This window comes from Burkholderia sp. AU16482 (assembly GCF_002223285.1).
GTDB lineage: Bacteria > Pseudomonadota > Gammaproteobacteria > Burkholderiales > Burkholderiaceae > Burkholderia > Burkholderia semiarida.
This window is the reverse complement of the sequence record NZ_NKEY01000003.1, coordinates 282,389-338,273: the sequence shown is the minus strand read 5'-3', so window position 1 is coordinate 338,273 and position 55,885 is coordinate 282,389. Positions and strand designations below refer to the sequence as shown.

At 68.1% G+C, this 55,885-nt stretch carries 53 protein-coding genes (2 of these 53 cut by a window edge); 21 read left to right on the top strand and 32 right to left on the bottom strand.

Going from position 1 to position 55,885, the window contains the following annotated elements:
* The 4 genes in view from CFB35_RS03975 to CFB35_RS03960 are tightly spaced (each overlapping or abutting the next) and all read left to right on the top strand, a layout consistent with a single transcriptional unit that may run on beyond the window.
* Positions 1-872: the 3' portion of a DegT/DnrJ/EryC1/StrS aminotransferase family protein gene (locus tag CFB35_RS03975; protein ID WP_089464590.1), read on the top strand. Its footprint begins 232 nt before the window's first position; only the last 872 of its 1,104 coding nucleotides appear in the window; its start codon lies off the left edge, out of view; the stop codon is at positions 870-872.
* Positions 872-1,906 (top strand): glycosyltransferase family 4 protein, encoded by a 1,035-nt coding sequence (locus CFB35_RS03970; RefSeq protein WP_089464589.1) that lies wholly within the window; start codon positions 872-874, stop codon positions 1,904-1,906. The genes CFB35_RS03975 and CFB35_RS03970 overlap by 1 nt, the downstream gene beginning before the upstream one ends.
* A complete protein-coding gene (locus CFB35_RS03965) occupies positions 1,903-2,940 on the top strand; it encodes a glycosyltransferase family 4 protein (RefSeq protein WP_089464588.1) in 1,038 nt (345 codons plus the stop codon). The genes CFB35_RS03970 and CFB35_RS03965 overlap by 4 nt, the downstream gene beginning before the upstream one ends.
* Positions 2,937-4,292, top strand: coding sequence for a glycosyltransferase (locus tag CFB35_RS03960; protein ID WP_089464587.1), 1,356 nt, complete (start codon positions 2,937-2,939; stop codon positions 4,290-4,292). Before CFB35_RS03965 ends, CFB35_RS03960 begins: the two co-directional genes overlap by 4 nt.
* 155 nt (positions 4,293-4,447) lie before the next feature.
* On the opposite strand, the gene CFB35_RS03955 is transcribed toward CFB35_RS03960, so the two are convergent.
* Entirely contained in the window at positions 4,448-5,197 is a 750-nt protein-coding gene (locus CFB35_RS03955) for an ABC transporter ATP-binding protein (protein ID WP_059641972.1), read from the bottom strand.
* A 10-nt stretch (positions 5,198-5,207) separates the two neighbouring features.
* Positions 5,208-5,990 (bottom strand): ABC transporter permease, encoded by a 783-nt coding sequence (locus tag CFB35_RS03950; protein WP_059574206.1) that lies wholly within the window; start codon positions 5,988-5,990, stop codon positions 5,208-5,210.
* Between the two features lie 486 nt (positions 5,991-6,476).
* Between CFB35_RS03950 and CFB35_RS03945 the strand changes: the two genes are divergently transcribed.
* A complete protein-coding gene (locus tag CFB35_RS03945) occupies positions 6,477-7,316 on the top strand; it encodes a symmetrical bis(5'-nucleosyl)-tetraphosphatase (protein WP_089464586.1) in 840 nt (279 codons plus the stop codon).
* 42 nt (positions 7,317-7,358) lie between these two features.
* Here the strand turns inward: CFB35_RS03945 and CFB35_RS03940 are convergent, their stop codons facing one another.
* The 8 genes from CFB35_RS03940 to CFB35_RS03905 all read right to left on the bottom strand — a co-directional run bounded on the left by CFB35_RS03940 (position 7,359) and on the right by CFB35_RS03905 (position 13,960).
* Positions 7,359-8,216: a 1-acyl-sn-glycerol-3-phosphate acyltransferase gene (locus CFB35_RS03940; protein WP_089464585.1), complete on the bottom strand. Its 858-nt coding sequence runs from the start codon at positions 8,214-8,216 to the stop codon at positions 7,359-7,361.
* A 19-nt stretch (positions 8,217-8,235) separates the two neighbouring features.
* Complete coding sequence (locus tag CFB35_RS03935) at positions 8,236-9,513, bottom strand: dihydroorotase (RefSeq protein WP_089464584.1); 1,278 nt, start codon at positions 9,511-9,513, stop codon at positions 8,236-8,238.
* A 61-nt stretch (positions 9,514-9,574) separates the two neighbouring features.
* On the bottom strand, positions 9,575-10,606 hold the full coding sequence (locus CFB35_RS03930; protein WP_006476735.1) for an aspartate carbamoyltransferase catalytic subunit: 1,032 nt from the start codon (positions 10,604-10,606) through the stop codon (positions 9,575-9,577).
* Positions 10,607-10,679: 73 nt separating this feature from the next.
* Positions 10,680-11,192: a bifunctional pyr operon transcriptional regulator/uracil phosphoribosyltransferase PyrR gene (gene pyrR / locus CFB35_RS03925; protein ID WP_089464583.1), complete on the bottom strand. Its 513-nt coding sequence runs from the start codon at positions 11,190-11,192 to the stop codon at positions 10,680-10,682.
* The gene (gene ruvX, locus CFB35_RS03920) at positions 11,179-11,628 is read right to left on the bottom strand and encodes a Holliday junction resolvase RuvX (protein ID WP_006476737.1); all 450 of its coding nucleotides are present in this window, start codon (positions 11,626-11,628) and stop codon (positions 11,179-11,181) included. The genes pyrR and ruvX overlap by 14 nt, the downstream gene beginning before the upstream one ends.
* Positions 11,625-12,203 (bottom strand): YqgE/AlgH family protein, encoded by a 579-nt coding sequence (locus CFB35_RS03915; protein ID WP_006491354.1) that lies wholly within the window; start codon positions 12,201-12,203, stop codon positions 11,625-11,627. The genes ruvX and CFB35_RS03915 overlap by 4 nt, the downstream gene beginning before the upstream one ends.
* Before the next feature lie 182 nt (positions 12,204-12,385).
* Entirely contained in the window at positions 12,386-13,687 is a 1,302-nt protein-coding gene (locus CFB35_RS03910; RefSeq protein ID WP_089464582.1) for a hypothetical protein, read from the bottom strand.
* A 102-nt stretch (positions 13,688-13,789) separates the two neighbouring features.
* A complete protein-coding gene (locus CFB35_RS03905) occupies positions 13,790-13,960 on the bottom strand; it encodes a rubredoxin (RefSeq protein WP_004186709.1) in 171 nt (56 codons plus the stop codon).
* A gap of 256 nt (positions 13,961-14,216) precedes the next feature.
* Here CFB35_RS03905 and CFB35_RS03900 point away from each other — a divergent pair, with 256 nt between their 5' ends.
* On the top strand, positions 14,217-15,083 hold the full coding sequence (locus CFB35_RS03900; RefSeq protein WP_059574212.1) for a hydroxymethylpyrimidine/phosphomethylpyrimidine kinase: 867 nt from the start codon (positions 14,217-14,219) through the stop codon (positions 15,081-15,083).
* A 147-nt stretch (positions 15,084-15,230) separates the two neighbouring features.
* On the opposite strand, the gene groL is transcribed toward CFB35_RS03900, so the two are convergent.
* From groL to CFB35_RS03840, 12 genes are all read right to left on the bottom strand, one after another.
* On the bottom strand, positions 15,231-16,871 hold the full coding sequence (gene groL / locus CFB35_RS03895; RefSeq protein ID WP_006485462.1) for a chaperonin GroEL: 1,641 nt from the start codon (positions 16,869-16,871) through the stop codon (positions 15,231-15,233).
* Between the two features lie 46 nt (positions 16,872-16,917).
* Positions 16,918-17,211 carry a co-chaperone GroES gene (gene groES / locus CFB35_RS03890; protein WP_011351136.1) on the bottom strand — a complete coding sequence of 98 codons (294 nt, stop codon included), beginning with the start codon at positions 17,209-17,211 and terminating at the stop codon, positions 16,918-16,920.
* A gap of 392 nt (positions 17,212-17,603) precedes the next feature.
* Entirely contained in the window at positions 17,604-18,119 is a 516-nt protein-coding gene (locus CFB35_RS03885; protein WP_089464581.1) for an SRPBCC family protein, read from the bottom strand.
* A 44-nt stretch (positions 18,120-18,163) separates the two neighbouring features.
* Complete coding sequence (locus tag CFB35_RS03880) at positions 18,164-18,796, bottom strand: hypothetical protein (RefSeq protein WP_059574214.1); 633 nt, start codon at positions 18,794-18,796, stop codon at positions 18,164-18,166.
* Complete coding sequence (locus tag CFB35_RS03875; RefSeq protein ID WP_059574335.1) at positions 18,793-19,215, bottom strand: hypothetical protein; 423 nt, start codon at positions 19,213-19,215, stop codon at positions 18,793-18,795. Before CFB35_RS03875 ends, CFB35_RS03880 begins: the two co-directional genes overlap by 4 nt.
* 26 nt (positions 19,216-19,241) lie before the next feature.
* The gene (locus CFB35_RS03870; protein ID WP_059574215.1) at positions 19,242-20,024 is read right to left on the bottom strand and encodes an anti-sigma factor; all 783 of its coding nucleotides are present in this window, start codon (positions 20,022-20,024) and stop codon (positions 19,242-19,244) included.
* Positions 20,021-20,536, bottom strand: a complete 516-nt coding sequence (locus tag CFB35_RS03865) for a sigma-70 family RNA polymerase sigma factor (RefSeq protein WP_059574216.1) — start codon at positions 20,534-20,536, stop codon at positions 20,021-20,023. Before CFB35_RS03865 ends, CFB35_RS03870 begins: the two co-directional genes overlap by 4 nt.
* A gap of 27 nt (positions 20,537-20,563) precedes the next feature.
* Positions 20,564-20,923 carry a hypothetical protein gene (locus CFB35_RS03860; RefSeq protein ID WP_059574217.1) on the bottom strand — a complete coding sequence of 120 codons (360 nt, stop codon included), beginning with the start codon at positions 20,921-20,923 and terminating at the stop codon, positions 20,564-20,566.
* 314 nt (positions 20,924-21,237) lie between these two features.
* Complete coding sequence (locus tag CFB35_RS03855) at positions 21,238-23,418, bottom strand: hypothetical protein (protein ID WP_089464580.1); 2,181 nt, start codon at positions 23,416-23,418, stop codon at positions 21,238-21,240.
* Positions 23,419-23,750: 332 nt separating this feature from the next.
* On the bottom strand, positions 23,751-23,912 hold the full coding sequence (locus tag CFB35_RS35255) for a hypothetical protein (protein ID WP_226093711.1): 162 nt from the start codon (positions 23,910-23,912) through the stop codon (positions 23,751-23,753).
* Positions 23,913-23,927: 15 nt separating this feature from the next.
* Entirely contained in the window at positions 23,928-25,172 is a 1,245-nt protein-coding gene (locus CFB35_RS03845) for an FAD-binding oxidoreductase (protein WP_059574219.1), read from the bottom strand.
* A gap of 67 nt (positions 25,173-25,239) precedes the next feature.
* Positions 25,240-26,019 carry an ABC transporter substrate-binding protein gene (locus CFB35_RS03840; RefSeq protein ID WP_089464579.1) on the bottom strand — a complete coding sequence of 260 codons (780 nt, stop codon included), beginning with the start codon at positions 26,017-26,019 and terminating at the stop codon, positions 25,240-25,242.
* 378 nt (positions 26,020-26,397) lie between these two features.
* Between CFB35_RS03840 and CFB35_RS03835 the strand changes: the two genes are divergently transcribed.
* From CFB35_RS03835 to CFB35_RS03815, 5 genes are all read left to right on the top strand, one after another.
* Positions 26,398-27,360 (top strand): ornithine cyclodeaminase family protein, encoded by a 963-nt coding sequence (locus tag CFB35_RS03835; RefSeq protein ID WP_089464578.1) that lies wholly within the window; start codon positions 26,398-26,400, stop codon positions 27,358-27,360.
* Positions 27,357-28,151: a transcriptional regulator gene (locus CFB35_RS03830; RefSeq protein ID WP_089464577.1), complete on the top strand. Its 795-nt coding sequence runs from the start codon at positions 27,357-27,359 to the stop codon at positions 28,149-28,151. Before CFB35_RS03835 ends, CFB35_RS03830 begins: the two co-directional genes overlap by 4 nt.
* Before the next feature lie 229 nt (positions 28,152-28,380).
* Positions 28,381-29,112: a DsbA family oxidoreductase gene (locus CFB35_RS03825; RefSeq protein WP_089464576.1), complete on the top strand. Its 732-nt coding sequence runs from the start codon at positions 28,381-28,383 to the stop codon at positions 29,110-29,112.
* A gap of 135 nt (positions 29,113-29,247) precedes the next feature.
* Positions 29,248-30,687, top strand: a complete 1,440-nt coding sequence (locus CFB35_RS03820; RefSeq protein WP_089464575.1) for a DHA2 family efflux MFS transporter permease subunit — start codon at positions 29,248-29,250, stop codon at positions 30,685-30,687.
* A gap of 305 nt (positions 30,688-30,992) precedes the next feature.
* Entirely contained in the window at positions 30,993-31,781 is a 789-nt protein-coding gene (locus CFB35_RS03815) for a sulfite exporter TauE/SafE family protein (protein WP_059574336.1), read from the top strand.
* 287 nt (positions 31,782-32,068) lie between these two features.
* Here CFB35_RS03815 and CFB35_RS03810 read toward each other — a convergent pair whose 3' ends face one another.
* Both CFB35_RS03810 and CFB35_RS03805 read right to left on the bottom strand, forming a co-directional pair.
* Positions 32,069-34,156 carry a D-(-)-3-hydroxybutyrate oligomer hydrolase gene (locus CFB35_RS03810; protein ID WP_089464574.1) on the bottom strand — a complete coding sequence of 696 codons (2,088 nt, stop codon included), beginning with the start codon at positions 34,154-34,156 and terminating at the stop codon, positions 32,069-32,071.
* A gap of 137 nt (positions 34,157-34,293) precedes the next feature.
* Entirely contained in the window at positions 34,294-34,659 is a 366-nt protein-coding gene (locus tag CFB35_RS03805) for a BON domain-containing protein (protein WP_059574226.1), read from the bottom strand.
* A 432-nt stretch (positions 34,660-35,091) separates the two neighbouring features.
* Here CFB35_RS03805 and CFB35_RS03800 point away from each other — a divergent pair, with 432 nt between their 5' ends.
* The 3 genes from CFB35_RS03800 to CFB35_RS03790 all read left to right on the top strand — a co-directional run bounded on the left by CFB35_RS03800 (position 35,092) and on the right by CFB35_RS03790 (position 38,323).
* A complete protein-coding gene (locus CFB35_RS03800) occupies positions 35,092-36,534 on the top strand; it encodes a TAXI family TRAP transporter solute-binding subunit (RefSeq protein ID WP_089464573.1) in 1,443 nt (480 codons plus the stop codon).
* A gap of 94 nt (positions 36,535-36,628) precedes the next feature.
* Positions 36,629-37,267 carry a 2-hydroxychromene-2-carboxylate isomerase gene (locus tag CFB35_RS03795; RefSeq protein WP_059574337.1) on the top strand — a complete coding sequence of 213 codons (639 nt, stop codon included), beginning with the start codon at positions 36,629-36,631 and terminating at the stop codon, positions 37,265-37,267.
* A gap of 108 nt (positions 37,268-37,375) precedes the next feature.
* Positions 37,376-38,323: a LysR family transcriptional regulator gene (locus CFB35_RS03790; RefSeq protein WP_059574228.1), complete on the top strand. Its 948-nt coding sequence runs from the start codon at positions 37,376-37,378 to the stop codon at positions 38,321-38,323.
* A gap of 44 nt (positions 38,324-38,367) precedes the next feature.
* Here CFB35_RS03790 and CFB35_RS03785 read toward each other — a convergent pair whose 3' ends face one another.
* The 4 genes from CFB35_RS03785 to xdhA all read right to left on the bottom strand — a co-directional run bounded on the left by CFB35_RS03785 (position 38,368) and on the right by xdhA (position 43,583).
* The gene (locus CFB35_RS03785) at positions 38,368-38,769 is read right to left on the bottom strand and encodes a polyketide cyclase (protein WP_060965634.1); all 402 of its coding nucleotides are present in this window, start codon (positions 38,767-38,769) and stop codon (positions 38,368-38,370) included.
* A gap of 101 nt (positions 38,770-38,870) precedes the next feature.
* Positions 38,871-39,530: a xanthine dehydrogenase accessory protein XdhC gene (gene xdhC, locus CFB35_RS03780; RefSeq protein ID WP_089464572.1), complete on the bottom strand. Its 660-nt coding sequence runs from the start codon at positions 39,528-39,530 to the stop codon at positions 38,871-38,873.
* Between the two features lie 84 nt (positions 39,531-39,614).
* Positions 39,615-41,978, bottom strand: a complete 2,364-nt coding sequence (xdhB, locus tag CFB35_RS03775; protein ID WP_089464571.1) for a xanthine dehydrogenase molybdopterin binding subunit — start codon at positions 41,976-41,978, stop codon at positions 39,615-39,617.
* An 18-nt stretch (positions 41,979-41,996) separates the two neighbouring features.
* Positions 41,997-43,583: a xanthine dehydrogenase small subunit gene (gene xdhA, locus CFB35_RS03770; RefSeq protein WP_089464570.1), complete on the bottom strand. Its 1,587-nt coding sequence runs from the start codon at positions 43,581-43,583 to the stop codon at positions 41,997-41,999.
* Between the two features lie 332 nt (positions 43,584-43,915).
* Between xdhA and CFB35_RS03765 the strand changes: the two genes are divergently transcribed.
* Positions 43,916-45,130 (top strand): MFS transporter, encoded by a 1,215-nt coding sequence (locus CFB35_RS03765; RefSeq protein WP_059574233.1) that lies wholly within the window; start codon positions 43,916-43,918, stop codon positions 45,128-45,130.
* Between the two features lie 31 nt (positions 45,131-45,161).
* Here CFB35_RS03765 and CFB35_RS03760 read toward each other — a convergent pair whose 3' ends face one another.
* From CFB35_RS03760 to CFB35_RS03750, 3 genes are all read right to left on the bottom strand, one after another.
* Positions 45,162-45,749 carry an RES family NAD+ phosphorylase gene (locus CFB35_RS03760; RefSeq protein WP_226093784.1) on the bottom strand — a complete coding sequence of 196 codons (588 nt, stop codon included), beginning with the start codon at positions 45,747-45,749 and terminating at the stop codon, positions 45,162-45,164.
* Positions 45,750-45,764: 15 nt separating this feature from the next.
* The gene (locus CFB35_RS03755; protein WP_226093709.1) at positions 45,765-46,418 is read right to left on the bottom strand and encodes a hypothetical protein; all 654 of its coding nucleotides are present in this window, start codon (positions 46,416-46,418) and stop codon (positions 45,765-45,767) included.
* 121 nt (positions 46,419-46,539) lie between these two features.
* Entirely contained in the window at positions 46,540-47,430 is an 891-nt protein-coding gene (locus CFB35_RS03750) for a DMT family transporter (protein WP_059642048.1), read from the bottom strand.
* A 134-nt stretch (positions 47,431-47,564) separates the two neighbouring features.
* Between CFB35_RS03750 and CFB35_RS03745 the strand changes: the two genes are divergently transcribed.
* Positions 47,565-48,500: an AraC family transcriptional regulator gene (locus CFB35_RS03745; RefSeq protein WP_059574236.1), complete on the top strand. Its 936-nt coding sequence runs from the start codon at positions 47,565-47,567 to the stop codon at positions 48,498-48,500.
* 27 nt (positions 48,501-48,527) lie between these two features.
* Here the strand turns inward: CFB35_RS03745 and CFB35_RS03740 are convergent, their stop codons facing one another.
* Positions 48,528-49,739 carry an alanine--glyoxylate aminotransferase family protein gene (locus CFB35_RS03740; protein WP_089464568.1) on the bottom strand — a complete coding sequence of 404 codons (1,212 nt, stop codon included), beginning with the start codon at positions 49,737-49,739 and terminating at the stop codon, positions 48,528-48,530.
* 760 nt (positions 49,740-50,499) lie between these two features.
* Here CFB35_RS03740 and CFB35_RS03735 point away from each other — a divergent pair.
* The 5 genes from CFB35_RS03735 to CFB35_RS03715 all read left to right on the top strand — a co-directional run.
* Complete coding sequence (locus CFB35_RS03735; RefSeq protein WP_060011437.1) at positions 50,500-51,483, top strand: LysR family transcriptional regulator; 984 nt, start codon at positions 50,500-50,502, stop codon at positions 51,481-51,483.
* A 30-nt stretch (positions 51,484-51,513) separates the two neighbouring features.
* The gene (locus CFB35_RS03730) at positions 51,514-52,512 is read left to right on the top strand and encodes a 2-hydroxyacid dehydrogenase (RefSeq protein ID WP_059574239.1); all 999 of its coding nucleotides are present in this window, start codon (positions 51,514-51,516) and stop codon (positions 52,510-52,512) included.
* Positions 52,513-52,695: 183 nt separating this feature from the next.
* On the top strand, positions 52,696-53,433 hold the full coding sequence (gene bluB, locus CFB35_RS03725) for a 5,6-dimethylbenzimidazole synthase (RefSeq protein ID WP_059574240.1): 738 nt from the start codon (positions 52,696-52,698) through the stop codon (positions 53,431-53,433).
* A 223-nt stretch (positions 53,434-53,656) separates the two neighbouring features.
* Positions 53,657-54,826: an MFS transporter gene (locus CFB35_RS03720; protein WP_059574241.1), complete on the top strand. Its 1,170-nt coding sequence runs from the start codon at positions 53,657-53,659 to the stop codon at positions 54,824-54,826.
* A 93-nt stretch (positions 54,827-54,919) separates the two neighbouring features.
* Positions 54,920-55,885 carry the 5' portion of an MFS transporter gene (locus tag CFB35_RS03715; protein ID WP_059574242.1) on the top strand. 195 nt of this gene lie beyond the right edge of the window, so the window shows 966 of its 1,161 coding nt (coding positions 1-966); it begins with the start codon at positions 54,920-54,922; its stop codon lies off the right edge, out of view.

The window sequence follows — 55,885 nt, the reverse complement described above, 5'->3', positions numbered from 1 at the left end:
TCCCGACGGTCACTTATATCGCCACTGCCAACGCCGTTCGCTATTGCGGCGCGACCCCGGTGCTCGTCGACGTTAGCGCCGACACGATGAATATCGATCCAAACGACATCGAACGCAAAATCACCTCTCGGACCAAGGGCATCATTCCCGTCCATTTGTACGGTCACCCGGCCGAAATGGATGCCGTCAACGAGATCGCGAAAAAACATGGCTTGTGGGTCGTCGAGGATGCCGCCGAAGCCCATGGCGCGGAAGTGCGCGGCAAGCGTGTCGGTAGCCTCGGAACCTGCGCGACCTTCAGCTTCTTCGGTAACAAGATCATTACGACCGGCGAAGGCGGCATGGTCACCACCGACGACGACGAGCTTGCAGCGAAATTGCGCCTGTATCGCGGCCAAGGAATGGACCCCACGCGCCGCTACTGGTTCCCCGTCGTGGGCTACAACTATCGGATGACCAACATCCAGGCAGCAATCGGGCTGGCGCAGATGGAAGGCATCGACAATGCGCTCGCCGAGCGCGAACGCCTGGCAGGCTGGTACAACGAAGCCCTGAATGAACTGCGCGACAAGCTCGTCCTGCCGTCCCAAGCTTCTTGGGCCAAGCAGGTGTTCTGGATGTACAACGTATTCTTGCGCGAAGGCGACGAGCACAAGCGGGATTACGTGATGCGATGCCTCGACGAAATGGCCATCGAAACGCGCCCGGTGTTTTACCCGATGCATGTGCTGCCGCCTTACATGGAGGAGTCGACCTATCCGATCGCTGATCTATGGTCGCAGCGCGGCATCAATCTGCCGACGCATCAGGATTTAACGCGGGCCGACGTGCAACGCATTGCCGACAGCCTGCAGCAGGTTCTTGCCGACTGATGAAGATTGCGCTTGTTTCGTCTTTCGTGCCATTCGTCAATGGCGGCTACAGAAACATCGTCGAGTGGCTTCAGATCATGCTCGAAAGGCAAGGACATCGCGTCGAGCGCGTCTATCTGCCGGAGACAGATGCTCCAGATCTGCTGTTCAAACAGATGATGGCCTATCGGTGGATCGACTTGGACGCAGCTGACCGGATCATCTGTTTCCGGCCGCAAGCGCATCTGATTCCCCATCGGCACAAGATCGTATGGTTTATCCATCACCTGCGCGCATTCTATGATCTGTGGGATTCGCCGTACCGGGGCTTCCCGGATGATCAAAAGCATCTGGGCATGCGCGACGCGCTACGACAGGTCGACGACGCGGGTCTGAGAGAAGCCAAGGCGATCTTCACGAACAGTCGCGTCGTATCCGAACGCCTGGACAAGTACAACAACGTCCCGAGCGAAATCCTGTACCCGCCGGTATTCGAGCCGGAACGGTTCCACTGCGCGGATTATTCGAACGATATCGTATGTATCTGCCGAATCGAACATCACAAGCGGCAGCACCTGCTGATCGAAGCGATGCAATACGTCACCACGCCCGTCCGGCTGCGCCTTTATGGCAAAAGTGGATCGCAAGGCTACGCAGACGACCTCCGGCGAACCATTTCCGCTCTGGCTCTTGACGAAAAGGTACTGCTGGAAGATCGCTGGATTTCCGAGGGGGAAAAGATCGAGCAACTGGCCCATTGTCTCGCTGCAGCCTATATCCCGGTTGATGAGGATTCGTACGGCTATCCGAGCGTCGAAGCCAGTCACGCCGAGAAGCCTGTCTTGACGGTGTCCGATTCCGGCGGCGTGCTGGAGTTGGTACAAGACAACATCAATGGTTATGTGGCAGATCCCGATCCCAAAGCACTCGCGGAAGCGATGGATCGGCTTTATCTCGATCGAAACAAAACGATTCAAATGGGGAAAGCGGCACCCAAACGCCTGAAGGCGCTCAACATTTCGTGGGAACACGTGCTCCAAAGGTTGCTCGCATGAAGGTGCTCGTCGTCAACAATATGGCCCCGTTCGTCTGGGGTGGTGCGGAAGAGTTGGCCGCGCATCTGCAGCGAAACCTGGTGATTGCCGGCCACGAAGCCGAAGTGCTCCGCATCCCGTTCCGATGGGAACCTGCAACGCGTATTCCGTCGCAGATGCTGATGGTGCGGGCGTTCGAATTGTCGAATGCGGACCACGTCATCGCACTCAAATTTCCGGCGTACCTGATTCGCCACCATCGGAAGTCGCTTTGGCTGCTGCATCAATACCGGCAGGCGTATGACCTGTTCGATGCAGGCCAGACCAATCTCCCGCCCGGCCCGGAAGGTGACGCATTGCGCGAAATGATCCGCAATGCCGATAACGAAAGCTTTGCGGAAAGCCGCCACATCTTCACGAACTCTGCGGTGACTCAACGTCGGCTCAAGCAGTACAACGGCTTCGACGCTGAAGTCCTGCTTCCACCCGTCAATGATCCGGAGATGTTTCCCGGCGGCGAGCCGGGTGGCTACGTATTCGCAGGTGGCCGCGTAAACGACATGAAGCGTCAGTATCTCCTCCTCGAAGCGCTCGCGAAAACCGACCGTGGAGTACGGCTGATCATCGCCGGTCCGCCGGACACGCCGGCCGACGGCACGCGCCTGCATCAACTCGTCGAGCGGCTTGGCCTGTCGGATCGCGTCAAGCTCGACTTGCGTTTCCTGCCGCGCGACGTGTATGCCACTTACATCAACGAGGCCTCGGCCGTGGCCTATCTGCCATTCGACGAAGATTCGCTGGGTTACGTTGCCATGGAAGCCGCGACGGCCGGCAAGGCGCTGATCACGACCGACGATAGCGGCGGTATTCTAGGGCTCGTCAAGCACGACGAGACGGGATGGGTTGCGCAACCCGAGGCCGCCTCGCTCGCAAGCGTCATGCACGCTGTCGTTCAGAACGCCGCACGAGCACACACTTATGGACAGGCAGCCAAGGCGTTGTGGGAAAGCATGGGCGTGAATTGGCCGCAAACCGTGGAGGCGCTCCTGCAATGAAGCTATTGATCTTCACGCCGACGATCAAACGCTCGGCAATTGGTCGCATGGCGTCGTTGGTTGTTCGTCAGCTCGTTGCGCAAGGTCACGAAGTCAGCGTCGTGCAAACGGAATCGGTCCGGTTTCTGGATCTTCCGACGCACGAATTCAACGCGCCACTTATTGCGTGGAACGAATTCACGAGCGTACAGCAGGCCACTGCGTCGGCGGATATGTGCGTCTACCAGATTGGCAACAGCTACGATTTTCATGAGGGTTGCCTACACTGGATATCGAAGGCGCCGGGTATCGTATGCCTTCACGATTTTTACCTCGGACATCTGTTTTACGGCTGGGCGCAGTCACACCTACCAGACGCCAATGCCGTCCTGAAGAACTGGTACGGTGAAGCGATTGCCGCGCGCTTCTTCGCCTACACCAACGGCGACGCGTTCATCGACGCCACGTGCGAAGACTCGCCGATGACCGAATGGATCTGCTCGATGGCGCTCGGCGTCGTCACTCACAGTTCGTGGGGATGCGATCGCGTGCTGAAAGCGTGCTCGGGGCCTGTCAGCGTGTCAGCACTCCCTTATGATGCGCCGGCTGCTCAGACCGAACGGCACCCGCCTCACAAGGACTGTGGGCGCGTGCAAGTCCTGACCATCGGGCACGTCAATTCGAACAAGCGTGTCGAAAGCGTTATCACGGCGATTGGCGCGAGTGCAACGCTCCGAAACAACATCACTTACAAGCTCGTGGGCCATGTTCAGCCAGAGATTGTGCTGTCGCTGTCTCGTATGGCCAGAAGCCACGGTGTGAATCTGGTGATCGTCGGAGAAGTCGATGATGCTGTGCTCGCGCAAACGATCGCCGAGAGCGACGTCGTCAGTTGCTTGCGCTGGCCGACGCTCGAAGCAGCATCTGCGTCCGCGATCGAGGCAATGCTCTATGGAAAAGCCGTCATCTGTACCGATGCCGGCTTCTATTCTGAGATTCCCGACGAGTACGTGCTGAAGGTATCGGTCAAGAATGAAATTAACGACATTTCATCCAGCTTGACCGCCTTGATCCGCGATCGGGAAAAAATCAGGACAATTGGCAAAAAAGCGCAGCTTTGGGCCACCGATACCTTCTCGGCAGCCGCCTACGCGCGGTCGCTAGCGGACATGACGCGGCGCGCGCTCGCCGCGAAACCGGTCATCGACGCATGCCATTCGATCTCGGAAATTGCGGGGCGCTGGTCAGCGACGATTGCGAATCCGCTACGCGAAGAAGATCTGACGACACTGGAGATTTTCAGCGGACGCAGATCGGCGGAGGTCGCACCTGCATGGAGCGTGCCGCAAGCCAACGGTTTGCAACTCACCTGAACTGTCGTTGCGGGCTCACGCCCGCAACGAACGATACATCTCGGTTTATCCGCCCAGCGGTTGATTTATGCATCCTGGCTCGCCATTAAAGCATGCGAGCCTGCATGGACGTCCTGCCCGCGCGCAGGATGGCCCATGACCCGCCATGCGCTAAGTCACGCCGTCGTCGCCTCATACTCCGACACGACTTCTTCCGTCGGCCCGAAAGCGCGTACGCGACCACGCTCCATCCAAAGCACCTTGTTGCATACCTTGCGGATTTCGGAGTTCGAGTGCATCGCCAGCACGACGATTTCGGCCCGGCTATGAAGATCGGCCAATCGCGCTTCCGCCTTGTGCATGAACGACGCATCACCGACGCCCATCACTTCGTCGAGCAACAGGATTTCGGCATCGACTGCAGTGGACACTGCAAACGCGAGCCGCACCTTCATCCCGCTGGAATACGTACGAATCGGCAGGTCCAGATAATCGCCGAGTTCGCAGAACTCAGCGATTTCGCGCTGCTTCTCCCGAATCTCCGCATCTGACATGCCGAGCAACAGCCCTCTGAGCCGAATGTTCTGCATGCCGGTCGAGTTCTCGTCCATGCCGAGGCCGATATCGAGGAGGGGCACCACGCTTCCTTCACGCAACAACTGGCCAGACGATGGCGGATAGATGCCCGCCATCGCACGAAGCAATGTCGATTTCCCCGCCCCGTTGTGTCCGATCAGCCCAACGCGGTCGCCACGCTCAAAACGAAAACTCACTTCGTCCAGCGCACGCACGACGATCACACCGTCGTTGCCCTCGGCGATCCTGTTGCGGCGCCCCATGTTGAGCACCTGCTTCTTGAGCGAACGCCCTTGCACGTCGAAGATCGGCAAATCGAGCGTTACGCTCTGCAATTCGATAAACGCCATATCGTTTCTCTCAGACCCAGTACGGAATACGCTTCAGATAACGTCCGGTCATCAACAGGGCGACAGGCCATCCAATCGCTGCCATTCCGACCGTGATCGCCCAGGTCAATTCACTGGGCATCTGTCCGATAAGCGGGCCACGCACGAGGTCGATCAGATACGCGAGCGGATTCCACTCGACAATGAAAGAGAAGCGATTAAGCGCATCGGGGCGGAAAATGATCGGCGTCACGTAGAACGCGACCTGAAGCAATGCGCTCACGATCTGCGGCAGATCGCGAAAGCGCGCCGACAGCAGGCCCACCACCATCGCGATCCATGTGGCGTTCAGCACATACACCAGCAGCGCCGGAATGAATACTGGCAACGTCTCCCAACTTTTCACGCCGTAGATCGCCAGCAGCGCGATGACGATCACGAAGTTGTGGGTAAGGACGATCAAGTTTCGCCACACGACCTGCAGGATATAGATCAGTTTCGGCGTGGCCATTTGCCGGATATAGGGCGCGCTGTTGATGTACGCGACGCTGCCTTCCACGATCGTCGTCGAGAATAAACCCCACAGCACGATGCTGGCAGCAAGAAACGGCAGGTATTCGTTGATTTTCTGGCCGAACAACGTGCCGTAAACGACACCCAACGACGAAATCATCACACCCATACTGATCGTGAGCCAGAACGGCCCCAGGCGCGAACGCGCATAGCGTTGCCGGATTTCAAGCCAGCCGAGCAAGGTCCACAACCGCCACGCCGTGATGCTTTTCTTTAGGTCCGCAAGTGAAAGGGTCAGCATGCAAGCTTTCAAAAATGAAGGAATAGGGGCGTCAGACAGAATTGTCGACTATGTCAGCGCGCCCTGGCACGTTATCGAGCCGATGCCTGGCCCACTATGACAGCAGTCAAATGGGGCAAGCATGACCACGAATCGGATCATTTGGCGTCCCTGCGAGTACAAGACAAGCACGCCGCGAACGTTGCCATGCGGCAGATCGCAAGGGGGGAACAACCATCCGAGCCGCCTCAGGCCCGGCATTTTACCCGGTCGCCATGCCCGCCAGAGTCATCTGATGGTAATTTTCGCGCGGGAACGGCAAATTATATGAAGCCGCCGGATGCAAAAGCCACGTTGCTAACAACTTGAAACAGCGACGCCCGACCCGTGCTTGGTGGCCAAAGCGCAGGCATGGTGAAGTTATTAGTGTCGGATGAAAATTTTCGCGTAGCCTCCGGGAACGAACTTTTGCTACCGTATGCTCGACTCCCGAACAGCCACGAACCCATGCCCCATCCTCCCATCGCCATCGGCGACATCCAAGGCTGCCATTCCGCTTTCCAGTCGCTACTCGCCAAGCTCTCAGCCCCCGCCGACACCCCGCTCTGGATCGCCGGCGACGTCGTCAACCGCGGCCCGGGCTCCCTCGCCGCGCTACGCGCGGTCGTCGACCTCGGCCCGCGCGCGACCGTGGTGCTCGGCAACCACGACCTCCACCTGCTCGCAGTCTCCGCCGGCCTGCGCACCGAACGCCCCGGCGACACGATCGGCGAGATCCTCGACGCCCCCGACGCCGACGCCCTGCTCGATTGGGTCCGCCACCGCCCGTTCGTGCATGTCGGAGACGGAAAGCTGCTCGTCCACGCCGGCGTGCTGCCGCAGTGGGATGCCACGCTCGCACTCGAACTCGCCGACGAGCTCCAGCGCGCACTCCGCGCCCCCGACTGGCGCGACACGCTGCAAGGCCTGTACGGCAACGAACCCAGCCAATGGAACCCGAACCTGAAAAAACGTGACCGCATGCGCGTCGCATTCAACGCGTTCACGCGCCTGCGCTTCTGCACGCCCGACGGCGCGATGGAATTCAAGGCGAACGGCGGCCCCGACAGCGCGCCGCCCGGCTACCTGCCGTGGTTCGACGTGCCGGGGCGCCGCACCGCGGACGTGACGGTCGTGTTCGGACACTGGGCCGCGCTCGGCCTGATGCTGCGCGACGACGTCGTCGCGCTCGATTCGGGCTGCGTATGGGGAAACCAGTTGTCGGCCGTACGGCTGACGGCCGATCCGGCGCAGCGCACGGTCACGCAGGTGCAGTGCGAAGCGTGCCGCTCGCCGGGCGGCGAGTGACCACACGCTGATTCACCCGGCCCGACCCGGCCGGGCAGCGCGTCACCCCTCGCGCCCCGGCACGGGCGCGTCCGCTGCCGCCTCGCCCGCCGCACCGGCGCCGAGCTCGGTCGCCGGATACGCATGCTTCTGCAGCTCGGCGAGCGACTCGGCCGTCGGCTTGCCGACCTTCTCCTGCATCGCCGCCAGCGCAGTCGCGATCGCATCGCGCGCCGCCGCGGACGTCGCGCGGCGATCGCCGCCCGGCGCGATCGGTTCGCACACGTACAAATGCGCGACGAGCGGGCCGCCGCGCAGCACCATGTCGAGCGACTTGCCGAGCGACAAATCGCCCGTGTAGGCCGGCGCGACCGACTGCCGCCCGTGCGCGTCCTCGTACATCAGGCAGATCGGCTGCACCGCGCAGCCGGCCGACACCGCGGACTGGAACAGGTTCGCATGGAACGGCAGCAGATCCTGACCGTCGGACGTCGTCCCCTCCGGAAACACGCACATCACGCCGCCGTTGCGCAGGCGTTCGGCCATCTCGTGCATGATCCGCATCGCCTCGGTGCGCTTCTCGCGCTGCAGGAACACGGTGTCGAGCTTCTCGGCGAGCCAGCCGACGACCGGCCACTGCCGCACCTCGGCCTTCGACACGAACGGCGTCGGCCGCCACGCGTTGACCGCGTAGATGTCGAGCCACGACACATGGTTGCCCACGACGAGCGCGCTCGCGTCAAGCCGCGCGCCGTCGTTGTGGACGACGAGGCGCATCCCGCAGATGCGCAGCATCTTGACCGACCAGCGGCGCGTCAACTCGGCGCGGTGCGCGGGCGTGACGTGCGAAAAACGCAGCGCGACGATCACCATGCCGCGCAATAGGTGAAAGACGAGACGCAGCTTGCGAAAGGCGATCATGGCGAAGGTCCGGCGTGGTTCAGTGGCGCTCGAACGCGACCTGCCCGCCCACGAGCGTCGCGCGCACGGTGGCCGGCAGTTCGTAGCCGAGGAACGGCGAGTTGTGGCCCTGGCTCTTCAGCGCACGCGGCTCGACGCGCCAGTGCGCGCGCGGGTCGAACACGCACAGATCCGCCGCGCCGCCTTCGGCGAGGCGCCCCGCCGGCAGCTGCAGCACGTCGGCCGGCGCGGCCGTGATGCGGCGCAGCGCCTGCGCGAGCGGCGTGCGCGTCTCGTCCGCCCATTTCAGCGTGAGCGACAGCAGCAGCTCGAGCCCCGTCGCGCCCGGCGTCGCTTCGGCAAACGGCAGCAGCTTCTCGTCGTCGTCGACCGGCGTGTGATCGGAGCAGATCGCGTCGATCGTGCCGTCGGCAAGCGCCGCGCGGATCGCTTCGCGGTCGCGCTCGCCGCGCAGCGGCGGATCGAGCCGGAACTGCGAATCGAAGTAGCCGATGTCGACGTCGATCAGGTGGACGTGGTTCACGCCGACGTCGCAAGTCACGGGCAGCCCTTCGGCCTTCGCCGTGCGCACGAGCGCGAGGCCGGCCGCCGACGACAGCCGCGCGAGGTGCACGCGCGCGCCCGTCACGCGCATCAGCTCGAAAATGGTGTGCAGCGCGATCGTCTCGGCCGCGACCGGCACGCCGGACAGCCCGAGCCGCGACGCGAGCGCGCCGCTCGCGGCCACGCCGCCGCGGCCGATGAACGCGTCGAGCGGCCGCAGCCACGTCGTGTAGCCATAGGTGCTCGCGTATTGCAGCGCGCGCAGCAGCACCTGCGTGTCGCGCACCGGCACGTTCGCATGCGTGAAGCCGACGCAGCCGGATTCGGTCAGCGCGACCATCTCGGTGATCACTTCGCCCTTGAGGCCGACGGTCAGCGCGCCGAGCGGATGCACGTTCGCCTGCCGCAGATTGCGCGCACGGAACTTGAGCATCTCGACGAGGCCCGGCTCGTCGAGCACCGGGTCGGTGTCCGGCGGGCACACGAGCGTCGTGACGCCGCCCGCGACGGCCGCGGCCATCTCGGACGCGAGCGTCGCCTTGTGTTCGTAGCCGGGCTCGCGCAGTCGCGCGCACAGGTCGACGAGGCCGGGCGCGACGATCAGGCCCGATGCGTCGATCGTCTTGTCCGCGTTGAAACCGGCCGGCGCGCCGCCAAGCGCGGCGATCTTGCCGTCCGCGACGAATACGTCGGCCTGCCGTTCGGTGCCGGCGACCGGGTCGATCAGCGTGCCGCCTTTGATATGAATCTTCATGCGCTGTCTGTGAATGCGTTGATTGCGTTGAATGCCTGAACGAGGATGCGCGAAAGCGGGCTCAGTCGCTGTTGCCGGCGACGATGCCCATCACCGCCATCCGCACGGCGATGCCGAACGTGACCTGGTTGAGGATCACCGACTGCGGGCCGTCGGCGACCTGCGAATCGATCTCGACGCCGCGGTTCATCGGCCCCGGGTGCATCACGATCGCGTCGGGCGCGGCGAGCGCGAGGCGCTCGGGCGTCAGGCCCCACGTCTTGAAGTACTCCTGCGCGGACGGCAGCAGCGCGCCGCTCATCCGTTCGTTCTGCAGGCGCAGCATGATGATCACGTCGACGCCCTTCAGCCCTTCGTCGAGGTTGTGGAACACCTTCACGCCCATCTGTTCGAGGCCGCCCGGCAGCAGCGTGCGCGGGCCGATCGCGCGCACTTCGGGCACGCCGAGCGTGGTGAGTGCGTGGATGTCGGAGCGCGCGACGCGCGAATGCAGGATGTCGCCGACGATCGCCACGCGCAGCTTCGTGAAGTCGCGCTTGTAGTGGCGGATCGTGTACATGTCGAGCAGGCCCTGCGTCGGATGCGCATGGCGGCCGTCGCCGGCGTTGATCACGTGCACGTGCGGCGCGCAGTGCTCGGCGATCAGGTACGGCGCGCCGCTCGACGCGTGGCGTACGACGAACAGGTCGGCATGCATCGCCGACAGGTTGTTGATCGTGTCGAGCAGCGATTCGCCCTTGCTCGTGGACGACGCGTTGATGTTCAGGTTCAGCACGTCGGCCGACAGGCGCGTCGCGGCGATCTCGAAGGTCGTGCGGGTGCGCGTCGAGTTCTCGAAGAACAGGTTGAACACGGACTTGCCGCGCAAGAGCGGCACCTTCTTCACTTCACGATCCGTCACGCTGACGAACTGCTCGGCCGTATCGAGGATGTGATTGACGATCGAGCGCGGCAGGCCCTCGATCGACAGCAGATGCTTCAGCTCGCCGTTTTTCGTGAGCTGCGGGTTGCCCTTCAGGAAACCGTAGCGAAACCGGTCAGGGCTCGCGGCCGCCGCGGGATTGCCGGTGCGGCCAGTGGTGTCGGTGGTCATGGTGTGCGTGATTCCAACTATGCAAACGGGCCGCGGTGCAAACCAGCGGCCCGGGATACGGTTCGCGTGTGGTTCAGGCGCCGTGCGACTCGACGCGCAGCGTGAACCGCGCGTCGTCGCGCGCGAGCACGAGCGTCGCGCCGGCCGGCACGTCGAGCGTGCCGCCCGCGAAGCGTGCGGCGACCGGCAGCTCGCGGCCGCCGCGATCGGCGAGCACCGCGAGCTCGACCGCGGCCGGACGGCCGTAGTCGAACAGCTCGTTGAGCGCCGCGCGCACGGTGCGCCCGGTGTACAGCACGTCGTCGACGAGCACGATGCGCGCGCCGTCGATGTCGAACGGCAGCGACGTCGGGCTGGCCTGGCTGTGCAGCCCCTTCTTCGCGTAGTCGTCGCGGTGCAGCGCGACGTTGACGACGCCGAACGCCGGTGCGCCGAGATCGCGCGCGAGGCGCTCGGCGAGCCACGCGCCGCCGCTGTGAATGCCGGCGAGCCGCGGGCCGCCCGGTTCGGCGAACGCCGTGCCGTACGCGGCGCGAATCTGGTCGAGCAGGACGCGGTAAAGCGCCTCGGCGTCAATGATGCTCATGGTCGGACAATTGATCGAGATACTGTTGAAGAATGACGCGCGCGGCCTCGGCATCGAGCATGTCGGTGCGGGCGCGGCCGCGCACGTTGCGCTCGCGCAGCCCGGCCTCGGCCTCGACCGACGAATAGCGCTCGTCGACCCACGTGACGGGCAGCCCGAAGCGGCCGTTCAACTGGTTACCGAAGCGCTTCGCCTGCTGCGTCATGTCGTGCGGCGTGCCGTCCGGATGCATCGGCAGGCCCACGACGAGCGCGTCCGGCCGCCATTCGGCCAGCAGGTCGCCGACCGCCTTGAAGCGGTGTTCGCGGTTCAGGTTCTGGATCACGACGAGCGCACGCGCCGAGCGCGTCAGCGCATTGCCGATCGCGACGCCGATCCGTTTTTCGCCGTAGTCGAACGCCAGGAGCGTCGCATCGCGCGCGCTCGCGCCACTCATGCGTGCCCTGCTTCGCCGGACAGCATCGACGAGCTCACGCCGAGCAGGCCCAGCGCGGCTTCGAAGCGCTCCTCGGCCGGCGTGTCGAACACGATGCGCGGATCGGCGGCGACGGTCAGCCAGCCGTTGCGGGAAATTTCTTCCTCGAGCTGGCCGGCGCCCCAGCCCGCATGGCCCAGCGTCAGCAGGAAGCGTTTCGGGCCGGTGCCCGTTGCGACCGCCTCGAGCACGTCCTTCGACGTCGTCATCTCGAGCCCGCCGTCGACGGACATCGACGAGTTGTAGCTCGCGCCCTCGACCGGCTCGTGCAGCACGAAGCCGCGCTCGGTCTGGACCGGGCCGCCGAAGTACACGGGAATGTGCAGCAACGGCTCGATGTCGAGCTTCAGGTCGATGCGGTTGAACAGCGACTCGAGGTCGATGTCGGTGGGACGATTGATGACGAGGCCGAGCGCACCGCGCTCGCTGTGATCGCAAAGATAGACCACCGTCCCCGAGAACGTCGGATCGGCCATGTTCGGCATGGCGATCAGGAACTGGTTGGTGAGATTGATGCGATCGGAAGGCTTTGACATGGTTTGAATTTTAGCAAAGACGCCGCGACCTGACCGGGCCGCGATCAACAAGCAACGCCGCGCCGCGCTGGCAACGGCGCGCGCGGATCACACGGCACTCTAACACGCGCGCGGGCGCTGTCGGCAGCGTGTTGCAGGCCCGCCCGGCGAGGCCCGCCGTCGCGTGTCCGTCCCCTTGTTCGTCAGCTCCGGCCGAGCGCCGCGCCGAGCGCTTCGGACGCCGCCGTGAGGTCCGGCGGCGCGACGCCGGCCGCGATCTTCAGGAGCGCTGCGCGCAGCATGTCGGACGCATGGCGGTGCGCATCGAGGCCGCCGTCGGCGAGCGGCACGCCGTGCGCCGCACGGCGCCACGCCAGGCCGAGCGTATCGGCCAGCAGCGCCGCGTGGCCGAGCCCGAGCGCGCACGCGGCCGTGCCGACCCGATAGGCGGCGCCGGACGCGTGCCATGCGGCGCCGGCGTCGGCCGTGGCCGGATTGGCCGCCAGATCGGCCATCGACGCATCGGCGGTCTGCAGGAAATCCTCGTAGGCATGCGCGTTGACGGTCACGACGCCGAGCGCACGAGTGGGGGCGGCGGCGACCGCATCGTGCTCGGCCCGCGCGGCATCGGCCTCCCACAGCGCCTCCGATGCGGGCGTGCCGGCGACGTGCCAGTCGACCGTCAACCCGTAGTCGTGCAGCACGTCGACGAGCGCGACATCCTCGGCCGCGGCGCCGAACAGCGCGAAATCGCGCCACAGCAGCGCCACCGTCTCGCGCACCAGGTCGGGCGGCGCGCTGCGCCGGCCCTGCGCGTGTTCGCCGAGCAGCAGGTTGGTCCGCGCGAGAAAGCGCTTGAGCTCGGGCGCGCCGCTTGCCCGCAGTGCGCGCACGCACGCGGCCGCGAGCCGCCAGAAGTCGTACGGTGCGTCGTCGGTGAGCGCGGCGAGCAGCGCGTCGAGTTCGTCGAGCGCCGCGCCCGGCGCACCGTGTTCGGCACGCAGCACGCCGAGCAGCGCCTGCTCGTAGCGGGCGCGAATCCGGGGTGCGACGGTATCGGGCAGCGCGCGCAGCGTGGCGGGCGGCACCGCGCGGCCGACCAGCGCCAGCGCATCGAGCGGCACGCTTGCGCGCAGGTCGGCGGCGCTTTGCGCGCGCAACGCCCGGAAATGCTCGAAGAGAACGGGCGAGCACGCAAGCTCGCGCAGATTGTGGCGCCCGACGGCCGCACGAAAATCCCGCAGCGCCGCACGCCAGCCGGCCGACGTCGGCTCGGTGGCAACGAGCGGCACGGCCGCCGATAGTTGCCCGGCGAAGCGCGCGGCCGGCAGCCAGCCGGCTTCCGCCAGTACGGCCGCGGCAGCGGCAAGCGGCGCCGCGGCGTCGTCGCGCCGCTCGAACGCGTCGGCGGCCGCCGCCAGCCACGCGTCGGCCGCGCGCACGGCGCCGCCGCGCGGGTTGGGCAATGCGTCAGGGTGGGGAACGTTCGCCGGATCGGACGTCATGGACACGCGCGCCTGTCATCGTCAAGTCGCTCGCGCGTGCCGCGGCGCGAGCGCCGGGCCGGTGCGAGGCCTGAGCGGAGTGCTCGTGGGCCAGCGGTCCGGTCAGATCTGGACCATCTCGAAGTCTTCCTTGCGGGCGCCGCATTCAGGGCACGTCCAGTTGATCGGGACGTCTTCCCAGCGCGTGCCCGGGGCAATGCCCTCTTCCGGCAGCCCGGCTTCTTCGTCGTAAATCCAGCCACAAATCAGGCACATCCAGCTCTTGTATTCCATCTTAAGCCGCGTCGGGGAAAAGTCGGTAAATTCGGGAGCCATGATGGTACCGTGTCGGGGCCGGACTGCCTAGCAATCGCGCTGGAGGACGGCAACTACGTTGCGCCGCGCTAAAAAATCCGTCGTACCGGCCGGATTCCACCGCATAATGGCTGAAAAGTGCGGCCTGCCGGGCAACACGGGGCCGAACAAAGCCCATTCGCCTCGCCGTCCGCACGTCCGTCGCTTGTCCGTTTTTCTCTTGCCCCATTTTTTCATGTCCAGCAACGCCCCTCCGATCGTCCTCACCTTCGGCCTGTCCGATCCCACCGGCGGCTCCGGCCTCCAAGCCGATCTGATGACCCTGGCGAGCATGGGCTGTCACGGCGTGTCCGTCCTGACCGGCTATACCGTGCGCGACTCGGCCGCCTGCGACGAGGTGACCGGCCTCGACCCCGACGTCGTCGCCGCGCAGGCGCGCATGCTGCTCGAAGACATGCCGGTTGCCGCGTTCAAGATCGGCGCGGCCACGCGCGCGGAAGTCGTCAGCGCGATCGCCGAAGTCGTGGCCGACTACGACGGTGTGCCGCTCGTGCTCGCGCCCGATTTCACGCTCGACGACGAACACGTGCTCGCGGCCGACGACCTGCGCGAATCGATCGCCGATCTGCTGGCGCCGCAAACCACGCTGCTGGTCGCCGACCACGCGACGCTGATCGCGCTCGCGCAGCCGGACGGCGATGCGGAGGCGCCGAATCTCGACGCGGCCGTGTCGCACCTGCTGTCGCAGGGCTGCGAATACATCCTGTCGTCGGAAACGGGTTCGCACCGGCTCGTCAACACGCTGTACGGCGAGGAAGGCCAGCTTCGTGAAGACATGTGGGATCGCTCGCCGCACCGGCTGATGGGCATCACAGATACGCTCGGCGCGGCCATCGCGGCGTTGCTCGCGAACGGCCAGGAGCCGCCCGAAGCGGTGCGCGAGGCGCAGGAATATCTGTACCAGGCCGTGCGCGACGCGTTCCGGCCCGGCATGGGCGCGTACCTGCCCGACCGGTTCTTCTGGGCGCGCAGCAACGACGAGTCGGACACGCCGCCGGCCGTGAAGGCCGATTCGGCGCCGAGGACGTCGCATCGGCATTGAGCGGCGACGCGGCCGGCAGATCCCGCCGCCGCGAACGGCGCGCCGAATTCCACGTGCAAATAAAAAAAGACCCGCATCGCTGCGGGTCTTTTCTTTTGGCTGGAACGCGCATCGCTGCGCGCTCCGGACACCATCGACCGAAGTCGATTACATGTCCATGCCCATGCCGCCCATGCCGCCCGGCATGCCGCCCGGCATCGGTGCGTCTTCCTTCGGCAGTTCCGCGACAGCAGCGTCCGTCGTCAGCAGCAGGCCTGCGACCGAAGCTGCGTTCTGCAGCGCGGTGCGCGTGACCTTGGTCGGGTCGACGACGCCGGCTTCAACCATGTCGACGTACTCGCCCGTTGCTGCGTTGTAGCCGTAGTTGCCCTTGCCTGCAGCAACTGCCGCCACCACGACGCTGGCTTCTTCGCCGCCGTTCGTGACGATCTGGCGCAGCGGCTCTTCCATCGCGCGCAGCACGATCTTGATGCCGGCGTTCTGGTCGGCGTTCGCGCCGGTCAGGCCTGCGATCGCGGTGCGTGCGCGGATCAGCGCAACGCCGCCGCCTGCCACGATGCCTTCTTCCACAGCTGCGCGGGTAGCGTGCAGTGCGTCTTCGACACGTGCCTTCTTTTCCTTCATTTCGACTTCGGTCGCAGCACCGACCTTGATCACTGCCACGCCGCCTGCCAGCTTGGCCACGCGCTCTTGCAGCTTTTCACGGTCGTAGTCCGACGTCGCTTCTTCGATCTGCGCGCGCACTTGCTTCACGCGTGCTTCGATGCTTGCAGCTTCGCCTGCGCCGTCGATGATCGTCGTGTTTTCCTTGCCCACTTCGATGCGCTTCGCCTGGCCCAGTTCTGCCAGCGTTGCCTTCTCGAGCGTCAGGCCGGTTTCTTCCGCGATGACTTGACCGCCGGTCAGGATCGCGATGTCTTCCAGCATCGCCTTGCGACGATCGCCGAAGCCCGGCGCCTTGACCGCAACGGTCTTCAGGATGCCGCGGATGTTGTTGACGACCAGCGTGGCCAGTGCCTCGCCTTCGACGTCTTCTGCGATGATCAGCAGCGGACGGCCAGCCTTCGCGACTTGCTCGAGCACCGGCAGCAGATCACGGATGTTCGACACCTTCTTGTCGTGCAGCAGCACGAACGGGTTGTCGAGGACGGCGACTTGCTTGTCCGGGTTGTTGATGAAGTACGGCGACAGGTAGCCGCGGTCGAATTGCATGCCTTCGACGACGTCCAGCTCGTCGGCGAGCGACTTGCCGTCTTCGACGGTGATGACGCCTTCCTTGCCGACCTTGTCCATCGCTTCAGCGATGCGATCGCCGATCGACGAATCGCTGTTCGCCGAGATCGAGCCGACCTGGGCGATTTCCTTGTTGGTCGTGCACGGCTTGCTGATCTTCTTCAGCTCTTCGACAGCCGCTGCGACTGCCTTGTCGATGCCGCGCTTCAGGTCCATCGGGTTCATGCCCGATGCGACGTACTTCATGCCTTCGCGGACGATCGATTGCGCGAGGACGGTTGCCGTCGTCGTGCCGTCGCCTGCGTTGTCGCTGGTCTTGGAAGCGACTTCCTTGACCATCTGCGCGCCCATGTTCTGGAGCTTGTCCTTCAGCTCGATTTCCTTCGCGACCGACACACCGTCCTTGGTGACCGTCGGGCCGCCGAAGCTGCGCTCGAGCACGACGTTGCGGCCCTTCGGACCCAGCGTGACCTTGACTGCGTTGGCGAGAATGTTCACGCCTTCGACCATCTTCGAACGGGCGGAATCGCCGAATACGACGTCTTTAGCTGCCATCTTCTAACTCCTTGAATTCTTGGGAATATGTACCGTCGGAGGACGCTTACTTGGCGTTGACCACGGCCATGATGTCTTCTTCGCGCATGACCAGCAGTTCGTTGCCGTCGACCTTCACGGTCTGGCCTGCGTACTTGCCGAACAGAACACGATCGCCGACCTTCACGTCGAGCGCGATCGGGGCGCCCTTGTCGTCGCGCTTGCCCGGGCCGACGGCCAGGACTTCGCCCTGATCCGGCTTTTCAGCAGCGGCGTCGGGGATCACGATGCCCGAGGCGGTCTTGGTTTCCTGATCCAGGCGCTTGACGATCACGCGATCGTGCAAAGGACGAAGGTTCATATTCACTCCTCTCTTGACTGAGATTGAAGAACGCTTAGGGAACTGCCCGGCTCATCGCCCGGCAGAGAATTGTTAGCACTCTCGTGCAGCGAGTGCTAATTATATGGACGGGTTTTGACAAATTCAAGAAGGGAAACCGGAGGAATTTTCGAGGCGGCGACGCGGCGGGAAAACGGCTGAGAACAACGAAAAACCCTTTCAAAACAAAGCCATGACGATCGAAACCGACCCGACGGGCGGGCTCGCGAGGCCCGCGAATCCCATCCAGCCCCGTTTGGACACCGGGTAAGCCCGGAGTTCCCGAGGCCGCCGACATCGCATCGAAAAAAACGTGCGGGCGCCAATTTCATCCGCCGCGGCGCGGTCGTTCGCCGGCGTCGCCGGGCCGATCCTCACGCGTCGGCGCAATCCGCGCCCGACAGCGGCCGGAAGGTCCGGCCGTCCGTCTCGACGGTCGCGCCCAGCCGCCGCGCGAGCCCCTTCGCGCCTTCGCGCATCACGACGTCGTGATTCCATCGGAACAGCGGCCGCGCGAGCGGCTCGAGCCAGTTCATCCAGCGCAGGTGCGTACGAATGTGCCAGTCGTAGCGCACGACGGTGCGCGCGCCGTCGGCGACGAACGACCAGCGGCCGTCGCCCTCGATCGCGCCGCTCGCATGGCCTTCCAGTGCATGCGGCCGCTCGACGCGACGCACGCGCATGTCGAAGGTCAGCCGGTACGGCAGCGCGCCCTTCCACGTATACCGGTGCAGCGCGCCGACGCCGCGCGCGTCGCCCGGTTCGAGCTCGACCGTGCGCACGGCACCCTTCCACCAGTCGGGCCAGCGGTCGACCTGGTAGATCGCGTCCCAGACCGCCGCGAGCGGCGCGTCCACCCGCCAGGTCGTCGAGAACCGGTACTCCGCCATGCAGCCTCCAGCATTGCGCGTCAGGAACGCGGATCGGCGCGCCGTCAGGGCGCGAAGAAACGCTCGGGAAACGCGACGTCGATCTCCACGTCGTCGAGCGTCACGGTTTCGAGCGGCACATCGTCATCGCCGGCGTAGCTGACTACCTTCAGCGGAAAACCGTCGTCGGTGTCGAGCCACAACCGGTAGCGATGCACGCCGTCGATCGCATGCGCGGGCGCGCCCGTGACCAGCACGCGCAGCGCGCGCCGGCCGCCGATGGTTTCCTCGCCTTCGGTCACCGTCGCGCCGCCCTGCTGCAGCGCATGCACGCTGCGCAGCAGTTCGCCGACGTCCGAACGGTCGACCCGGTGGCCGCTGCGGTCGCGCACGAGCGGATTGGACGGCGACAGCGTCAGCGCGGGCGGCGCATGCGTGCCGAACGGGCGCAGCCGCACCTTGCCGTCGCCGGGATCGTACGCAAGCACCGCGCCGCGATGCGGCGACACGAAATCCATCCGGACGAAGCCCGGTTTCAGGTACGCGTAACGGATTTCGGTGTGCTCGCCGTCGCGCGCCGACGAGCGGATCGTCGCGCGGTACGAACGGACGTGGTCGAAATGCGCCTGCGCGACGGTCACGGGATCGGCGGTCATGCTCGCTCCTATCAGGCTCGCGGCCAGCAACGCGGCGATCACGGCGCCGCCTCGACGTCGAGCACGCCTTCCATCCCGCGCTCGCGATGGCTGCTGAAAAACAGCAGCCGGTGCGTGCAATAGTAGGCGAATCGACCCGGCTGCTGCGGCGTGAAACGGAACGTCCTCGGCGTCGTGCCGAGTTCGGTATGCACTGCGATGCCCGCCTGCGGCGGCGCGTCGATCTCGAAGCTGTGCGGCACCACGCCGGGCTCGGCCGACACGGTCAGCTCCACCGGCAGGTTCGCGCGGACGATCACGTGATTCGGCCGGAAAAAATAGCTGCCGCCGACGATCGTCACACGCTGTACGCCGTCGGCATCGACCGGCACTCGCACGGGCGCATTTCCCTGCGCTCGCGCAAGCATCGTGCCCGCGAGGCACGCCGCCAGCACGAGCTCCTTCATCATCGTCGTCTTCATCGCCTGCTCCCCGCGGGCGCCGCGCGTCATCCCTTCCACGCATCGGCCGGCCCGCCCAGTGCTGCGCATGCGTCGCTCGCCAGCTCGCGCAGACGCCGTTCGTCGCCACGGCCGGACAGCGCATAACCCATGCCGCGATCCGACCAGAAATACGTGTAGCGGCCGTCCGCCGACAGCGCCTGCGGCGCGAGGCGCCGCGCATCGTAGGCGGTCATGTACAGCGTCACGCGCGCGCCGTCCGCGCGCTGGTACATCAGCTGTGCGGCCGGCCCCGCGTCGCCGGGCAGCAACCGGCCGCCCAGCAGCGCGTAACCATATTCGTCGAGCGACGGTGCGCGCACCGGCCGGCCGACGCGCGCCGACAGCCATGCGGCGAGACGCGCGGGATCGGCCGCACCGACTTCCACCGGATGCTCGCGGTCGGCCGCGTACACCGCGTACGCGGCATCGGCGCGCGTGGCAAACGCCGGTTCGCGGCCGAATGCCGCCCAGCCCGCATGCAGCGCGACACCGATCAGCAGCCCGGCCGCCAGCCCCGCGCACGCGTGCACGGCGGCGCGCCAGCGCGACGCGCGGCGCTGCACGAACAATGCGGGCGCGGCGCCCGGCAACGGAAACAACGCCTTCAGCGCATCGCGCTGGGCACGGTAATGCGCGAATCGTTCGGCTTCCTGCGGATCGGACTGCAGGCGCTCGAGCATCTCGCGCCGCTCGTGCCCGGACAGTTCGCCATCCAGCAACGCGGACAGCAGTTGCGCCGACGCGTCGTCGTCCTGCCGGTTCGAAGGCTTGCGCGGATCGTCCATCATGGCTTCCCGATCACCCGTAACGTGGCCGTGCCGTGCGCCGCCGGCGCGTCGGTCAGCAACGCGCGCATCTGCGCGCGCGCCCGCGCGAGCCGCGACATCACCGTACCCACCGGCACGCCGAGCACCTGCGCGGCATCGCGATAGCTCAGTTCCTCGAGCGCGACCAGCAGCAGCACCTCGCGCTGCTCGACCGGCAGCCGATACAGCGCGCGCTGCACGTCGCGCAGCTCCAGCCCGCCGACTTCGCCAGCGGGCGCCGCCATCGTCTGCCACGGCGCCGTCGCGTCGTCCACGGCGATCTCGTGCCGCGCGCGCAACTGGTCGATGAAGCGGTGCCGCAGCAGCGTCAGCAGCCACGCGCGCAGGTTGCCGCCGTCGCGCGGCGGCCGGTTCAGCGCACGCTCGAGCGTGTCCTGCACGAGATCGTCGGCCCACGCGCGCTCGCCCGTCAGCGCACGCGCATAGCGCGTGAGATGCGGCAACCACACCAGCAGGTCCGATTCATAGCTCATCGGGGCGCCTCGCGCGTCGCCGCGCGGTCACGGCCGCGCGACGTGCCACATGCCGCCGATCCCGTCGCCGCCGGCGTCGCCAGCCTTGCGGTCCATCTTCCAGCGATACAGCGGACGGCCGCGGTACGCCCATTGCTTAGTGCCGTCGTCGCGGGCGACGACGCTCAGCGCACCCGACGGCTTGTCGTATGCGTCGGCGAGCGCGGGCGGCCAGTTGGCCGCGCACGCGCCGTCGCACATGCTCTTGCCCGGCGCATCGCGATCGAACACGTACAGCGTCATGTGCGCTTCGTCGGTCAGTTTCCCGTCGCCGGCCTGGGGCGGTTCCGCGGCCGCCGGCCGCACGATCGCCGCCGTCAGCGCGGCAGCGAAGAGCATCCGTTTCATTCCCGTTCTCCTTGGCGTCGTGTCGCGACACGATGCGGCCAGACGGGACGATCGGCTTCGTCGCGATCATTATCCCGCCGGCCGGCGGTGCCGGAACTCGGTATGTAAACGGACGGCGACAGCCTGTTATTCCATGCGGCGCCGCGACCGGCAGCCGCGATCGTTCATGCGACGAAAGAACGCGGGAAGCCCGAAATGACAACGCGGCATGACATCGCTGTCATGCCGCGTCGCGCGACCCGTATTGCACGGCCCGTATTGCGCTACCGTCTCGCCCGACGGCCGATGCGGCGCCGTCGGGCGGTTTCGGCCGGTTACTTCGGCAGTGCGCCGGTCAGCGACTGGAGCAGCGTCGTCACCGGTGCGAGCGGATTGTTCGGCGAGCTGTTGCCCGAATGCGGCGTCACCGACAGACTCGGCGCGGAACCGAGCGCCGTACCCACCGACGTGCCGACCGCATTGACGATCGTCGCGGTCGAATTGGCCCCCACCGTCAGCAGCGAACCGACCGCGCCGGCCGTGCCGCCGGCCGCGTTCGCGCCCGAGCCGAGCAGGCTGCCGCCCGCCGCTGCCGTCGAACCGGCCGCGCCGGACAGCGCGCCGGCCGCCTGGCCGAGCGCCGCGGGGCCGGACGCGAGTGCGCCCGTCACCGAACCGAGCGCACCGGTCAGGGCGCCCGCCGGGTTGCCGCCACCCGTCAGGCCGCTCACGAGGCTCGTGATCGGCGCGATCGGGTTGTTGCCGGCAGCGCCGGACAGTGTGCCGACCACCTGGTTCACGACGCCTTGCACCGGCGCGAGCGGGTTGGAGCCGCCGAGGTTGCCGAGGGCGCCCGTCACCGAGTTCAGCGCGCCCGTCAGTGCGCCGGCCGGATTGCCGCTGCCGAGCGTGCCCACGACCTGGTTCACGACACCTTGCACCGGCGCCAGCGGGTTCGTACCGCCCAGCGCGCCGAGCGCGCCCGCTGCCGAGCCGACCGCGTTGCCGAGTGCGCCGGTGGCCGTCCCGACCGCGTTGCTCAGCGTGCCGGCCGGATTGCTGCCGCCGAGTGTGCCGACGACCTGGTTCACGACGCCTTGCACCGGCGCCAGCGGGTTCGCGCCGCCGAGGTTGCCGAGCGCGCCCGTCACCGAGCCGAGTGCGCCGGTCAGCGCGCCGGCCGGATTGCCACCCGGCAATGCGTTCTGCAGACCGTTGACGAGGTTCGTGATCGGCGTGATCGGGCTGCCGCCGCCTGCACCCGACAGCGTGCCGACGACCTGGTTCACGACGCCCTGCACCGGCGCCAGCGGGTTCGCACCGCTGAGCGCGCCCGTCACGGAGTTCAGCGCGTTCGTCAGCGCACCGGCAGGATCGCCGCTGCCGAGCGTGCCGGCGAGTTGCGTGACGGCGCCTTGCACCGGCGCGAGCGGGCTCCCTGCGCCGCCGACGTTGCCGAGCGTGCCGGTGATCGTGTTGACCGCGTTGCTCAATGCGCCGGCCGGGTTGCCGCTGCCGAGCGTGCCGGTGACCTGGTTCACGACGTTCTGGATCGGGGTGATCGGGTTCGCGCCGCCGCCGAGGTTGCCCAGTGTGCCGGTTACGGTGCCGAGGGCGCCGGTCAGCGCGCCGGCGGGATTGCCGCCGCCGATGCCACCCAAGGCGCCCGTCACCGTGCCCAGAGCGCCGGTCAATGCGCCTGCAGGGTTGCCGCCGCCAACGCCGCCCAGTGCACCGGTTACCGTGCCCAGGGCGCCCGTCAATGCGCTGGCCGGATTGCCGCCACCAACGCCGCCCAGTGCGCCCGTCACCGTGCCCAGGGCACCGGTCAACGCGCCGGCCGGGTTGCCGCCGCCGATGCCGCCGAGTGCGCCCGTCACCGTACCCACGGCACCGCTCAACGCGCCGGCCGGGTTGCCGCCACCGAGCGCGCCCGTTACCTGATTCACCACGCCCTGCACCGGCGCCAGCGGATTCGCGCCACCGCCGACACCGCCCAGCACACCCGTTGCCGTGCCGAGCGCGTTGCTCAGCGTGCCGGTTGCCGTGTTCAGCGCACCGGTCAGTGCGCCGGCCGGGTTGCCGCCGTCGATGCCGCCCAGTGCGCCCGTCACCGTACCCACGGCACCGCTCAGCGCACCTGCCGGGTTACCGCCACCGAGCGCGCCCGTCACCTGATTCACCACGCCCTGCACCGGCGCCAGCGGATTCGTGCCGCCGCCGACATTACCCAGTGCCCCCGTCACCGCCCCCACGGCGCCCGACAGCACTTGCCCCGGCTCGCCGAGCGACGTCTGGATCGCGCCCGACCCACCTGCCGTCACGGTGACCGAACCCAGCGGCGACGTCCCCGTCGCGCCCAACCCGACGGACACGCTGTTCGTCGGCGGATTGACGATCACTTGCGGGATCGGCAGCGAATCGAGCGCCGCGGCCATCGCGGACCCCGAAGCCAGCACCCCGAACACCGTCGCGACCGACAGCGCCACACCCGTCAATTTAAAATTCTGTCCCATCGTTATTTTCCCCATCTCGGTTGGCACTACGTTGACAAAGCATGGGGACGGATTGCACGAAGCGTGCCAATACAAAAACGGGATCGATTCGTCTGCTTATTGACCGGCAATAACGCTTTTTTAATTGATTTCCGACGAATTCACGCGTCGCGACGCCACAATAGTCTGATGAAAAGCGCCATCGGAGCGGGGATGTAACGTAACGTTTGCGAGCCTCGTGGTGACGTGTTCCGGTACATTCCGCCAATGCCGGAACACGCGCCGGCAATGCAACCCTATACCGTTACGACGGGCCGACCATTACGCATTTCGGCAATATGAAAATGCATGGATCAATCGCGAATTTGCTGATTTTCTTTTGTCGCGAAATTTTCTTTCTTGTCGATTACGCAGATCATTTCCAATTGCGCGGATTTCGACGAGCCGGACAGCAGAACGAAAAACTGTGAAGCAAGCGCATGGCCGCCGGCGCGTGCCGGCGACCGAAAACGCATCCGCGCGCCGCAGGTTCAGCCGAAGCGGGCGGGCCGATACGGATGAGGATCGATATAGGTCGGCGCGCCCGTCATCATCTCGGCGAGCAGGCGGCCGGTCGCGGGCCCGAGCGTGAGCCCGTGATGGCAATGGCCGAACGCGAACCACAAATGACGGTGGCGCGGCGCCGGCCCGATCACCGGACGCATGTCGGGCGTGCATGGCCGCATCCCGAGCCACGGTTGCGGATCGAGCCGCTCGCCGATGCCGAACGCGTCGCGCGCCAGCGGTTCGGCGCGCGCGAGTTGCACGCCGGTCGGCGGCGCATCGCGCGGCGCGATCTCGACGCCCGTCGTGAGCCGCAGGCGGCCACCCTCCATCGGCGCGACGACGAAACCGGCCTCGGTATCGCACACGGGCACGTTCAGCGGCGTGCGCGTCGGCCGGTAATGCATGTGATAGCCGCGCTTCGCGCGCAGCGGAATCCGGTAGCCGAGCGGCGCGAACACATGATCGGACCACGGCCCGAGCGCGACCACGGCCGAGCGTGCCGAGATCGGCCCGTGTTCGGACCGGACCTGCCAGCCGCCATCCATCTGCACGAGCGTCGTCGCGTCGCCGCGCACGAACGTGCCGCCGTCGCGCTCGAACAGCCGCGCATACGCCTTGGTCAGCCCGCCCGGGCTCGATACGGTCTTCGGGTCCTGCCAGTGGAATGCGCCGCAGAATGCGTCGCCGATACCGGGCTCGCGCGCCCGCAGCGCATGCGCATCGAGCACGGTCATCCGCAGCCCGTGCTCGGCCGCCACGCGCTGCTGCGCGCGCGCTTGCTCGTCGAACAGCGCGGGCGAACGGAACGCCTCGATCCACCCGCCGTCGTGCACGAGCGGCTGCGCGTCGGTGCGCGCGAGGAGCGCATCGTGCTCGACGACGCTCGCCGCGACGAGCGGCAGCAGGTCGCGCGCGGCGGCCGCGAGCCGCCGCGGCGACGATTCGCGCCAGAAGCGGGCGAGCCAGCCCGCGTACGCGGGCAGCGCGCGGTAGTCCCAATAGAGATCGACCGAGCGGTTGCGCGCATAGCGCAGCAGCGTGCCGAGCTGGCGCGGAAACGCATACGGCACGACCGACGAGCGCTCGATCAGCCCCGCATTGCCGTGGCTGGTTTCCTCGCCGGGCGCGCGCCGGTCGACGAGTGCGACGCGCAGCCCGCGATCCTGCAGATGCAGCGCCGACGACACGCCGACGATGCCGGCCCCCAGAACGATGACGTCGAAATCCATGGCTCCCCGCACTGCGTCGAGATGGGATGCGTGGTGCGCCGGCCCCGCGGCCGGCGCGCGGCGGCGCTTACTTCGCGATGATGTCGCGCTTGAAGTACTTCTGCGACAGCGCGCTCAGCGTGCCGTCCTTCTTCAGCGCATCGAGCGCGCCGACGATCTTCGCCTGCAGCGCCTTGTCGCTCTTGCGCATCCCGAAGCCCGTGCCCTCGCCGAGCGTCGCCGGATCCTTCAGCGGCTCGCCGACGATCTGGTAGTCGCGGCCGGCCGGCTTGTCGAGGAACCCGTCCTGCGCGGTCTGCGCTTCCTGCACGGCCGCGTCGAGACGCCCCGCGACGAGATCGGCGTAGATCTGGTCCTGCTCCTGGTAGGACACGACGGCCACGCCCGCATTGGCCCAGTGCGCCTTCAGGAAATCCTCCTGCGACGAGCCCTGCAGCACGCCGACGTGCTTGCCGCGCAGGCTCGCGACGTCGGGCTTCAGCGGCGCACCGCGCTTCGCGACCATCACGATCGGCACCACGTAGATCGCCGGCGTGAAGTCGATGCTTTGCTTGCGCTTCGCGGTGATGTTCATCGCCGAGTTGATCGCGTCGAACTTGCGCGCCTGCAGCGCGGGGATCAGCCCGTCGAACGCATTCTCGACCCATACACACTTCATGTTCAGCTTCGCGCACACCGCGTTGCCGACGTCGACGTCGAACCCCTGCAGCTGACCGGCCGGCGTCTTGCTCTCGAACGGCGGATAGGCGGCTTCGATCCCGAAGCGCAACGTGGTTTGTTCCGCATGGGCCGTGACGGCCGCGCACGCGAGCGCCGCAGCGGCGCAGAGGGAAAGCTTCCAGTTCATGACGGTCTTCCGTTCCGGATTGAGGCGATGAAGATCGGTCGCCCGACGCCCTCGGTGGGCGGCGGGTCGGCATTCGAGTGCAGGCCGCCGCCGCATGGCGACGTGGCGGGTCCTGCATGCGAAATATAGACTCAAAGTCTACTATAGACTATAGGGGATACGAGGATGCAGCCTCGGTGCTCCATATCGAAATTTCTTTCGGCCGCCAGAAACACCTTTGATTTCATGGCGTTTTTCGTGACACAGACTCCGAAACAGCATCTCGAAAATAAAAACTCTCACGACTTTGTTTGTCTATACTAGACTTTTCGTCCATCACAAACTCCCCAGAACACCGTCTTTCGAGACTTTCTGTCCAGCCCGAACCGGAGATGCCCCATGACGCAAACCGTCCCCACCCTGCCGCTGACCGTCGACGAAGCCGCGGTGCGCGCGGCGCTGCCGTCGCTCGACGTGCTCGGCACGCTGCGCCGGATGTTCGCGTCGCTGGCCGCGGCGCGCGCGGTGCAGCCGCCGCAGACGCTCACGCTGTTTCCCGACCAGGCTGGCGACTTCATCACGTATCTCGGCGCGCTCGCCGACGAGCAGGTGTTCGGCGCGAAGCTGTCGCCGTATGTCGTGACAGGCGGCAAACCTGTCGTCACCGCATGGACCGCGCTGATGTCGATGCAAACCGGCCAGCCGCTGATGTGGTGCGACGCGGGGCTGCTGACCGTCGAACGCACGGCCGGTACGACGGCGCTTGCGGTCGACTGTCTCGCGCCGCGCGACGCGCGCCATCTGGCGATCGTCGGCGCGGGCGCGGTCGGCCTCGCGCACCTGCGGCACACGGCGGCGCTACGCGACTGGGACACGATCCGCGTGTACTCGCCCGCGCTGGCCGGCGACGCGGCGCTGCAGGCGAGCCTGACCGCGCTCGACGCACGCGCACGCGCGGCGGCGAGCGTCGAGGCCTGCGTGCGCGACGCGGACGTCGTGATGCTGTGCACGTCGTCGGGCACGCCCGTGCTCGGCGACGGCATGCTCACGCGCCCCGCGCTCGTCACGTCGATCAGCACGAACGTCGCGCGCGCGCACGAAATCCCGCCCGCGTGGCTGCCTGACATGGACGTCTACTGCGACTACCGGCACACGACGCCCGCGAGCGCGGGCGAGATGCAGATCGCCGCGGCCGAGCACGGCTGGGATGCCGGCCGGATCGTCGGCGACCTGCCCGCGCTCGTCGCCGGCACCTGCGCGGCGCCGTCGCGCACGCGTCACGCGCTGTTCCGCTCGATCGGCCTGGGCCTCGAGGACATCGCGATCGCGCACGCGCTGTACACGCATCTGACGCACGCATGAGCGGCGCGCGCACACGGGGCCGATACAATGGCGCAACCGCCGCGGCGGCCGCGCGCGGGCGCACGGGCATGCCGGCCGACGGTGGCCCGGCCCGCCGGCCCGACACGCTGCCCCGCTCCCGCCCACCCGAGATCGCGACACCGATGCGCAAGAAGAAATCTCCCGTCAAAGACCTGCTGCTCACCCGCTATGCGCCGATCGCCGACGGTATCGCCGCGCTGTTCTTCCCGTATGCGGAAGTCGTGATCCACGACCTGCACGACCAGACCGTGCTGTATCTCGCGAACAACCTGTCGAAGCGCGAGGTCGGCGACGATTCCGCGCTCGAGGAAATCGATCATTCGGCGCGCGAGCGCGTGATCGGCCCGTACGAGAAGCTGAACTGGGACGGCCGGCGGATGCGCTGCGTGAGCAACGTGCTGTTCGACGACGAAGGCCGGCCGGCCGGGATGATGTGCATCAACTTCAACATCGCGGTGTTCGACGAGGTGCGCGCGACGCTCGACCTGTTCATCAAGGGCGCGGGCGTCGTCGCGCAGCCCGACGAACTGTTCCGCGACGACTGGCAGGAGCGCATCAACACGTTCCTGCACGGCTGGCTGCGCGAGCGGCAGGTCGGGCTGAACGGGCTCACGCGCGAGCACCGGCGCGAGCTCGTCGAGGCGCTGTACGCGGAAGGCGCGTTCCGCGGCAAGAGCGCGGCGAACTACGTCGCGAACGTGCTCGGGATGGGGCGTGCGACGGTCTACAAGCATCTGAAGCACCTGAAGGAAACGCAGGGCGACGCTTGAGCGGAATGCGGCGGGCGCGATGACGCCCAGGCTTCGCGCCATCGGCACCGGCCTTCCGGTTCCGCGTCCAAGCCTCGCGATGCGCGGGTGCAGCCCGGGTTCCGCGCGGGCCCGCCGCCGAAGCGCCGAAGCGCCGAAGCGCCGAAGCGCCGAAGCGCCGAAGCGCCGAAGCGCGGCAGCATAAAATGATATAGTCGCAGTTACATTTTTTTGCTGCCCCGAACCGCCCATGACGACCGCTCCCGCTCCGACTGCCCGCCCGACCCTGACCGTCGAAATCTGGTCCGATCTGATCTGCCCGTGGTGCTGGATCGGCAAGCGCCGCTTCGACGAGGCGCTGGCCGCGTTCGCGCACGCCGAGCGCGTCGACGTCGCGCTGCGCGCGTACCGGCTGATGCCCGGCCAGCCCGTCGAGCCGGTCGAGGCGATGCTGGCGGGCAAATACCGGATGGCGCCCGCGCAGGTCGACCAGATGCTGCGCCAGGTGACCGATGCGGCCGCGAGCGTCGGGCTGCGCTACGACCTGCCCGGCACGCTGGTCGGCGACACGCTCGACGGCCACCGGCTCGTGAAGCTCGCGCAGGCGTCGGGCCGCGCGCACGCGCTGACCGAGCGGCTCTATCGCGCGTATTTCTGCGAGCACGGCTCGCTGTTCGATCATGCCGCGCTGACCGAATTCGCGGTCGAAGCCGGGCTCGAGCGCCCGGCCGTCGAAGCGGTGCTGCGCAGCGACGCCTACCGCGACGAAGTCGAGGCCGACATCGCGCGCGCCGAACAGATCGGCGGGCGCGGCGTGCCGCTGTTCGTGTTCGGCGGCCGCTACGCGGTGTCCGGCGCGCAGCCCGCCGACGCGTTCGCGCAGGCGCTCGACCAGGCATGGCGCGACGGCGTCGTCGAACTCGGCGGCAGCCACGCGGCCGCCTGCGGCCCCGACGGCTGCGAACTGCCGGCCCGGTCGTAACGCGCAACCCGCGGCACGCGCGCCGCGCCGCGCGCCACTACGCTTCGCTGCTGCCACAAACCGGCAGGAAGCCCGCGCCGATGACGTCTACAATGCCTCCTTTCAAATAACTATCAGAGAGAAGGCTGAGCGCCCATGACCCACGGTATCCACGGCGAGAAGCGCTGGTATGCGCTGATCGTGCTCTGCCTCGGCGTGCTGATGATCGTGCTCGACAGCACGATCGTGAACGTTGCGCTGCCGTCGATCAGCACCGACCTCCACTTCACCGAAACGGCCCTCGTGTGGGTCGTCAACGCGTACCTGCTGACGTTCGGCGGCTGCCTGCTGCTCGGCGGCCGGCTCGGCGACCTGTACGGCCAGCGACGCATGTTCCTCGCGGGCCTCGTCGTGTTCACGCTCGCGTCGCTCGCCTGCGGCCTCGCGCAATCGCAGGCGATGCTGATCGCCGCGCGCGCGGTGCAGGGGCTCGGCGGCGCGGTCGTGTCGGCCGTCTCGCTGTCGCTGATCATGAATCTCTTCACCGAGCCCGGCGAGCGCGCACGTGCGATGGGCGTCTACGGCTTCGTCTGCGCGGGCGGCGGCAGCATCGGCGTGCTGCTCGGCGGGCTGCTGACGAGCTCGCTGTCGTGGCACTGGATCTTCCTCGTCAACCTGCCGATCGGCGCCGCGGTCTATGCGATGTGCGTCGCGCTGCTGCCGCGCACGCGTGCGCCGGCCGGCACGGCCCGGCTCGACGTCGCCGGCGCGATCACGGTAACCGCGTCGCTGATGCTGGCCGTCTACGGGATCGTCGGCGGCAACGAGGCCGGCTGGCTGTCGACGCAGACCGTCGCGCTGATCGGCGTGGCCGTCGTGCTGCTCGCGCTGTTCATCGCGATCGAGTCGCGCGCCGCGCATCCGCTGATGCCGCTCACGCTATTCGCCGCGCGCAACGTCGCGCTCGCGAACGCGATCGCCGTGCTGTGGGCGGCCGCGATGTTCGCGTGGTTCTTCCTGTCCGCGCTGTACATGCAGCGCGTGCTCGGCTACGGGCCGCTGCAGGTCGGCCTCGCGTTCCTGCCGGCGAACCTGATCATGGCCGCGTTCTCGCTCGGGCTGTCGGCGCGCATCGTGATGCGCTTCGGGATCCGCGGCCCGATCGCCGCCGGCCTGCTGATCGCGGCATGCGGCCTCGCGCTGTTCTCGCGCGCGCCGGTCGACGGCGGTTTCGTGTGGCACGTGCTGCCCGGGATGGCGCTGCTCGGCATCGGCGCCGGCGTCGCGTTCAATCCGGTGCTGCTCGCCGCGATGAACGACGTCGATCCGGCCGATTCCGGGCTCGCGTCGGGCATCGTCAACACCGCGTTCATGATGGGCGGCGCGCTCGGGCTCGCGGTACTCGCGAGTCTCGCGGAGGCCCGCAGCGACGCGCTCGCGGCGGCGCAAGCGGCGCCGCTCGACGCGCTGAACGGCGGCTACCATGCGGCCTTCGCGTTCGGCGCGGCGTTTGCGGCCGTGGCCGCGCTGAGCGGCTTCGCGCTGCGCATCCGGCCGGCACGCGCGGTCGAAGGCGCCGGGCCCGCGATGCACTGACCGTCGACGGACGGGCCGGGAACCGGCATCGGATCGGGGCGCGCATCGTCGCGCCGTTTTTGTGCGCGCCGGCCACGCGGCGTACGCGCCCGGTTCGCCGCCGCTTTCGGGCCAGATCGTCGTCGTCGGCCGCGCCCGCCCGAACGCGCGTTTCACGTCCCGCCGGCCGCCTGCCGGGCGGGCCTTCGCGGCCGATTTTTAACGCAGTCGTCCATTGACGCGTCACTTTTGCGACAATGGCGGACTTTGACGCGCGCGCCACGGCCGCGCGCCGCCGCCGAACGCCGCATAACCGCCTGCTTCCGATGTCGCTTCCCCATATCGATCTGCTGTACTCGCTGTCCGGCCTGTTCGTCGGCATTCTCGTCGGCCTGACGGGCGTCGGCGGCGGTTCGTTGATGACGCCGATTCTCGTGCTGCTGTTCGGCGTCCACCCTGCGACGGCGGTCGGCACCGACCTGCTGTACGCGGCCGCGACCAAGGCCACGGGCACGCTCGTCCACGGCCTGAAGGGCTCGGTCGACTGGCGCATCACGGGCCGGCTCGCGGCGGGCAGCGTGCCGGCCGCGGCGCTCACGCTGTGGTGGCTGCACACGCACGGGATGAACACGCCGGGCACCGCGCGGATGATCCAGCTCGTGCTCGGCGTGGCGCTGCTGCTGACGTCGCTCGCGCTGATCTTCCGCCCTCAGCTCACCGCATTCGCCGCACGCAACCCGCTCGCGCCGAGCCCCGCGCGCACGCTGTGGTCGACCGTGCTGACGGGCGCCGTGCTCGGCGTGCTCGTGTCGATGACGTCGGTCGGCGCCGGCGCGATCGGCGTGACCGTGCTCCTGCTGCTGTATCCGCTGCTCGCGACGACCCGCATCGTCGGTTCCGACATCGCGCACGCGGTGCCGCTCACGCTCGTCGCGGGGATGGGCCACTGGCTGCTCGGCTCGGTCGACTGGTCGATGCTGCTGTCGTTGCTGCTCGGTTCGCTGCCCGGCATCGTGATCGGCAGCCTGCTGTCGGCACGCGCGCCCGAGCGGCTGCTGCGCAACCTGCTCGCGTCGACCCTGGTCGCGGTCGGTGTGCGGCTCGTGCTGGCGTAAGCGGGCGCCGCTCCTGACGAACAACGCCGTCCCGGTGCTGCGTGCGCGCCCGCAGCTTCAGCACGCGTTGCAGCGCAGTACGGTTCGCGAGGATGCCGTCGTAGAAATTGGCGAGATCGCCCTTCAGCGCGGTCCACGACGCGTCGTTCAGGCAGATCATGTGGCCCGACGGGTCGTTCTTGATCGTCAGGTTCTGCGCGTTGAACGCGGTGCGACCGATTCCAGACGACGCGCAGAAAAAAGCCGGACGGCTGTCCGGCTTGCAGGAGGCGGCGCGTCGGCCGCGGTCAGAGCGGCACGTCGATCGTGCCCGCGCCGGTCGTGATCGCGTTCGCGCCCGGCGCGGCCGAGATCGGCGGCAGGTTCGCGCTCGACAGCGCGGGCGCGGCGCCCGGCGTGCCGCCGCGCGGTACCGTGCGCACCACCTGCGACGGCGGCAGCGGCGCGCCGTTCTTCAGATGCTTCCACATCAGGTTCAGCGCCTGCACGTTGTAGTAGTGAACCGGCACGAAACGCGTATCGAAGCCCGGAACCGACAGGAATGCGTCGAAGTGCTGGCCGTTCGTCACTTCGTAGAACACCAGCCGGCTGCGCCCGGCTTCGCTGATCCCGTTCTGCGCGACGTACGCGCGCGACGCGTGGTTCACCGGCACGAGCGCGTCGCCGCGGCCCTGCACGATGATCGCCGGCTTGCCGTGCAGGTTCGCGTTCACGCGCACCGCGTCGACGTTCGCGGGCATCCCGAGCATTCCGTTCGTCCATAGCTGGCGCAGGCACAGCGCGCCGGCGAAGCTCGCATCGGGCGTCGCGAGCCGGTGGTCGACGCCCGCGCCGTCGTTGAACACGAGATTGATGCCGGCCGTCGGCGGCACGCCGTTGCCGGCGCCGAACACGGCCGGCATCGGCGATGCGGCGGGCGCCGCGACCGCGCCCGTCGCGTTCGTCGTCGCGAAGCTGAAGTTGCACAGGTTGTCGGTGACGCGCGAGCGCGTGTATGCGTTCGCATAGGTGACCGCGATCGCGGGAATCGCCTGCGAATCCCACATCGACGCCTGCAGCAGGTCCGAATCCGCCAGATAGCCGGCCGCGTGGAGCTGCGCGAGCGCGTCGGCCGCCTGGCTCTGCGTGTCGGCGCCCGACACCAGCCCGGCCGCGGCGAGCGTCGCGCAGCGCTGCGTGCGGATCGACTGCGTGGTCGCGGCCGGCAGCGCGCTCAGGTACGGCGCGCCGGCGAGCGACGCCGATGCGGCCGCGCACGGCTCCAGCAGGTTCGCGAGCGTCGCGTAATCGGCCAGCGGCCGGCCGAACGACGGCACCGGCTGGCCGCCGGCGCGGACCACCGCGTTCGGCGCCATCCGCACGTTGATCTGCGGCTCGCCGACCACGACCGCGGTGATCCAGCCGCGGTTGTCCTGCTCGGCCGCCGCGAGCGACGCGCCGCCGCCGTTGCTGACCGACGCGGCGATCGTCGTGATGTCGCCCGCGCGATAGCGCACGCCGCGACGCGAGCCGTCGATCAGCGGCCCGAACTGCTCGTTGAGCGCCCAGTACGCGAATTCGACCGACTGCAGCGTCACGCGCCCCCAGTCCTGCTCGGGATTCTGTTGCGAATGCGCGTGCTTGAATGCATAGCGGTTCGGGAAGCGGTTGTTGAACGCGGCGAGATCGCCGCTCGTCACGTTCGCGGTAAACAGGCTCGCGGTGCCGGCCAGCACCGCGTTGGCGAGCGTGCCGTCGATCAGCGTGACGGTGTCGGAGCCGAGCTCGTGCGCGCCGTTGCCGCCGCCCTTGTCGTTGTAGGCCACCGCGCAGCCGCGCTTGAGCGCCCACTCGCCGGCCGCGGAAATCGCGCCGTACACGCCGCGCGAGCCGGATGACGTCGCGGTGACGATGCACGGCTGCGCGGGATCGAAGCGGGCGGGCACCTGCACGAGCAGCGTGACGTTTTTGGTGCCGCTGCCGTCGTCGGCATACGCAAGGTATTCGGTGCCGGGAATCTTGCCTTCGCCGAGCGTATCGTTGCCGCCGAGGTCGACGTTCGGCCCCCAGAAGCGGCCGTAGCCGCCGTTCGCGCTCATGTCGACGAGCGCGCGGTAGTTCGACCAGATGGCGAGGCGCCGCAATTCGGCGCTCGTCGGCCGCGCCGGATTCGCGAAGCCGGGCGCGCTCGCCGCGGCGAGCCCCGTCTTGCCGAGGCCGGCCGTCAGCAGGTCGTCGCTCGCGCCGTCGTAGGCCGTCGTGCGCACGCTGCCGGACACGAAGCCGGGCAACCGGTTGCGCTCGGCCGACTCGTCGCCGTTGCAGGCGCCGAGCATCGCGACCGCGGCCAGCGCCGCTCCCCACACCACCCGCCTGCCCCACCCGAGCTTCGTCATCGCCGCCCCCTCGATATCGTTATCGGTCCGCCGCCGCGCCGCGCGCGGCTTTCGGCCTCTGAAGCGCAAACGGGCCCCGGCATGCCGGGGCCCGCTGGAAACGGGCGCACGCGGCGCTCGCGCGCCGCGGCCCGGCGTTACTGCTGCTGAACCGTCAGCTTGTTCGAGACCGACGTCACACCCTTCACGCTCTTGGCTGCCTCTTCCGCCTTGTCGATCTGTGCCTGGTCGGGCACCGTGCCCTCCAGCGAGATCGCGCCGCCCTTCGAACGCACGACGATGTTCGCCACGTCGATGCCGCCTGCCTTCGTAATGGCCTTGCGCACCGCGTAGCCGAGCTTGCGGTTCGCCTTCTTCGCGGTTTTCGCGGCGGCCTTCGGCGCGCTCGCTGCGGCCGCCGGCGCTTCCGTCGCCGCTGCGTCGCTCGACTGCGCATACACGCTGCCCGACAGACAGGCCGCCACGGCGGCGACACCCAACGCTCTCAACACGATCGACTTCATGCTATCTCCTTATCACTTCGGAACGGCCGTGCACAGTACGGCCGGATACCCCCAAAAACAGCCGGCCCGCGCGCGAACGGGCGGGACAGCCGGTGTTTTCCACGGCGATACGAGAGAGGCGGCACGGGCCGGCGGCCGGCGCACGCGAGAAGCGGGCCAGCCGGGCCGGACAGCCGCCGGCCGGACGCGCCCGGTCTCATGACGTGCCGGGTCGCGCGCGATTCGGGCGCGGCTGCGTCGCACAATGTAATCCAGCGCCCGCCGAAGCGCAAAGCTTTTGACGCGACGGCCGCCGCCGCTGTCGCCGGACAGCCGCGCGGGCCCGCCCGACTCGCGCATGCGCGGCGAAACCGGGTACCATCGCCGCGAGCATCCGCGTCGTCCGGTGACGACCGTCACCGGTGCGTCACGCCAGCGTCATCCACCCGCCCCATGAAGCCTGCCAGCCCTCGCCCGCCGCGCCGCATCCTCGCCCGCTTCGTCGCCGTCTCGTGGCGCGACCTCGCGCTGTCGATCGGCCCGACCGTGCTGCTCGCCGGCGCGGCCGTCTGGCTCGCGGTCAAGCTGATCCAGCCGGCGCCGCCGTCCACGCTCGTGATCTCGGCCGGGCCGCCCGGCAGCACGTACTGGAACGCCGCGCAGAAATACAAGACGATCCTCGCGAAAAACGGCGTCACGCTCGACGTCCAATCGTCCGAAGGTTCCGCGCAGAACCTCGCGCGGCTGTCGAACCCGAACGCGCCGGTCGACGTCGGTTTCGTGCAGAGCGGCATCGGCCCGAAGGAGCGCGACGAGCATCTCGTGTCGCTCGGCAGCATCGGCTACGTGCCGCTCGCGATCATGTACCGCGGCCCGATCGTCGCGCGCCTGTCCGACTTCAAGGGCAAGCGGCTCGCGCTCGGCGCCGAAGGCAGCGGCGCGCGCGAGTTGAGCCTCGCGCTGCTGAAGATGAACGGCATCGTGCCGGGCGGCTCGACCGAGCTGCTGCCGACCGCCGGCGAGGACGCCGCGACCGCGCTGCTCGACGGCAAGATCGACGCGGCCTTCCTGTCCGGCGACTCGACGCAGATCCCGGTGATGGCGAAGCTGTTCCGCGCGCCGGGCGTGCACGTGTATTCGTTCACGCAGGCCGAGGCGTATGCGCGGCGGTTTCCGTACCTGACCGCGATCACGCTGCCGATGGGCGTCTACGATCTCGGCCGCAACCTGCCGCCTGCCGACATCCACACCGTCGCGCCGACGATCGAACTCGTCGCGCGCGACTCGCTGCACCCCGCGCTGTCCGACCTGCTGATCGAGGCCGCGCGCGAAGTGCACGGGCACGCGACGATCCTGCAGCACGCAGGCGAATTTCCGTCGTCCGTCACGCGCGGCTTCCCGCTGTCCGACGACGCCGCCCGCTACTACAAGTCGGGCAAGAGCTTCCTGTACCGGCGGCTGCCGTTCTGGGTCGCGAGCCTCGTCGACCGGCTGCTGGTGGTGGTCGTGCCGCTGATCGTCGTGCTGATTCCGGGGCTGCGGCTCGTGCCGTCGCTGTACGGCTGGCGCGTGCGCTCGCGCATCTACCGCTGGTACGGCGCGCTGATCGCGCTCGAGCGCCGCGCGCTCGGCGAACACACGGCCGAGGAGCGCGTCCAGTTGCTCGACGAGCTCGACGACATCGAGGAAGCCGTGAACCGGATGAAGATGCCGCTCGCGTACGCCGGGCAGTTCTACGTGCTGCGCGAGCACATCGGCTTCGTGCGCGAACGGCTCACCGCGCAGGAGCCGGACACGCCGGCGGGCCCGCCCGCCGCCGGCAGCCCGCCGGCACGCACGGCAAGCGCGCCGCAGCCGGCGGGCGACGCCCCCCGGGCGACTCCCGGTTCCGCATGAGCGGACGATCCGCGATCATTGCTGCATGCGCGCGCCGCCGCGTAACATGGAGGCCGCCGTCAGGCGCCGCACGCCCCACCTTCTGGAGAACGACATGACAACCGGCCTCGATACCGCCCAACCCGCCTGGTTCTTCGACTTCGTGTCGCCGTTCTCGTATCTGCTGCTCGAGCAGCACGACAAATGGCCGGACGTGCCGTTCGACCCCGTGGCCGTGTCGCTCGCCGACCTCCAGCGCCACTGGGGCCAGCGTCCGAGCGCCGACGTGCCGGCCAAGCGCGTGTTCACGTACCGTCACGCGCTGTTTCGCGCGGAACAGCTCGGCATCCGCTTCAAGATGCCGCCCGCGCACCCGTTCGATTCGGACAAGGTGCTGCGCCTCGCGATCGCGCTGCGCGCCGATATCGCGACGGTGCTGGAAATGTTCCGCTTCATCTGGCGCGAAGGCAACGATCCGTCGACGCCGGAAGGCTTCGCGGCGCTGTGCGAACGCGTCGGCGTCGGCCACGGCGACGAGCTGATCGAATTCGAGGAAACCGCCGCGCAACTGACCCGGAACACGGCCGACGCGATCGCGCTCGGCGTGTTCGGCGTGCCGACCTTCTGGATGAATCAGCAACTGTTCTGGGGCGAGGACGCGCTGCCGATGGTGCTGTACTGCGCGCGCACGCCGAACTGGCTCGAATCGGGCGAGGTCAAGCGGATCAGCACGCTGCCGAAGGGCCGCGCGTGATGGCGTGCGTGATGGCCGGTATCACGCACGGCAACGCGCGGCTGCGGTAAGGTAACGGGCTGTTTTCATATGAAAACGGCCCCTTGGCGTCCCCCGCATCCCCCACCAATGGAAGACGACGACCGTACCGCCTCGCTCGACATCTGGCTCGTGCGCGTGTTGCGCACGCTGCTGCTCGAGCGCAGCGTCACGCAGGCCGCGCTGCGGCTGAACCAGACCCAGCCCGCGATCAGCACCGCGCTGCGCAAGCTGCGCGAGACGCTGAACGATCCGATCCTCGTGCGCGGCAAATCCGGCATGGTGCCGACCGAATACGGCGCGTCGCTGCTCGAAGCCGCGTCGCGCGCGCTGCGCGAGGTCGATTTCATCGCGACGCCGCACGGCGAGTTCGATCCGTCGTCCGCGCGGCGCACGTTCCGCGTCGCCGCGCCCGACTACCTGAACGATTTCTTCATGCCGACGCTGATCGAGCGCTTTCGCGACGCGGCGCCGCATGCCCGTCTGGAAATCGATTCGCTGAACCCCGCGCTCGACCACGCGGCCGCGCTCGAGTCGGGCGCGCTCGATCTCGTGATCGGCAACTGGCCGAAGCCCGACCCGCAGTTCGCGCGCCAGGACCTGTTCTCCGACACGATCGTGTGCCTGATGCGCGACGCGCATCCGCTCGCCCGCGAGCCGCTCACGCGCGAAGCGTATGCGTCGGCCGCGCACGTCGCGCCCACCCCGTACACCGGCGACAAGCGCAATGCGATCGAGATCGGCCTGGCACGCGCGCGCCTCGCGCGGCGCGTCGTGACGACGCTGCCGTACTTCGGGATCGTGCCGCAGGTGCTGCTGCAGTCGGACCTGATCTTCACGACGACGCGCCGCTTCGCGACGCACTATGCGCAACTGCTGCCGCTCGTCGTCGTCGCGCCGCCCGTGCCGTTCCCGCGCATCAAGAGCTACCTGCTCACGCACCCGCAGCCCGACCGGCCGACCGACATCGCGTGGCTGTGCGCGCTGATGCAGAGCGTGTCCGACGAGCTGACGGTCGCCCGCACGCGCAAGCGCTGACGCGCGGCCGAAGCGCAGCGCGACGGGTCAGGCAGCGCGGCCGCTCAGGCCGTGCAGAAGGTTTCCTGCAGATGAGCCCAGCGTACGACGCCCGCCGCGTCGCGCGCGAACACGGCGGTCGCGCGGCGCGCGGGCAACTCGCCCGCCGCCGCGTGCTGCGCTTCGCGATAGGTGAGCACCGCGTGCGACGCGTCCGCCGCGAGCACGCGGATCTCCGACAGCGCGATGCGCAGCCCCGGCTTCGCGCCGGCCAGCTTCGCGAACAGCGCGCGCATGCCGTCGTGGTCGACCATGCGGCCGTCGGTCAGGATCATCGTGAAGTCGGCGGAAAACGCGGCGAGCAGCGCATCGAGCGCCGCCGGCGCGGTATCGACGCCGGACAGCCAGCGCTCGATGGCGACGAGGCTCGCATCGAGCGCGTCGAGATAGACGGAATGATCGGACATGGGCGCGTGCACGGTAAAGTGAGCGCGGCCCGCTGCCGCGCGTTGTCGTGCAGTGTAGGCAAAAACGCACGGCCGTGCGCCGGCCGCGCGGCATGCGCGCGTTACCGCGCGCAGGACACCTCGTCGCGTGCGCGCCCGGCCGCGGCTGCCTTCGCATCGGCCACCGGCATCCCCGAACGCACCTGCAGCAACTCGGCGCAGACGGCCACCGCGATCGCGCCCGGCGCCTTGTCGACGATGCCGGCGACGCCGATCGGGCACACCATCTCGGCGAACCGCGCCGGATCGACGCCGCGCGCGGCGAGCCGGCGCTCGAACTTCACGCGCTTGGTGCGCGAGCCGATCATCCCGAAGTATGCGTAGTCGCGCCGCCGCATGATCCGCGCGGCGAGCGAGAAGTCGAGCGCGTGGTTGTGCGTCATCACGAGGAAATACGCGCCGGGCGGCGCCGCGTCGACGACGGCCTCCGGCGTGTCGGTCGGCTCCGGCTGCACGTTCGGCGGGCACTCGTCCGGGAACAGCTCGTCGCGCGTGTCGACCCACTGCACGACGCACGGCAATGCGCCGAGCAGCGTGACGAGCGCATGGCCGACGTGGCCCGCGCCGAACAGCACGACGTGCATCGGCGGCGGCGCACTGGTCGCGCGGTTGCGCTGGCCGGTGCCCGGCGCGAACGGCTGCAACGGCGAAGGCGCGCTGCCGCACGCGCCTTCGCACCCCGCGTCGGACGCGGCACGCGGCGAACGAGCGGGGCCGTTCACGCCGGCCTCCGACGGGTCGCCCGAACGAAGCCGATCGCCCCGTCGGAGCCGACGCACGAAGCGAGCGGGCAGAGGCCGTTCACGTCAGCCTGCCCGCGCGGCGTTCGCCGCCCGCACCGCCTGCACCGCGCGCAGGATCGACTCGCCGGTGGCCGGCGCGTCGAGCGGCGGGTTCACGCGATAGTCGCCGACCGCGGCAATCGCATCGCGCACCGCGAAGAACACCGAGAACGGCAGCAGCAGCGGCGGTTCGCCGACGGCCTTCGAGCGGTGGATGCTGTCCTCGACGTTGCGGTTCTGGAACAGCCGCACGTTGAACTCGGGCGGCGTGTCGTTCACGGTCGGGATCTTGTAGGTGGACGGCGCGTGCGTCATCAGCTTGCCGCCCTTGTTCCACCACAGCTCCTCGGTCGTCAGCCAGCCCATCCCCTGGATGAACGCGCCTTCGACCTGGCCGATGTCGAGCGCCGGGTTCAACGACGCGCCCACGTCGTGCAGCGCATCGACGCGCAGCGTGCGCATCTCGCCCGTCAGCGTGTCGATCACGACTTCCGACACCGCCGCGCCGTACGCGTAGTAGTAGAACGGCCGGCCCTGCAGCTTCGATTGATCCCAGTGCAGCTTCGGCGTCGCGTAGAAGCCGTCGGACCACAGCTGCACGCGCGCGAGGTATGCCTTCGCGACCACTTCGCCGAACGGCACGCCATGGCCGCCGACCCACACGACGTCGTTGCCGAACGTCACGTCGGCCGCCTCGACCTTGCCGTCGCCGAACTGCTTCGCCGCGAACACCGCGAGCCGCTCGCGCAACTGGCGCGCCGCGTCCTGCGCGGCCTTGCCGTTCAGGTCCGAGCCCGTCGACGCGGCCGTCGCGGACGTGTTCGCGACCTTGCTCGTGTCGGTCGCCGTCACGCGGACCCGGCCGAAGCGGATGCCGAGCTCGTGCGCGACCACCTGCGCGACCTTCGTGTTGAGCCCCTGCCCCATCTCCGTGCCGCCGTGGTTCACGAGCACCGAGCCGTCGGTGTAGATGTGCACCAGCGCGCCGGCCTGGTTGAAGTGCGTGACGTTGAACGCGATGCCGAACTTCACCGGCGTGAGCGCGATGCCCTTCTTCAGCACCGTGTTGCGTGCGTTGAATGCACGCACGCCCGCGCGCCGCGCGCGGTAGTCGCTCGTCGCCTCGAGTTCGCCGAGCAGCTCCTGGAGCACGTTGTCCTCGATCGTCTGCCCGTACGGCGTCACGTTGCGTTCGGTCTTGCCGTACAGGTTCGCGTAGCGGACGTCGAGCGGATCGCGGCCGAGCGAACGCGCGATGTCGTCGAGGATGTATTCGATCGCGAACGCGCCCTGCGGGCCGCCGAAGCCGCGGAACGCGGTGTTCGACTGCGTGTTGGTCCTGCCGCAGTAGCCGGCGATGTCGACGTCGCCGAGCCAGTACGCGTTGTCGAAATGGCACACGGCGCGCGTCATCACCGGGCCGGACAGGTCGGCCGAGAAGCCGCAGCGCGACGTCATGTCGAGCGCGACGCCGTCGATGCGGCCGTCGTCGTCGTAGCCGACGTCGAAGCGGTAATGGAAGTCGTGCCGCTTGCCGGTGATCATCATGTCGTCGTCGCGGTCCGGACGCAGCTTCACCGGGCACAGCAGCTTCCATGCGGCGAGCGCCGCGCAGCATGCGAACAGGCCCGACTGCGATTCCTTGCCGCCGAACCCGCCGCCCATCCGGCGGCATTCGACCAGCACGTTGTGCGACGCCACGCCGAGCACGTGCGCGACGAGGTGCTGCATCTCGCTCGGGTGCTGCGTCGAGCAGTACACGTGCATGCCGTCGTCGTCCTTCGGCACCGCGTATGCGATCTGTCCTTCGAGGTAGAACTGCTCCTGCCCGCCGAGCAGCATCTCGCCCGACTCGCGGTGCGGCGCGGCGGCGACCCGCGCGGCCGCGTCGCCGCGCGCGAGCTTCAGCGGCGGGATCACGTAGGATTCGGCCGCGCGCGCTTCCTGCGCGGTCAGGATCGCGGGCAGCTCCTCGTACTCGACCTGCGCGCGGCGCGCGGCAAGCCGCGCGGTTTCATGCGACGTCGCGACGACGATGAACATCGGCTGGCCGACGAACTGCACGACGCCCTTCGCGAGCACCGGATCGTCGTGGACGATCGGGCCGCAATCGTTGACGCCCGGGATGTCGTCGGCCGTGAATACCGCGACCACGCCCGGCGTCGCGCGCACCGCGTCGAAGTTCATCGACACGATCTTCGCGTGCGGCTTCGCCGACAACCCGAGCGCCGCGTGCAGCGTGCCCGCGACGACCGGAATGTCGTCGGTGTAGGTGGCGCGCCCGCTCACGTGCAGGTGGGCCGATTCGTGGGCGCGCGAGACGTGCACCTGCGCGGCGTCGGCCTGCGGGTCGAGGGTGCTCAGGAACGGTTCTGCTTGCTGGTTCATGTTCGGTGTTCTCCGTCGTCAGACGCGCGCCGCGTCGTCGGCCACTTCGGCGCCTGCTTCGGCGGCCACTTCGCGCACGTTCAGCGCCTGCGGCGGCAGCGGGTCGTGCGCACGCGTCTCCAGCCAGAAGCGATAGATCAGGTTCTTCGCGGTATCGAGGCGATACGCGCTCGTCGCGCGCATGTCGGACAGCGGCTGGTAGTCGCGCTCGAGCGCCTGCATCGCCGCCTGCGCGGTGGCTTCGTGCCACTGCGCGCCGTCGAGCACGGCTTCCGTGTGGGTCGCGCGCTTCGGCGTCGCGGCCATCCCGCCGAACGCGATGCGCGGCTCGCGGATCGTGTCGCCGTCCGCGATGAACGCGAACGCCGCGCACACGGCCGAGATGTCCGAGTCGAAGCGCTTCGACAGCTTGTACGTGCGGAACCGCAGCTTGTCGCGCGCGCCGGTGCGGGTCGGCACCTTCAGGCCGACGACGAATTCGTGCGGCGCCATGTCCTTTTGCTGGTAGCCCGTGTAGAGCGCCTCGAGCGGCAGCTCTCGCACCGTGTCGCCGCCGCGCAGCACGACGCGCGCGCCGAGCGCGATCAGGCCCGGCATCGAATCGCCGATCGGCGAGCCGTTCGCGACGTTGCCGCCCATCGTGCCCGCGTTGCGGATCGGCAGCGACGCGAAGCGCTTCCACATCTCGGTCAGCTCCGGATACGTGCCGGCCAGCGCCGCATAGGCCTTCTCGACCGTCACGCCCGCGCCGATCCCGATCCAGTCGTCGCCGTGAACGATCTGCTGCAGCTCGGCGATCTGGCCGACGTAGATCAGGTCGTCGAGGCGGCGCATCTGCTTGGTCACCCACAGGCCGATGTCGGTGCTGCCGGCGAGAATGCGCGCATCGGGACGCTCGGCCTTCAGCGCGGCCAGCGCGTCGAGCGTGCGCGGCGCCGCGAAGCGCGCGCCGTCGATCGTCGTGTAGTCGAACGTGTCGTCGCGCCTGAGCGACGCGAGCGTGCGGGCCAGCGCGGCCGTGTCGACGGGCGCGGCGGGCGCCGGTGCGCCTTCGCCGGCCGCACCTTCGCCGGTCGCGTCGAACATCCGCACCGCCGCATCGACGATCGGGCGATACCCGGTACAGCGGCACAGGTTGCCGGTCAGCGCATCGGCGATCTCGGTGCGCGTCGGCACGTCCTTCGCCTTCGCGCATGCACTGCCGCAGCCTTCGTGGCCATGCTTCTCGTACAGCGCCCACATCGACATCACGAAGCCCGGCGTGCAGAACCCGCATTGCGAACCGTGGCAATCGACCATCGCCTGCTGCACCGGATGCAGCGTGCCGTCCGGCCGGCGCAGGTCCTCGACCGTGAGCAGCGCCTTGCCGTCGAGCGTCGGCAGGAACTGGATGCATGCGTTGACGGCCTTGAACTCGACCGCGCCGGCGTCGGTCAGCTCGCCGACGACGACCGTGCACGCGCCGCAGTCGCCTTCCGCGCAGCCTTCCTTGGTACCGGTGCAATGCGCATCCTCGCGCAGATATTGCAGCACGGTGCGGGTCACGTCCGCGCCGCTGACTTCGCGGATCGCGTGACGATGGTAGAAGCGAATCGGCTCACTCATGTCTCGGCGTTTCTTCAAATTGGGGGCAAGGCGGCCTGCGCGGAGCGCTCGACCGACGTTTTTCCGACAGTTTGCACGCTATCACCGTCAAATTCCGCAACCCATAGCCCATCACGCATGCGGCTCATATAACTGCCGCGATATGCGCGCACGGCCGGCCGATGCCCTTGCCGCGCGGGGCGCTTCGCCCGCTCCCGGCCGCCGACCATCGCCCTGTTCCCGAATAGGGGCGCAGTTAACTAAACGGTACCTGCGGGAAAACCGGTTCCATGGGAAAATCCCGATTCCCTTTCCCGCCGTTTTCCGTTCGTTTCGCCATTCGTTCCGACCCCATGTCATCCGATTCCGCCACACCGCCGCGCAGCGGGTTCGCGCTCACGCTGCAAATCGTGTCCGTCGTCTGCTTCACGTTCATCTGCTACCTGACCATCGGCCTGCCGCTCGCGGTGCTGCCGGGCTTCGTCCACGACGAGCTCGGCTTTTCCGCGATCGTCGCGGGCGGCGCGATCAGCGTCCAGTACTTCGCGACGCTCGCGTCGCGGCCGCTCGCCGGGCGCCTCGCCGATACGCTCGGGCCGAAGCAGACGGTGCTGCGCGGGCTGGTCGGCTGCGGCGTGTCGGGCGTGCTGCTGCTCGTCGCGCTGCTGCTCGCGCACTGGCCGGTCGCGAGCCTGGTGCTGCTGGTCGCGAGCCGGCTCGTGCTCGGCGTCGGCGAAAGCCTGTGCGGCACCGGCGCGATCCTGTGGGGCATCGGCCGGGTCGGCGTCGCGCACAACGCGAAGGTGATCTCGTGGAACGGCATCGCGACCTACGGCGCGCTCGCGCTCGGCGCGCCGGTGGGCGTCGCGATCGCGCATACGCTGAATCCGGCGCTGATCGGCGTGATCGTGATCGCGCTCGCCGCGCTCGGCTTCTACCTCGCCCGCCTGATCGCGCCGGTGCCGCTCGTGCACGGCGAACGGATGTCGTATGCGAGCGTGTTCACGCGCGTGCTGCCGCACGGCCTCGGCCTCGCGCTCGGCTCGGCCGGCTTCGGCTCGATCGCGACCTTCGTCACGCTGTACTACGCGGCGCGCCACTGGCCGAACGCCGCGCTGTCGCTGACCGTATTCGGCACGCTGTTCATCGGCGCGCGCCTGCTGTTCGCGAACACGATCAAGACGTACGGCGGCTTCCGCGTCGCGATCGTGTCGTTTGCGTTCGAATGCGCGGGCCTCGTGCTGCTGTGGCTCGCGCCGGTGCCGCACGTCGCGCTGGTCGGCGCGGCGCTGACGGGCTTCGGCTTCGCGCTGATCTTCCCGGCGCTCGGCGTCGAGGCCGTCGCGCTCGTGCCGGCCGCGAGCCGCGGCGCGGCGCTGTCCGCGTATTCGGTGTTCCTCGACCTGTCGCTCGGCATCACCGGCCCGCTCGCCGGCTATGTCGCGGGCGCGTTCGGCTATCCGCAGGTGTTCCTGTTCGCGGCGGTGGCCGCCGCGGCAGGCGTCGCGCTGTCGATGATGCTGTACCAGCGGCAGGCGCGGGTGGCGGGGAGCGGTGCGGCGGCGTGAGCGTGTCGTGCGCGATGCGGTTCAACGCGGCTCAACGCAGCAACACGTTGAAGTCCCGCAATACGTGAACCGCGTGGGGATGGCGCCGAAACGGAACGGCGTTCTTGAGCGAGAGTTTGGGTCCGGCACGATCGAAGAGCACGAGTGCCTCCGACGTATTGAGATGCCGGGACATGTATAGAAAGCCGTCGACCCGGCGGTGATGTCGGTGGACGGCAAGCGACCATTGCTGCGGAATGTCGTACGGCGCGATGGTCGACAACGCACCATCGCTGCCCAGATTGTTTAACGGCAACCCATGCAGGACGGCCACGGTCAGCGGCGCGCCATCGAACGACAGGACATGGCGGTCAAGTTCGGTCGTCACGAGCGGAAAGCCGCCCAGCACGAGATCGGCGACTTCGTCGTGCAGCACCGTTTCGGCGAACGCGCAATGCAGATCGAAACCGAAGTAGCTGGTGCCGTACCGCCGCCGTTTGCGCGGATCGTCGAAGCGGCTGCCGCCCGACTTGCCGAAATACGGCTCGCCCGTCGCGAATCGCGAGGTGCGCACGAGCGCCGTCGGCGCCACCTCTCGCGTCACCAGTGTCGCGCTCGCGAAATGTTCCCCCGGCGCCATCAGCAAACGGGCCGCCTAGCGCTCGGCGAACGCCGTGGCGGCGCGCTCGACTTCGTCCACCTTCCCGCGCGACAGCGCGACGAGCGGCGTAACGTTGCCCAGCGACGCCTTCGGCGTCGTGAAGAACTGCCATTTGCTCCATCCCGGCAAATCGCCCAGACATTGGGTCACCCTGCCCAACGTCTTCCGATCGATATCTCCCGTCAGGTAGAAGGCCGGATAGTACTGTGCGGCGCCGACATCGACCGTGAAGATCCGGCCGGACGCCACGGCCTTGCTGAGCGCCTGCCGCGTCATGCCGAGGCCGGCCCATGTCTGCGCGGCGGGCAGCAGCTTGCCGTCGGCGACCAGCATGCGCCGTTCCGCCTGCACCTGCCGCTCCAGATCGGCGGCGACGCCCGCCGCCCGCTTCTTCCCGCCGGTCGGCTTCCTGTCGCGCGTCGCGGCAGCGGCGATGCCGAACGTGATCGTGCCGGCCAGATCGATGACCTGCGCGATGCCGGCCTTGAACAGATGCCCCAATTGCTCGTCGGACAGGCTGAGCAGCGCCCGCGCGCGATCGGGGCCGAGCATGGTCGCGGCGCCGACAGCGCTGCGCAGCGCTTCCTCCGCCTCGACATCAAGAACGACGGCCGTCCCTTCCAGCGTATGCGCTCGCGCAATCATCATCACCTCCCGTCACGTCCGGAATGATCGAGCGTAGCCCTGAATCGAAACCAAGTCAACCGTGTCAACCAAATGGGCCGTTCGCCGGTTGCGTCGATCATGTGTTCGCGCAACCGCGAACTTCTCATGCCGTCCGCAGAAACAACCTCCGCGCGAGGTCGAATGCGACGAGATTGCCGGCCACCACGAGCAGCAGCCCGACCACCGCCAGCGGCGACCACTGGTAACCCTCGAACACCGTCGACACGGCCAGCGCGACGATCGGGAACAGCACCGTGCAGTACGCGGCGCGCTCCGGCCCGATCCGGCCGACGAGCGTGAGGTATGCGGTGAAGCCGATCACCGAGCCCGGCACGGCCAGGTACACGAGCGCGCCGAGATAGCGCGGGCTCATGTCGAGCGTGAACGGCATTCCGGCCGCGGCGCTGCCGACGGTCAGGATCGCCGCGCCGATCAGCATCGCCCAGCCGTTGGTCGCGAGCGGGTGCAGCCCCATCGACTGCATCCGGCTCGACAGCAGGTTGCCCGCCGAGAAGCACATCGTGCCGGCGAACGCGATCGCGAGCCCCGCCCAGGTCGCGTGGTCGTCGAGATGGCCGGCCATCTGCTGCCAGAACAGGCACGCGATGCCGGTCAGCCCGAGCAGCGCGCCGGCGATCGCCGACGGCCGCAGCGGGCGGCCCATGAACAGCCGGCCGTTGATCGAGTTCAGCAGCGGCGCGGTCGAGAAGATCACCGCGACGAGCCCGCTCGGCACGACCTGCTCCGCGTAGTAGAAGCACAGGAAATTCAGGCAGAACAGCGCGAAGCCCTGCGCGACGAGAAAGCGCCACGCTTCGCGCGGCGGCCGCACCGGGCGGCGCATCACGCGCAGCAGCGCGAACAGCACGGCGGCCGCGAGCCAGAAGCGCCACGCAATAGACACGGGCGGCGGCACCGAGCCGAGCTGCCATTTGATCGCGATCCAGGTGGTGCCCCAGATCAGCACGGTGACGAAATAAAGCGACAGGTTCATGGCGGCAATCCGGACAATCGGGTGAATCGGGATCCCGACTATGCCGCCGCACGACGCGTGCCGATTGTCCGGAATTGCGGTCTTTTTCGGCGGGCCGCACGCGGCGCCGCGCGCCCGCTTATACTCGGCGCATCATGAGTCTCTCCCTCTGCGCCCCGCCCATCGACCGCGCCGCCGCCCTGGCCGGCGGCGATCTGCCGTTCGGCCTGCAGTCGGTGTGCCGCACGCTCGCCGACGCGAACGCGACGCTCGAGCGCTTCGCGTGGCTCGGCGACCATCTCGCGATCGCCGAATGGACGCGAATCACCGACGAAAGCGAGACGGTCTACGAGCAGCCCGGCCACCACACGCTGTCGTGCTACCTCGACGGCGGCTACCGGACCGAGCGCCAGCGCGTGCCGCGCTACGGCGCGCCGAGCCTGCTGTGTGCGTTGCCGGGCGATCACGAATCACGCTGGTGGGTGCGCGGCGAAATGCATTTCGTCCACTTGTATTTCCTGCCCGAGCACTTCACGCAGCGCGCGATCCGCGAGCTCGATCGCGAGCCACGCGAGCTGAAGCTCGCCGATCGCACCTATTTCGAGGATGCGCGCGTCGCCGCGCTGCTGCGCTCGCTCGCGCTGGACGGCTGGGACGATGCCGACGAGCGGCTGCGCGTGAACGAGACCGCGCACGAAGTACTGAGCCTGCTGCTGCGCGGGCAGAGCACGATGCGCACCGACACGTCGTTCCGCGGCGGGCTCGCGCCGGCCGTGCGCCGCCGCGTGCGCGACTACATCGACACGTACCTGACGCAGCCGCTAACGCTCGGCGAACTCGCGGAGGTCGCCGCGCTGTCCGAATATCACTTCTCGCGGATGTTCCGGCTGTCGTTCGGCCGCGCGCCGCACGCGTGGGTGGCCGAGCAACGGCTCGCCCGGGCCCGCGAGCTGCTGCGCACGACCGCGCTGCCGCTCGCGCAGATCGCGGCCGACTGCGGCTACGCGAACGCCGGCCACTTCAGCCATCGCTTTCGCGACGCGCACGGCACGACGCCGAATACGTACCGGCGCGCGATGCAGCGCCGCTGAGCGCGGCCCCGTGCCGCGCCTCCCGGCTTACGCGCCGCGCCGCGACAGTTCCTGTTCGAGCGCCGCGACGCCGGCCGGCAGGTCGACCGGCACCTTCAGGTCGACCATCGTGCGGCCGAACGCATGCAGCGTGCGGAACAGGTTGTGTTCGCGGCACTGCTCGCCCATCTGGCCGATCCGCACGATCGGCAACCCGAACGAACCGGAGATCTCGACCTGGTACTGCTTCGAGATATGGCCGCACACCATCCCGGGCGTGAGCCGTTCCGGCGTCTCGATCCCGACCACCGAATTGAGCCGGCAGTCCTTCGGCGCATACAGCTTGAGCCCCATCGATTCGACGCCCGCCTGCAGCGCCAGCGAGCAGCGCAGGTGGCGCGCGAAGCGGCTCTCGAGCGTCTCCGCGCACACGAGCCGTAGTGCCTCGTGCAGCGCGAGCACGCCCGACACGGGCGCCGTGTAGTGATAGCCGGCGTTGTGCCAGAAGTTCTCCGCGAGCGCCATGTCGAGGCACCAGTGCGCATTCGGCTCGGGACGGTGCTTCATGCGTTCCCACGCGGCATCGGAGAACGCGATCAGCGACACGCCCGGGATCGACGACAGCCCCTTCTGGCCGCCGGTGATCACCGCGTCGATGCCCCACGCGTCCATCTCGAGCGGCATCGTCGACAGCGTGCACACCGCATCGACGACGACCAGCGCGCCGGCCGCCTTCGCGAGCGCGGCGATGTCGCGCAGGTCGCGATTCCACACGGTGTTCGACGTCTCGCCCTGCACGATCGTGACGATCTCGGGCCGCTCGCGCGCGATCGCGTCGGCGATCTCGTCGAGGCTCGCGACCGCGCGGTCGGCCACTTCGAGCGTCGCGACGTCGGCGCCGACGCGCGTGGCCATCTCGGCCATCCGCGCGCTGAAGAACCCGTTGCGGATCGACAGCACGCGCGTGCCACGCCACGCGAGGTTCGAGATCGCCATTTCCATCGCGGCCGAGCCGGGGCCCGCGACGCCGAGCACCCATTTCGTGCGGGTCTGGAACACGTAGCGCGCCATCTCCTTCACCTGCTCGATGATCTTCGCCATCGTCGCGCCGAGGTGATTGATCACGATCGTGTTCGCCTTGGCGACGGCGGCCGGGATCGGGACCGGGCCGGCCCCCATCATCAGCAGCGGTTCTTCGGGCAGGATCGCGTCGAGCGGCACGACGACGGGACAGGGAATCGGCGAATGATCGATGGACATGGCTGGAAAAAGTGAGGAAAGGAAGTGCGCGAACGCCCGCGGGACGGCGCCCGTTGCACGCGCAGCGAACTGAACGATCATTCCGTGTTCCGCCGCCTTGCGCAAGAGGCACCCCCGTTCGGACAGCACGACGGTGGCCCGGTCGCCGGACCGGGCCAGCCGGCCGCGCACCGCTCGCGCGACGGCCGTCCGGATTGAAAAGGGGCGTGCGAACCGGTCGAGAAACGGTTCCATTCGCGTTCCGCGGGCGCGATTTTCTCCGCCAATATCGAGACTATTCGTCGAAACTGACAGTTCAGCCCCCCATTGGCGGACCGTACGAATACACCGGTTACCTGATACAAATCGCGGAGCGAATTCGATACACAAAATCCGAACGTGGAAAAAACATCCATTACGGTTGCATGTATTGGGGAACGACTCCGAAAGGCGCTGCCACGGCGTGCTCACATTTCACACAACCCGTTGATTGAATGGGAAATATTCTCCAAACCGACGAATCCACCAATACCGCACTGGTTTTACCCCGTACGCTCTTGCTGCACCGCAGCATTAAACCATTACTCGCGATTTCGATTTTACGCAACCCGCCCGTTTTCGCAGGTTGACGGATATCGGTTCTTTATTGAACAATCGTCTGCGGAATCGAAATTCCATTTTCGATACGAGGGAGCGCTAGGGGCCGCGCGATGCGCTTTCGGCGTTGCGCGGCGATAAATCACAACCAAAATCAATCAACCGGGCCAGAAATACGCAAGCCATGAACCAGATTCAGACCATGCGTGTATTCGTCTGCGTCGCCGAGCAGCAAAGCTTCCGGCGCGCGGCGCACCATCTCGGCGTGTCCAATGCGCTCGTCACGCGTTCCATCGCGATGCTCGAGGGCCATCTGAACACCCGGCTGATCCATCGCACCACGCGCAACCTGTCGCTCACCGAGGCCGGCGTGCGCTACCTCGACGGTTGCCGCGCGCTGCTCGAGGAATTCGACCACCTCGAATCGTCCGTCGCGCATGCCGTGCGCGAACCGGCCGGCACGCTGCGCGTCGTCGCGTCGGGGCTGCTGTCGCCGCTCGCGCTGACGCCGCTCGTCAGCAGCTTCCGGCACCGCTATCCCGAGCTGCGGGTGCAGCTGACCGTCGCCGAAGGGCCGCTCGACGTGCTCGATTCAGGCTATGACGTCGGCATCGTCACGGGCACCCGGCTCGACGGCAACCCGTCGCTGATCGGCCACACCCTTGCGCCGAACCCGTTCGTCGCGTGCGCGGCGCCCGCCTATCTCGACCGCCGCGGCGAGCCGCGCGTGCCCGACGACCTGCCGGGCCACGACTGGGTCACGCTCGCGCCGCACCAGCACGCGCCGACGTGGCAACTGGTCGGCCACGACGGCGTCGTCCATTCGGTCACGGTACGCCCGGCCTGCACGGTCAACCAGCTCGCGCTCGTCCAGGCGGCGGCGGTGGCCGGCGCCGGCATCGCGGTGCTGCCCGAGCCGTGCGTCGCCGACGCGCTCAACCACGGCACGCTCGTGCGGCTGATGGCCGGCTACCGGATCGACGATCCCGACGCGCAATTGTCGCTCGTCTATCCGAACCGCCAGTACGTGCCGGCCCGCACGCGCAGCTTCGTCGAGCACGCGCTCGAGCACTTCGGCGCGCCGTCCGGCCGCGAGCGGACCGACTACGGCTTCCTGCGGCCGGTGCGCGGCCCCGACCGCTCCGACATCGTCACGGGCCTGCAGTAAACTGCGCGCGTCAGCCCTCGGAGGTGCAGCGTGCGCGTGATCCTGTTCAGCAGCCGGCAGTACGACGACGATTCGTTTACCGCCGCCAACCGGCAGTTCGGCTATCGGCTGCACTTCCAGCCGTCGCACCTCGACGCGGAAACCGCGATCCTCGCGCACGGCTATGACGTCGTCTGCCCGTTCGTCAACGACACCGTCGACGCGGCCGTGCTCGAACGGCTCGCCGACGGCGGCACGCGGCTGATCGCGCTGCGCTCGGCGGGCTTCAACCATGTCGACCTGGCCGCCGCCGAACGGCTCGGCGTCACGGTCGTGCGCGTGCCCGCGTATTCGCCGCACGCGGTCGCCGAGCACGCGGTCGCGCTGATCCTCGCGCTCAACCGCCGCCTGCCGCGCGCCGTCGCCCGCACCCGCGAAGGCGACTTCTCGCTGAACGGGCTGCTCGGCTTCGACCTGCACGGCAAGACCGTCGGCGTGATCGGCACCGGCATCATCGGCAGCGTGTTCGCGAAGATCATGATGGGCTTCGGGATGCATGTGCTCGCGCACTCGGTGCCGCCGTACAACGACGAACTGATCGCGTTCGGCGCGCGCTACGTCGAGCTCGACGAGTTGCTGCATCGCGCCGACGTCGTCAGCCTGCATTGCCCGCTGCTGCCGTCGACCCACCACCTGATCAACGAACGGACGCTCGCGCGGATGAAGCATGGCGCGATGCTGATCAACACCGGGCGCGGCGGGCTCGTCGATGCGCAGGCGCTGGTCGACGCGCTCAAGAGCGGCCAGCTCGGTCATCTCGGGCTCGACGTGTACGAGGAGGAAAGCGGGCTCTTCTTCGAGGATCACTCCGACCTGCCGCTGCAGGACGACGTGCTCGCGCGCCTGCTGACGTTCCCGAACGTGATCGTCACGTCGCACCAGGCGTTCTTCACGCGCGAGGCGCTGGCCGAGATCGCGCACACGACGCTGCTGAACATCGAGGCGTGGCATGCGGGCGCGCCGCGGAACGTCGTGACGGCAAACCGCTGAGAAACCACGAAAAACGGCACGTTTGACGGCCGGCAGCGCATTCGCAATCGTTTGCTTGTGCAGGTTGCCGCACACTGCACTCGCCATCACCCACAATTACGCGCATTGTTTCAGGTGACGTAACGATTCCCGCGCGCGCCGTCTGCTATCGTTGCGTCGACGTCATCCCTGCCTTTGCCGCTCATGCGTTTCGACGATTCCGACATCGCCGCCGTCTACCGTGCCATCTTCGAACGGCGCGACATGCGCCATTTCACGCCGGCGCCCGTCGATCCGGCCGTGCTCGCGCGCCTGCTGCGCGCGGCGCACCACGCACCGAGCGTCGGCTTCATGCAGCCGTGGCGCTTCATCCGCATCACCGATCCCGCATTGCGCACGTCGGTCCACGCACTGGTCGAGGCCGAGCGCCGCGCGACCGCCGACGCGCTCGGCGAACGCCAGGACGAATTCATGCGGCTGAAGGTCGAAGGCGTGCGCGAATGCGGCGAGTTGCTGGTCGTCGCGCTCGCCGACGGCCGCGAGCGCCACGTGTTCGGCCGCCGCACGCTGCCGGAGATGGACCTGGCGTCCGCCGCGTGCGCGATCCAGAACATGTGGCTCGCGGCGCGCGCGGAAGGGCTCGGGATGGGCTGGGTGTCGTTGTTCGACGTCGATGCGCTGCGCACGCTGCTGCGGATGCCCGACGGCGCGAAGCCGATCGCCGTGCTGTGCGTCGGGCACGTCGATGCGTTTTATGCGAAGCCGATGCTGGAACAAGAACGCTGGGCCGCGCGGATGCCGATCGAAGCCTGCCTGTTCGAGAACGGCTGGGACGATCCGGCGGCGACCGACGGGGCCGGATCGGCTGCGTCGTCAATAGAGACTGAAATGAAAGAAACGTCGGCCACGATGCCCGGTGGATTGTCCGAACCCATCGCCTGATCCACGGTCCGGCAACCGCCGTCGCTCGCGACCGAATCGCCGCAAATCCCACAATATGAACTTCCCGCTTGCCGCCCCGTCGCACGCCGGCAACATCCGTTTTGACCCCAAACATAAGGGTTTTCACTGAAGTAGAATCGCGGCTGACGTTCGCCTCACCGACCGCCCGCCCCGCGTCTCCCGCGCTTGGGCTCGAGCGGCCTCTTTTCCCGAGCCTACCGCGATGCCCCTGCCTCTTTTCGCCCTTGCCGTCGCCGCATTTGGAATCGGTACCACCGAATTCGTGATCATGGGGCTGCTGCCCAATGTCGCGCGCGATCTCGGCGTGTCGATCCCGGCCGCCGGGATGCTCGTGTCCGGCTACGCGCTCGGCGTGACGATCGGCGCGCCGATCCTCGCGATCGTCACCGCGAAGATGCCGCGCAAGCGCGCGCTGATGGGCCTGATCGGCCTGTTCATCGCCGGCAACCTGTTTTGCGCGATCGCGCCCGGCTATGCGGTGCTGATGGCCGCGCGCGTCGTCACCGCGTTCTGCCACGGTGCATTCTTCGGCATCGGCTCGGTGGTCGCGAGCAACCTCGTCGCGCCGAACCGCCGCGCGCAGGCGATCGCGCTGATGTTCACCGGCCTCACGCTCGCGAACGTGCTCGGCGTGCCGCTCGGCACCGCGCTCGGCCAGGCGTTCGGCTGGCGCGCGACGTTCTGGGCCGTCACCGGCATCGGCATCGCCGCGGCCGCCGCGCTCGCGGTGTGTCTGCCGAAGCACCTCGCGATGCCCGACACCAGCATCACGCGCGAATTCAGCGTGCTGAAGCATCCGCAGGTGCTGATGGTGCTCGGCATCAGCGTGCTCGCGTCCGCGAGCCTGTTCAGCGTGTTCACGTACATCACGCCGATCCTCGAGGACGTGACGGGCTTCTCGCCGCATCAGGTGACCTACGTGCTGCTGCTGTTCGGCCTCGGCCTGACGGTCGGCGGCACGCTCGGCGGCAAGCTCGCCGACTGGCGCCGGATGCCGTCGCTGATCGCGACGCTCGCGCTGATCGGCATCGTTCTCGCGCTGTTCGCGGGCACGATGCATCTGCCGTTCGCCGCGCTCGCGACGATTTTCGTGTGGGGCATCCTCGCGTTCGCGATCGTGCCGCCGCTGCAGATCATGATCGTCGATCGCGCGAGCGACGCGCCGAACCTCGCGTCGACGCTGAACCAGGGCGCGTTCAACCTCGGCAACGCGACCGGCGCGTGGCTCGGCGGGATGGCGATCGGCTCGGGCGTATCGCTCGTGAACCTGCCGTGGGTCGGCGTCGCGATGGCCGTCGCGGCGCTCGCGCTCACGCTGTGGTCGGCGTCGCTCGAACGCCGGCCCGTAGTCGTGCCGACCGAGTACGTATGACGCAACCCTGCGGTAATCGTTGCGTGCGCAACGCCATTCAAACGTGACGGCCTTCATGGACCTTTGAAGGGCCGCGGTGTAGCATCCCGGCCGATGAAAGCCATTCTCAATCGCGATTTCCTCGCGCTGATCCTGAGCGTCGCGGTCGTCGGCCTCGGCACCGGCGCCACGCTTCCCCTCACCGCGCTCGCGCTGACCGAAGCCGGACACGGCACCAACGTCGTCGGCATGCTGACGGCCGCGCAGGCCCTCGGCGGCCTCGCGATCGTGCCGTTCGTCACCGCGCTCGCGCGGCACATCGGTGCGCGCCGCGCGATCGTCGTGTCGGTCGTGCTGCTCGCGGCCGCCACCGCGCTGATGCAGTTCACGTCGAACCTGATCCTGTGGGGCGTGCTGCGCGTGCTGTGCGGCGCCGCGCTGATGCTGCTGTTCACGATCGGCGAAGCATGGGTCAACCAGCTCGCCGACGATTCGACACGCGGCCGCGTGGTCGCGATCTATGCAACCAATTTCACGCTGTTCCAGATGGCCGGCCCCGTGCTGGTCAGCCAGATCGCCGGCGCGACGCGCATTCGCTTCGCGCTGTGCGGCGCGCTGTTCCTGCTCGCGCTGCCGACGCTCGCGACGATCCGCCGCGCGCCGCTCGCCGGCGACGACGCGCATCACGAAGCGCACGGCCGCTGGCTCGACGTGCTGCCGCGCATGCCCGCGCTGATCATCGGCACCGGCTTCTTCGCGCTGTTCGACACGCTCGCGCTGTCGCTGCTGCCGCTCTACGCGATGGATCACGGCGTCGCGAGCGCGACCGCCGTGCTGCTCGCGTCGATCATGCTGTTCGGCGATACCGCGATGCAGTTCCCGATCGGCTGGCTCGCGGACAAGCTCGGCCGCGAACGCGTACACCTCGGCGCGGGCTGGATCGTGCTGGGCGGCCTGCCGCTGCTGCCGTTCGTCATCGCCAATCCGTGGCTGTGCTGGCCGCTGCTGTTCGTGCTCGGCGCGGCGGCCGGCAGCATCTATACGCTGTCGCTCGTCGCGTGCGGCGAACGTTTCCGCGGC

What these genes read in the sequence shown, in the direction of transcription:
- CFB35_RS03970 (WP_089464589.1), top strand. Translation starts at nt 872, where the DNA reads ATGAAGATTGCGCTTGTTTCGTCTTTCGTGCCATTCGTCAATGGCGGC.
- CFB35_RS03965 (WP_089464588.1), top strand. Translation starts at nt 1,903, where the DNA reads ATGAAGGTGCTCGTCGTCAACAATATGGCCCCGTTCGTCTGGGGTGGT.
- CFB35_RS03960 (WP_089464587.1), top strand. Translation starts at nt 2,937, where the DNA reads ATGAAGCTATTGATCTTCACGCCGACGATCAAACGCTCGGCAATTGGT.
- CFB35_RS03955 (WP_059641972.1), bottom strand. Translation starts at nt 5,197, where the DNA reads ATGGCGTTTATCGAATTGCAGAGCGTAACGCTCGATTTGCCGATCTTC.
- CFB35_RS03950 (WP_059574206.1), bottom strand. Translation starts at nt 5,990, where the DNA reads ATGCTGACCCTTTCACTTGCGGACCTAAAGAAAAGCATCACGGCGTGG.
- CFB35_RS03945 (WP_089464586.1), top strand. Translation starts at nt 6,477, where the DNA reads ATGCCCCATCCTCCCATCGCCATCGGCGACATCCAAGGCTGCCATTCC.
- CFB35_RS03940 (WP_089464585.1), bottom strand. Translation starts at nt 8,216, where the DNA reads ATGATCGCCTTTCGCAAGCTGCGTCTCGTCTTTCACCTATTGCGCGGC.
- CFB35_RS03935 (WP_089464584.1), bottom strand. Translation starts at nt 9,513, where the DNA reads ATGAAGATTCATATCAAAGGCGGCACGCTGATCGACCCGGTCGCCGGC.
- CFB35_RS03930 (WP_006476735.1), bottom strand. Translation starts at nt 10,606, where the DNA reads ATGACCACCGACACCACTGGCCGCACCGGCAATCCCGCGGCGGCCGCG.
- pyrR (WP_089464583.1), bottom strand. Translation starts at nt 11,192, where the DNA reads ATGAGCATCATTGACGCCGAGGCGCTTTACCGCGTCCTGCTCGACCAG.
- ruvX (WP_006476737.1), bottom strand. Translation starts at nt 11,628, where the DNA reads ATGAGTGGCGCGAGCGCGCGCGATGCGACGCTCCTGGCGTTCGACTAC.
- CFB35_RS03915 (WP_006491354.1), bottom strand. Translation starts at nt 12,203, where the DNA reads ATGTCAAAGCCTTCCGATCGCATCAATCTCACCAACCAGTTCCTGATC.
- CFB35_RS03910 (WP_089464582.1), bottom strand. Translation starts at nt 13,687, where the DNA reads ATGACGTCCGATCCGGCGAACGTTCCCCACCCTGACGCATTGCCCAAC.
- CFB35_RS03905 (WP_004186709.1), bottom strand. Translation starts at nt 13,960, where the DNA reads ATGGAATACAAGAGCTGGATGTGCCTGATTTGTGGCTGGATTTACGAC.
- CFB35_RS03900 (WP_059574212.1), top strand. Translation starts at nt 14,217, where the DNA reads ATGTCCAGCAACGCCCCTCCGATCGTCCTCACCTTCGGCCTGTCCGAT.
- groL (WP_006485462.1), bottom strand. Translation starts at nt 16,871, where the DNA reads ATGGCAGCTAAAGACGTCGTATTCGGCGATTCCGCCCGTTCGAAGATG.
- groES (WP_011351136.1), bottom strand. Translation starts at nt 17,211, where the DNA reads ATGAACCTTCGTCCTTTGCACGATCGCGTGATCGTCAAGCGCCTGGAT.
- CFB35_RS03885 (WP_089464581.1), bottom strand. Translation starts at nt 18,119, where the DNA reads ATGGCGGAGTACCGGTTCTCGACGACCTGGCGGGTGGACGCGCCGCTC.
- CFB35_RS03875 (WP_059574335.1), bottom strand. Translation starts at nt 19,215, where the DNA reads ATGAAGACGACGATGATGAAGGAGCTCGTGCTGGCGGCGTGCCTCGCG.
- CFB35_RS03870 (WP_059574215.1), bottom strand. Translation starts at nt 20,024, where the DNA reads ATGATGGACGATCCGCGCAAGCCTTCGAACCGGCAGGACGACGACGCG.
- CFB35_RS03865 (WP_059574216.1), bottom strand. Translation starts at nt 20,536, where the DNA reads ATGAGCTATGAATCGGACCTGCTGGTGTGGTTGCCGCATCTCACGCGC.
- CFB35_RS03860 (WP_059574217.1), bottom strand. Translation starts at nt 20,923, where the DNA reads ATGAAACGGATGCTCTTCGCTGCCGCGCTGACGGCGGCGATCGTGCGG.
- CFB35_RS03855 (WP_089464580.1), bottom strand. Translation starts at nt 23,418, where the DNA reads ATGGGACAGAATTTTAAATTGACGGGTGTGGCGCTGTCGGTCGCGACG.
- CFB35_RS35255 (WP_226093711.1), bottom strand. Translation starts at nt 23,912, where the DNA reads ATGCGTTTTCGGTCGCCGGCACGCGCCGGCGGCCATGCGCTTGCTTCA.
- CFB35_RS03845 (WP_059574219.1), bottom strand. Translation starts at nt 25,172, where the DNA reads ATGGATTTCGACGTCATCGTTCTGGGGGCCGGCATCGTCGGCGTGTCG.
- CFB35_RS03840 (WP_089464579.1), bottom strand. Translation starts at nt 26,019, where the DNA reads ATGAACTGGAAGCTTTCCCTCTGCGCCGCTGCGGCGCTCGCGTGCGCG.
- CFB35_RS03835 (WP_089464578.1), top strand. Translation starts at nt 26,398, where the DNA reads ATGACGCAAACCGTCCCCACCCTGCCGCTGACCGTCGACGAAGCCGCG.
- CFB35_RS03830 (WP_089464577.1), top strand. Translation starts at nt 27,357, where the DNA reads ATGAGCGGCGCGCGCACACGGGGCCGATACAATGGCGCAACCGCCGCG.
- CFB35_RS03825 (WP_089464576.1), top strand. Translation starts at nt 28,381, where the DNA reads ATGACGACCGCTCCCGCTCCGACTGCCCGCCCGACCCTGACCGTCGAA.
- CFB35_RS03820 (WP_089464575.1), top strand. Translation starts at nt 29,248, where the DNA reads ATGACCCACGGTATCCACGGCGAGAAGCGCTGGTATGCGCTGATCGTG.
- CFB35_RS03815 (WP_059574336.1), top strand. Translation starts at nt 30,993, where the DNA reads ATGTCGCTTCCCCATATCGATCTGCTGTACTCGCTGTCCGGCCTGTTC.
- CFB35_RS03810 (WP_089464574.1), bottom strand. Translation starts at nt 34,156, where the DNA reads ATGACGAAGCTCGGGTGGGGCAGGCGGGTGGTGTGGGGAGCGGCGCTG.
- CFB35_RS03805 (WP_059574226.1), bottom strand. Translation starts at nt 34,659, where the DNA reads ATGAAGTCGATCGTGTTGAGAGCGTTGGGTGTCGCCGCCGTGGCGGCC.
- CFB35_RS03800 (WP_089464573.1), top strand. Translation starts at nt 35,092, where the DNA reads ATGAAGCCTGCCAGCCCTCGCCCGCCGCGCCGCATCCTCGCCCGCTTC.
- CFB35_RS03795 (WP_059574337.1), top strand. Translation starts at nt 36,629, where the DNA reads ATGACAACCGGCCTCGATACCGCCCAACCCGCCTGGTTCTTCGACTTC.
- CFB35_RS03790 (WP_059574228.1), top strand. Translation starts at nt 37,376, where the DNA reads ATGGAAGACGACGACCGTACCGCCTCGCTCGACATCTGGCTCGTGCGC.
- CFB35_RS03785 (WP_060965634.1), bottom strand. Translation starts at nt 38,769, where the DNA reads ATGTCCGATCATTCCGTCTATCTCGACGCGCTCGATGCGAGCCTCGTC.
- xdhB (WP_089464571.1), bottom strand. Translation starts at nt 41,978, where the DNA reads ATGAACCAGCAAGCAGAACCGTTCCTGAGCACCCTCGACCCGCAGGCC.
- xdhA (WP_089464570.1), bottom strand. Translation starts at nt 43,583, where the DNA reads ATGAGTGAGCCGATTCGCTTCTACCATCGTCACGCGATCCGCGAAGTC.
- CFB35_RS03765 (WP_059574233.1), top strand. Translation starts at nt 43,916, where the DNA reads ATGTCATCCGATTCCGCCACACCGCCGCGCAGCGGGTTCGCGCTCACG.
- CFB35_RS03760 (WP_226093784.1), bottom strand. Translation starts at nt 45,749, where the DNA reads ATGGCGCCGGGGGAACATTTCGCGAGCGCGACACTGGTGACGCGAGAG.
- CFB35_RS03755 (WP_226093709.1), bottom strand. Translation starts at nt 46,418, where the DNA reads ATGATGATTGCGCGAGCGCATACGCTGGAAGGGACGGCCGTCGTTCTT.
- CFB35_RS03750 (WP_059642048.1), bottom strand. Translation starts at nt 47,430, where the DNA reads ATGAACCTGTCGCTTTATTTCGTCACCGTGCTGATCTGGGGCACCACC.
- CFB35_RS03745 (WP_059574236.1), top strand. Translation starts at nt 47,565, where the DNA reads ATGAGTCTCTCCCTCTGCGCCCCGCCCATCGACCGCGCCGCCGCCCTG.
- CFB35_RS03740 (WP_089464568.1), bottom strand. Translation starts at nt 49,739, where the DNA reads ATGTCCATCGATCATTCGCCGATTCCCTGTCCCGTCGTCGTGCCGCTC.
- CFB35_RS03735 (WP_060011437.1), top strand. Translation starts at nt 50,500, where the DNA reads ATGAACCAGATTCAGACCATGCGTGTATTCGTCTGCGTCGCCGAGCAG.
- bluB (WP_059574240.1), top strand. Translation starts at nt 52,696, where the DNA reads ATGCGTTTCGACGATTCCGACATCGCCGCCGTCTACCGTGCCATCTTC.
- CFB35_RS03720 (WP_059574241.1), top strand. Translation starts at nt 53,657, where the DNA reads ATGCCCCTGCCTCTTTTCGCCCTTGCCGTCGCCGCATTTGGAATCGGT.